Source organism: Collimonas sp. GW821-FHT07E08 (assembly GCF_059418905.1).
Genome location: NZ_JBWKQR010000011.1, coordinates 55,478 through 113,148, shown reverse-complemented (window position 1 = coordinate 113,148; position 57,671 = coordinate 55,478). Strand labels below are relative to the sequence as shown.

Annotated in this window: 52 protein-coding genes and 1 tRNA gene (2 of these 53 running past the window's edge); 35 read left to right on the top strand and 18 right to left on the bottom strand. The window is 58.4% G+C overall.

The features are described 5' to 3' along the window. A protein-coding gene (locus AC07RZ_RS15775; protein WP_144738964.1) for an alpha/beta fold hydrolase crosses the window boundary here: on the bottom strand, positions 1-686 show its 5' portion. The gene continues 364 nt to the left of window position 1, outside the view; the window shows 686 of its 1,050 coding nt (coding positions 1-686); it begins with the start codon at positions 684-686; its stop codon lies off the left edge, out of view. A gap of 178 nt (positions 687-864) precedes the next feature. Between AC07RZ_RS15775 and AC07RZ_RS15770 the strand changes: the two genes are divergently transcribed. After that, complete coding sequence (locus AC07RZ_RS15770) at positions 865-1,335, top strand: MarR family winged helix-turn-helix transcriptional regulator (protein WP_494668623.1); 471 nt, start codon at positions 865-867, stop codon at positions 1,333-1,335. Positions 1,336-2,020: 685 nt separating this feature from the next. Then, on the top strand, positions 2,021-2,899 hold the full coding sequence (locus AC07RZ_RS15765; RefSeq protein ID WP_494668622.1) for a S1 family peptidase: 879 nt from the start codon (positions 2,021-2,023) through the stop codon (positions 2,897-2,899). A 277-nt stretch (positions 2,900-3,176) separates the two neighbouring features. Here the strand turns inward: AC07RZ_RS15765 and drt3b are convergent, their stop codons facing one another. The 9 genes from drt3b to mutL all read right to left on the bottom strand — a co-directional run bounded on the left by drt3b (position 3,177) and on the right by mutL (position 13,289). Beyond that, the gene (gene drt3b / locus AC07RZ_RS15760) at positions 3,177-5,183 is read right to left on the bottom strand and encodes an antiviral reverse transcriptase Drt3b (RefSeq protein ID WP_494668621.1); all 2,007 of its coding nucleotides are present in this window, start codon (positions 5,181-5,183) and stop codon (positions 3,177-3,179) included. After that, on the bottom strand, positions 5,168-6,442 hold the full coding sequence (drt3a, locus tag AC07RZ_RS15755; RefSeq protein ID WP_494668620.1) for an antiviral reverse transcriptase Drt3a: 1,275 nt from the start codon (positions 6,440-6,442) through the stop codon (positions 5,168-5,170). The genes drt3b and drt3a overlap by 16 nt, the downstream gene beginning before the upstream one ends. Before the next feature lie 283 nt (positions 6,443-6,725). Continuing rightward, a complete protein-coding gene (locus AC07RZ_RS15750) occupies positions 6,726-7,652 on the bottom strand; it encodes a hypothetical protein (protein ID WP_494668619.1) in 927 nt (308 codons plus the stop codon). 134 nt (positions 7,653-7,786) lie between these two features. Next, a complete protein-coding gene (locus AC07RZ_RS15745) occupies positions 7,787-7,990 on the bottom strand; it encodes a helix-turn-helix transcriptional regulator (RefSeq protein ID WP_494668618.1) in 204 nt (67 codons plus the stop codon). 144 nt (positions 7,991-8,134) lie between these two features. Next, positions 8,135-8,791, bottom strand: coding sequence for a hypothetical protein (locus tag AC07RZ_RS15740; RefSeq protein ID WP_494668617.1), 657 nt, complete (start codon positions 8,789-8,791; stop codon positions 8,135-8,137). A gap of 64 nt (positions 8,792-8,855) precedes the next feature. Then, positions 8,856-10,118: a tyrosine-type recombinase/integrase gene (locus tag AC07RZ_RS15735; protein ID WP_494668616.1), complete on the bottom strand. Its 1,263-nt coding sequence runs from the start codon at positions 10,116-10,118 to the stop codon at positions 8,856-8,858. Positions 10,119-10,283: 165 nt separating this feature from the next. Then, a tRNA-Met gene (locus AC07RZ_RS15730) sits at positions 10,284-10,360 on the bottom strand. An 86-nt stretch (positions 10,361-10,446) separates the two neighbouring features. After that, the gene (gene miaA, locus AC07RZ_RS15725) at positions 10,447-11,418 is read right to left on the bottom strand and encodes a tRNA (adenosine(37)-N6)-dimethylallyltransferase MiaA (protein WP_494668615.1); all 972 of its coding nucleotides are present in this window, start codon (positions 11,416-11,418) and stop codon (positions 10,447-10,449) included. A gap of 5 nt (positions 11,419-11,423) precedes the next feature. Then, positions 11,424-13,289 carry a DNA mismatch repair endonuclease MutL gene (mutL, locus tag AC07RZ_RS15720; protein ID WP_494668614.1) on the bottom strand — a complete coding sequence of 622 codons (1,866 nt, stop codon included), beginning with the start codon at positions 13,287-13,289 and terminating at the stop codon, positions 11,424-11,426. Positions 13,290-13,524: 235 nt separating this feature from the next. On the opposite strand from mutL, the gene AC07RZ_RS15715 reads away from it, so the two are divergent. Further along, positions 13,525-14,169: a VTT domain-containing protein gene (locus AC07RZ_RS15715; RefSeq protein ID WP_092397336.1), complete on the top strand. Its 645-nt coding sequence runs from the start codon at positions 13,525-13,527 to the stop codon at positions 14,167-14,169. Between the two features lie 79 nt (positions 14,170-14,248). Here the strand turns inward: AC07RZ_RS15715 and AC07RZ_RS15710 are convergent, their stop codons facing one another. After that, positions 14,249-15,595 carry an N-acetylmuramoyl-L-alanine amidase gene (locus AC07RZ_RS15710; protein ID WP_494668613.1) on the bottom strand — a complete coding sequence of 449 codons (1,347 nt, stop codon included), beginning with the start codon at positions 15,593-15,595 and terminating at the stop codon, positions 14,249-14,251. Next, the gene (tsaE, locus tag AC07RZ_RS15705) at positions 15,559-16,053 is read right to left on the bottom strand and encodes a tRNA (adenosine(37)-N6)-threonylcarbamoyltransferase complex ATPase subunit type 1 TsaE (RefSeq protein WP_494668612.1); all 495 of its coding nucleotides are present in this window, start codon (positions 16,051-16,053) and stop codon (positions 15,559-15,561) included. The genes AC07RZ_RS15710 and tsaE overlap by 37 nt, the downstream gene beginning before the upstream one ends. A 71-nt stretch (positions 16,054-16,124) precedes the next feature. On the opposite strand from tsaE, the gene queG reads away from it, so the two are divergent. Next, the gene (queG, locus tag AC07RZ_RS15700; protein WP_494668611.1) at positions 16,125-17,243 is read left to right on the top strand and encodes a tRNA epoxyqueuosine(34) reductase QueG; all 1,119 of its coding nucleotides are present in this window, start codon (positions 16,125-16,127) and stop codon (positions 17,241-17,243) included. On the opposite strand, the gene AC07RZ_RS15695 is transcribed toward queG, so the two are convergent. Next, positions 17,240-18,139, bottom strand: coding sequence for an AEC family transporter (locus tag AC07RZ_RS15695; protein ID WP_494668610.1), 900 nt, complete (start codon positions 18,137-18,139; stop codon positions 17,240-17,242). The genes queG and AC07RZ_RS15695 overlap by 4 nt on opposite strands. A gap of 516 nt (positions 18,140-18,655) precedes the next feature. On the opposite strand from AC07RZ_RS15695, the gene AC07RZ_RS15690 reads away from it, so the two are divergent. From AC07RZ_RS15690 to lpdA, 9 genes are all read left to right on the top strand, one after another. After that, positions 18,656-19,186: a methylated-DNA--[protein]-cysteine S-methyltransferase gene (locus tag AC07RZ_RS15690; protein WP_494668609.1), complete on the top strand. Its 531-nt coding sequence runs from the start codon at positions 18,656-18,658 to the stop codon at positions 19,184-19,186. Next, the gene (gene xerD / locus AC07RZ_RS15685; protein WP_494668608.1) at positions 19,183-20,121 is read left to right on the top strand and encodes a site-specific tyrosine recombinase XerD; all 939 of its coding nucleotides are present in this window, start codon (positions 19,183-19,185) and stop codon (positions 20,119-20,121) included. The genes AC07RZ_RS15690 and xerD overlap by 4 nt, the downstream gene beginning before the upstream one ends. 151 nt (positions 20,122-20,272) lie before the next feature. Next, on the top strand, positions 20,273-20,458 hold the full coding sequence (locus AC07RZ_RS15680) for a hypothetical protein (RefSeq protein ID WP_092397350.1): 186 nt from the start codon (positions 20,273-20,275) through the stop codon (positions 20,456-20,458). Positions 20,459-20,572: 114 nt separating this feature from the next. Next, complete coding sequence (ybaK, locus tag AC07RZ_RS15675; RefSeq protein ID WP_494668607.1) at positions 20,573-21,058, top strand: Cys-tRNA(Pro) deacylase; 486 nt, start codon at positions 20,573-20,575, stop codon at positions 21,056-21,058. A gap of 37 nt (positions 21,059-21,095) precedes the next feature. Next, complete coding sequence (gene plsY, locus AC07RZ_RS15670; protein WP_092397354.1) at positions 21,096-21,716, top strand: glycerol-3-phosphate 1-O-acyltransferase PlsY; 621 nt, start codon at positions 21,096-21,098, stop codon at positions 21,714-21,716. A 398-nt stretch (positions 21,717-22,114) separates the two neighbouring features. Then, a complete protein-coding gene (gene aceE / locus AC07RZ_RS15665) occupies positions 22,115-24,811 on the top strand; it encodes a pyruvate dehydrogenase (acetyl-transferring), homodimeric type (RefSeq protein ID WP_144738950.1) in 2,697 nt (898 codons plus the stop codon). A gap of 163 nt (positions 24,812-24,974) precedes the next feature. Continuing rightward, entirely contained in the window at positions 24,975-26,312 is a 1,338-nt protein-coding gene (gene aceF, locus AC07RZ_RS15660) for a dihydrolipoyllysine-residue acetyltransferase (protein WP_494668606.1), read from the top strand. A gap of 80 nt (positions 26,313-26,392) precedes the next feature. Beyond that, positions 26,393-26,974, top strand: a complete 582-nt coding sequence (locus AC07RZ_RS15655; RefSeq protein ID WP_144738948.1) for an Ntn hydrolase family protein — start codon at positions 26,393-26,395, stop codon at positions 26,972-26,974. 67 nt (positions 26,975-27,041) lie between these two features. Then, a complete protein-coding gene (gene lpdA, locus AC07RZ_RS15650; RefSeq protein ID WP_494668605.1) occupies positions 27,042-29,138 on the top strand; it encodes a dihydrolipoyl dehydrogenase in 2,097 nt (698 codons plus the stop codon). Positions 29,139-29,223: 85 nt separating this feature from the next. On the opposite strand, the gene AC07RZ_RS15645 is transcribed toward lpdA, so the two are convergent. After that, positions 29,224-29,706 (bottom strand): C40 family peptidase, encoded by a 483-nt coding sequence (locus tag AC07RZ_RS15645; RefSeq protein WP_494668604.1) that lies wholly within the window; start codon positions 29,704-29,706, stop codon positions 29,224-29,226. A 34-nt stretch (positions 29,707-29,740) separates the two neighbouring features. After that, positions 29,741-30,943 carry an acetylornithine transaminase gene (locus tag AC07RZ_RS15640; RefSeq protein WP_144739081.1) on the bottom strand — a complete coding sequence of 401 codons (1,203 nt, stop codon included), beginning with the start codon at positions 30,941-30,943 and terminating at the stop codon, positions 29,741-29,743. A 415-nt stretch (positions 30,944-31,358) separates the two neighbouring features. On the opposite strand from AC07RZ_RS15640, the gene AC07RZ_RS15635 reads away from it, so the two are divergent. Both AC07RZ_RS15635 and AC07RZ_RS15630 read left to right on the top strand, forming a co-directional pair. Further along, a complete protein-coding gene (locus AC07RZ_RS15635; protein ID WP_494668603.1) occupies positions 31,359-32,423 on the top strand; it encodes a hypothetical protein in 1,065 nt (354 codons plus the stop codon). After that, positions 32,420-32,974, top strand: a complete 555-nt coding sequence (locus tag AC07RZ_RS15630; RefSeq protein WP_494668602.1) for a hypothetical protein — start codon at positions 32,420-32,422, stop codon at positions 32,972-32,974. Before AC07RZ_RS15635 ends, AC07RZ_RS15630 begins: the two co-directional genes overlap by 4 nt. Before the next feature lie 29 nt (positions 32,975-33,003). Here AC07RZ_RS15630 and AC07RZ_RS15625 read toward each other — a convergent pair whose 3' ends face one another. Next, positions 33,004-34,029: a CDP-6-deoxy-delta-3,4-glucoseen reductase gene (locus AC07RZ_RS15625; protein WP_494668601.1), complete on the bottom strand. Its 1,026-nt coding sequence runs from the start codon at positions 34,027-34,029 to the stop codon at positions 33,004-33,006. An 11-nt stretch (positions 34,030-34,040) separates the two neighbouring features. On the opposite strand from AC07RZ_RS15625, the gene AC07RZ_RS15620 reads away from it, so the two are divergent. The 9 genes from AC07RZ_RS15620 (at position 34,041) to AC07RZ_RS15580 (ending at position 42,584) form a co-directional block, all read left to right on the top strand. Further along, positions 34,041-34,961 carry an SDR family oxidoreductase gene (locus AC07RZ_RS15620; RefSeq protein WP_494668600.1) on the top strand — a complete coding sequence of 307 codons (921 nt, stop codon included), beginning with the start codon at positions 34,041-34,043 and terminating at the stop codon, positions 34,959-34,961. Between the two features lie 169 nt (positions 34,962-35,130). Further along, positions 35,131-35,904: an ABC transporter ATP-binding protein gene (locus tag AC07RZ_RS15615; RefSeq protein ID WP_144738943.1), complete on the top strand. Its 774-nt coding sequence runs from the start codon at positions 35,131-35,133 to the stop codon at positions 35,902-35,904. After that, positions 35,901-36,932: an ABC transporter substrate-binding protein gene (locus AC07RZ_RS15610; RefSeq protein WP_494668599.1), complete on the top strand. Its 1,032-nt coding sequence runs from the start codon at positions 35,901-35,903 to the stop codon at positions 36,930-36,932. Before AC07RZ_RS15615 ends, AC07RZ_RS15610 begins: the two co-directional genes overlap by 4 nt. A gap of 63 nt (positions 36,933-36,995) precedes the next feature. Next, positions 36,996-37,769, top strand: coding sequence for an ABC transporter permease (locus AC07RZ_RS15605; RefSeq protein ID WP_494668598.1), 774 nt, complete (start codon positions 36,996-36,998; stop codon positions 37,767-37,769). A gap of 9 nt (positions 37,770-37,778) precedes the next feature. Next, the gene (locus AC07RZ_RS15600; RefSeq protein ID WP_494668597.1) at positions 37,779-38,594 is read left to right on the top strand and encodes a type 2 periplasmic-binding domain-containing protein; all 816 of its coding nucleotides are present in this window, start codon (positions 37,779-37,781) and stop codon (positions 38,592-38,594) included. Positions 38,595-38,876: 282 nt separating this feature from the next. Continuing rightward, positions 38,877-39,983, top strand: a complete 1,107-nt coding sequence (locus tag AC07RZ_RS15595) for a branched-chain amino acid ABC transporter substrate-binding protein (protein ID WP_494668596.1) — start codon at positions 38,877-38,879, stop codon at positions 39,981-39,983. A 139-nt stretch (positions 39,984-40,122) separates the two neighbouring features. Next, positions 40,123-41,133 (top strand): trans-3-hydroxy-L-proline dehydratase, encoded by a 1,011-nt coding sequence (gene lhpH, locus AC07RZ_RS15590; protein WP_494668595.1) that lies wholly within the window; start codon positions 40,123-40,125, stop codon positions 41,131-41,133. 21 nt (positions 41,134-41,154) lie between these two features. Further along, positions 41,155-42,093 (top strand): delta(1)-pyrroline-2-carboxylate reductase family protein, encoded by a 939-nt coding sequence (locus AC07RZ_RS15585; RefSeq protein WP_494668594.1) that lies wholly within the window; start codon positions 41,155-41,157, stop codon positions 42,091-42,093. Next, positions 42,090-42,584 carry a GNAT family N-acetyltransferase gene (locus AC07RZ_RS15580; protein WP_494668593.1) on the top strand — a complete coding sequence of 165 codons (495 nt, stop codon included), beginning with the start codon at positions 42,090-42,092 and terminating at the stop codon, positions 42,582-42,584. Before AC07RZ_RS15585 ends, AC07RZ_RS15580 begins: the two co-directional genes overlap by 4 nt. Before the next feature lie 39 nt (positions 42,585-42,623). Here the strand turns inward: AC07RZ_RS15580 and AC07RZ_RS15575 are convergent, their stop codons facing one another. Continuing rightward, entirely contained in the window at positions 42,624-43,088 is a 465-nt protein-coding gene (locus AC07RZ_RS15575) for a rhodanese-like domain-containing protein (RefSeq protein ID WP_144738935.1), read from the bottom strand. 426 nt (positions 43,089-43,514) lie between these two features. Between AC07RZ_RS15575 and glnA the strand changes: the two genes are divergently transcribed. From glnA to ntrC, 4 genes are all read left to right on the top strand, one after another. After that, positions 43,515-44,930: a type I glutamate--ammonia ligase gene (glnA, locus tag AC07RZ_RS15570; protein ID WP_092397390.1), complete on the top strand. Its 1,416-nt coding sequence runs from the start codon at positions 43,515-43,517 to the stop codon at positions 44,928-44,930. Positions 44,931-45,140: 210 nt separating this feature from the next. Continuing rightward, positions 45,141-45,638, top strand: a complete 498-nt coding sequence (locus AC07RZ_RS15565; protein ID WP_494668592.1) for a DUF4124 domain-containing protein — start codon at positions 45,141-45,143, stop codon at positions 45,636-45,638. Between the two features lie 252 nt (positions 45,639-45,890). Beyond that, the gene (glnL, locus tag AC07RZ_RS15560) at positions 45,891-46,973 is read left to right on the top strand and encodes a nitrogen regulation protein NR(II) (protein WP_092397394.1); all 1,083 of its coding nucleotides are present in this window, start codon (positions 45,891-45,893) and stop codon (positions 46,971-46,973) included. 114 nt (positions 46,974-47,087) lie between these two features. Then, positions 47,088-48,617 (top strand): nitrogen regulation protein NR(I), encoded by a 1,530-nt coding sequence (ntrC, locus tag AC07RZ_RS15555; protein ID WP_144738932.1) that lies wholly within the window; start codon positions 47,088-47,090, stop codon positions 48,615-48,617. Between the two features lie 23 nt (positions 48,618-48,640). Here the strand turns inward: ntrC and prpR are convergent, their stop codons facing one another. After that, positions 48,641-50,287, bottom strand: a complete 1,647-nt coding sequence (gene prpR / locus AC07RZ_RS15550) for a propionate catabolism operon regulatory protein PrpR (RefSeq protein WP_494668591.1) — start codon at positions 50,285-50,287, stop codon at positions 48,641-48,643. A 277-nt stretch (positions 50,288-50,564) separates the two neighbouring features. On the opposite strand from prpR, the gene prpB reads away from it, so the two are divergent. From prpB to AC07RZ_RS15515, 7 genes are all read left to right on the top strand, one after another. Beyond that, a complete protein-coding gene (gene prpB / locus AC07RZ_RS15545) occupies positions 50,565-51,455 on the top strand; it encodes a methylisocitrate lyase (protein WP_092397400.1) in 891 nt (296 codons plus the stop codon). Positions 51,456-51,508: 53 nt separating this feature from the next. Beyond that, positions 51,509-52,672 (top strand): bifunctional 2-methylcitrate synthase/citrate synthase, encoded by a 1,164-nt coding sequence (gene prpC, locus AC07RZ_RS15540; protein WP_494668590.1) that lies wholly within the window; start codon positions 51,509-51,511, stop codon positions 52,670-52,672. A gap of 115 nt (positions 52,673-52,787) precedes the next feature. Beyond that, positions 52,788-53,189: a hypothetical protein gene (locus AC07RZ_RS15535; protein WP_494668589.1), complete on the top strand. Its 402-nt coding sequence runs from the start codon at positions 52,788-52,790 to the stop codon at positions 53,187-53,189. Between the two features lie 104 nt (positions 53,190-53,293). Further along, the gene (locus AC07RZ_RS15530) at positions 53,294-54,745 is read left to right on the top strand and encodes a bifunctional 2-methylcitrate dehydratase/aconitate hydratase (protein ID WP_494668588.1); all 1,452 of its coding nucleotides are present in this window, start codon (positions 53,294-53,296) and stop codon (positions 54,743-54,745) included. A gap of 138 nt (positions 54,746-54,883) precedes the next feature. Beyond that, positions 54,884-56,776: a propionate--CoA ligase gene (locus tag AC07RZ_RS15525; protein WP_494668587.1), complete on the top strand. Its 1,893-nt coding sequence runs from the start codon at positions 54,884-54,886 to the stop codon at positions 56,774-56,776. Between the two features lie 84 nt (positions 56,777-56,860). After that, the gene (locus tag AC07RZ_RS15520; RefSeq protein WP_494668586.1) at positions 56,861-57,352 is read left to right on the top strand and encodes an arsinothricin resistance N-acetyltransferase ArsN1 family B; all 492 of its coding nucleotides are present in this window, start codon (positions 56,861-56,863) and stop codon (positions 57,350-57,352) included. After that, positions 57,352-57,671: the 5' end (the start) of an RluA family pseudouridine synthase gene (locus tag AC07RZ_RS15515; RefSeq protein ID WP_494668585.1), read on the top strand. It continues 574 nt past the right edge of the window; 320 of the gene's 894 nt are visible here — the first part of the coding sequence; the start codon lies at positions 57,352-57,354; the stop codon falls past the right edge of the window. The genes AC07RZ_RS15520 and AC07RZ_RS15515 overlap by 1 nt, the downstream gene beginning before the upstream one ends.

Genomic DNA, 57,671 nt, shown 5'->3' with positions numbered 1-57,671 from the left:
TGCCAGATGAGCTTGGCGAAATCGTGGCGGTTCTTTTCGTAGCCGGCGCGACCTCGCTCAGTAGCGAAGTAAAACTGGTACCACCATTGCTGCTCGGCGTTCGGCGGCAAGACTTGCTTGCCGGCTTCCTGGCTGCCGATCAAATACCCGCTGACGGAAACCAGGCCCTTGACGCGTTGCGGCCACAGCGCAGCAACGATATCGGCGGTGCGAGCGCCCCAGTCGTAACCGGCGAGGACGGCCTTGTCTATCTTCAGCGCATCCATCAGCGCGACGACGTCGGAGGCAAGCGCCGCCGGCTGGCCGTTGCGCACTGCATGGGGGTCGAGGAAACGCGTGGTGCCGTAGCCGCGCAGGTGCGGCACGATCACACGGTAGCCGGCGTTGGTCAGCAGGGGCACGACGTCGATAAAGCTGTTGATGTCATACGGCCAGCCATGCAGCAGGATGACTACCGGGCCGTTGGCCGGGCCTTCGTCAACGTAGCCGACGTTGAGGTCGCCGGCGTTGATCTGCTTGATGGACTTGAAGCTGGCCAGTCCGTGGTTTGCCGTTGCAGTCACGTTCGCCACTGCGCTTGCGGATTGTGCTTTGGCTGTTCCTGGCAATGCAAACTGAGCGCCGGCAAGGGCGAACGCGACAGTGGCAAGGACGAGGCGGCGATGGTTGTTGATGTATTGGCGCATTTGCTTTCTCCAGTAACGGTGGGGTGGTTTTCAGGTTCCTGTTGCTATCGATACGGCGTGGTCAGCAGCAATAATTAATTATCGTCATAATTATTATTAAGATAAATGTATCCGAGTTCGCCGCAATTTTCAAGTACGATAATCATTACTTCGATAAATAATTTTTGGAAGATATTAAATGAGCAACAAATCCAACCCTAGCAAAGACATTGCCAGGCTCGGCGACTTCATGTGCTTTGCCGTCTATTCGACCAACCTCGCTTATTCGCGCGTCTATAAACCCGTGCTGGAAAAGCTCGGGCTCACTTACCCGCAATACGTCACCATCATTTGCCTGTGGGAAGAGGACAGCCAGACCGTCAAGGGGCTGAGCGAAAAGCTGTTCCTGGAACCGAGCACGATGACGCCCATGCTGAAACGGCTGGAAGCGATGGGCTATGTGCGCCGCGAGCGCGACAGCGAGGACGAGCGCAGCGTGCTCGTGTCGCTGACTGAAACGGGGAGGGAGCTGAGGGAAAAGGCCGTCGCCTTCCGCGAGGTGACGGCCAAGGCATCCGGCCTGGCGCCCGAGGAATTCCGCGTGCTGCAAAAAGCCATCGTCAACCTGCGTACCAATTTGATGAATGCCTCCAGCCAGAACTCCACCTAAGGTATGGCAAGCACGGACCCTCATTCTTTCTCTGGAGATGTTTCTCGGTGTGCTTGCTCGTACTCCGACCAACCGAAGCTCGGCGGCCCACTGTCCAAGCGTTGCGATTGCTCCTGAAGCATCATGTCCCTGCTGTCGCGGCATTGACATTCTGCGAAATGCGGCGGGTATGAATGTGAAAAAATTGGATGTAAATGGGCGCTGCAGGAGCTTAGCAAACAAAAAAACCGCATCAGCGATAGGTGGAGTTGAATAATGCATTGAAAGGCTTATGGATAAAGGGATCTCCATTAACGGTGTCTCAATATGGATGCACTTATGGATGCAAAAATAATCCCTGTATTTGTTTTGTGTTGTACATGCTCAGATCTTAAAAATTAGATTTTTCAAGTCGCTCTATTTTCTATGATAAATTTCTATTAAACATGGTCGGGTAATAGGTCATGCCATGAAACTACGGTGGCTTGCGCGCGTGCCCATCAAAATTACTGTCTGTTTGCGTTCGAAACCAACCACGCGCTCGTTACTAAAGTAGTCGCGATCAGCCAATATTAGTCAATCACGCATCTCGCTTATTCGATATTGCTCCGGCACTTCATCTATTGCGGCATTAGCGCAGTTCATAGGTTACGTTGGTCCAAGCCAATCACACCCTTCGTCTATCAAACTGAAAGAGATATAGCTAATGACTCCCGCTAAAATGCCTACCGAACACGCATTGATCCGAACCACTGTCCGTCTCCGTGCCGGTCTCAGCGGTGAGCATCCGACTTCCGTGGGAACTGGGTTCTTCTATAAAGTCGTCCATCCTGTGGATGGTTATGCCAAGATCCTAATCGTTACAAACAAGCACGTCGTGCGTGGAGCCGAAGTGATTCACTTCGTTTTATCTTCCGCTGTGTCCGCCGCCAATCTGAATGAACAGCATCAACCAGTGGGCCGAAAGGATCAGGAAATTACGTGGCCCCTTGCCGGAAACCTTTTCCTTCACTCAGATGCAGAGATCGACCTTTGCGGGATTGATGTAACTATTCCCTTAGGTGAAGTTATGGGAGCAGGTAATCAATTGCGATCAATGTGTCTTGATGCACATTGGCTACCTGAAGCCATAGATAAGAAGAACATGCGTGATGTAGAACAAGTTTTAGTTGTTGGCTATCCGCGAGGATTGTGGGACAACCACAACAACATGCCTATCGCCCGCTTTGGTACCACGGCTACTCATCCTCTAGCTCACTATCAGAACAAGAAGGATTTTTTGGTAGATGTGGCAGCTTTCCAAGGCTCCAGTGGCTCACCTGTCTTTTCCTATGAAGCGCCGATGTTCCGACAAGCGGACGGCACATACGCGCCCGGCACAAAAGCGCAATTCATTGGTGTCGTTTGGGGTGTAATTGAGTCGAGCGTAGAGGGCGAACTCAAAGTTGTAGAAATTCCCTCCGTTCAGAAGAGTGTTCCAATCATCACTACATCTTTGAACCTAGCAATTGCGCTGCATTCGGAGACCATTCGAGACCTTGACGAACAGATATTTCCAGGAAGTACCGGCGTTCTACATACATGAGAGAACGCTGATTAGCAGCGAAACTGGTACGGATACGCCACTAAAGGCATAAGGCGGAAAGGCTAGCCGTTCTGGCGTGTGTATGTAAGGATAAGCATATCAAATAACATATCTCATCCCCCTTGGTTACTTGAAGTTAACCAAGCAACCAAGCATTTTTTAAAATGACAGATCAAGAAAAAAATGCCCCTCTAACAACAAGAGGTAAATCAATTTTGTATACGCGACAAACTTCGTTGCGCGAATAGCTAACCTTCCCAAGGCAAAGTTAGCATAATTAGTACCCAGGTTTCAACTGTTTTCTAATTAGTAGCTTTTCTAAGTCAAGGTCTTTGCGCCAATCGGAAAACGACAGGTGCTGCTGGCAGTAATTTATAACGTACTGGACTTCATTCGTCTTCAATTTCTTATTCATTGCTCTGTCAGCATAGTCCAGTACGATGGATTCTTTAGCTGCATGGGTCAAATGAGGGCAACTGAGCGCATCAAAGAAGAGAAGAGTCATTTCGGCATCGCATCGGATATCTTTAGAAGCATTCTGAAATCTGGCTACCACCTCGGTTTCTAGCTCATGTCTAAATGGCTCATGCGTTGACGAGCCGCCGATATAGTGCAAAAGAACGATAAAGTCGAAGTAGTTGTAATGTGAGCATGTCACAAGTGCGTCTGCTCCGATTGAAAAATCCCGAGTAAGGCGTTTTAGCTGATCGGATGTTAGCAATTCGCCGGGTGCTATCGCCTTCATCGCGATCAACAAATTGAGTACTTCGATTCCACCTGATTCATCTGCGGCCAAAAATTGGAGCACTGTATTTGCGCCCTTTAGAAGTTTGGCTCTTACAACACTTTGAAGCTCTTTATCGATCTCGGCGAGTTTCGACACAATTAGCATAAATTGTGAGACCAAGTAAGTTGTTCGAACTCTGAAATCCATTGAGTAGAGAAAGAAAACTACTTCAATCCCGATACTAAGAATGTGCTCCAGCAACTCCAAATCAGCTGGACGTACATCATTTTTGCGTGATGCTTTTTCAAGGCGAAACACGGATTTAGTGATAGCGCCGAGCGCGTAGCCGGTAACAACATCAAACGATGTTCCGCCTCTCTTTACTGCAATCTTTATATCTCTAATTACATTCGTTGATAGTTTGTAAGGAGTGCGAAGCATCCTATTTTCTCTGAGAGCATTTCCACACTCTTCATCTTCTTTAAAAAGCTTTTTCGCTTCGTCGAACCATTGAAGTATTGTTGTACTTAAGACGTTTTGAACATCGGTTTTTGCGATGGTCTGGGTGGTTGCAAAAGGCACGGTATATTCATGAGTTTTCGACTCATTTATATATAATTTATATTCTTGAAGTTCTGCTTGAATAACATCGAAAATTTGTGAAGCTGTGTCTTTGTTTCTGGAAAAAACAAAGTAATCGTCCAAATAACGGCGAACTGAAAAATCTTGATCAGTAATCTTCAAAACCAATTTGATCTGTTCAGATACGCTAAGATCAATTTGCTGGAGGATAATTTCCGCAAAAATACGTGAAGCCTCAGGGCCGATAACAATGCCATTAGTTTCGGCATAATTCGAGACCGACATTAGTCTATCGAATTGTTGATCAAAGGAGTAGCCTCGGTTCTCTTTCAACTTCGCGAATGCTTTCCCTTTGACGGCCCAAGAAATCGAATGAGTATAAATACTTGCAAAGCAGCGCTTCACATCGAACTTCAATAGATGGGGAAACCTTTGCTCCAAACTTAAAAATTCATTTGAATCGATAAATTTGTAGAGTTGATTGTATTTTGCGTAGTAAAAAAAGGAGCCAGCATGTTTGCTGTCGACGCCAAAATCGTCAGGTTCTTCGTCGACCACGTGAGACTTGAGCGCATGATGATCTGCTTCAAATTCCTTTTCAAAATAGTGAGACGCAACTCGTGAAGGAAAACGAAGACTATATTCGCTCTTACAGCATAAAGAGAGTATCAGTGACTCAAAGTTGCGATAGAAATCTGGAAACTCCATTTGCCAAGCTGGATGAATTACCGAAAGCTGCCGGAGTTTTGCTGGCCCTTGCCGTATTTTGTAGTCAAAGGCTACAGTGTATTCATACGAATCTTTGAAGATTCTTGAAATTAATGGAGGGCATGCAGATAGATCATTTTTCGAGAAGTGATAGAGCCGTTCATTCGAAAAGAAAATGGGGACTTCATATGGCAGCGTTTCCGTAAGGAGGACTCTTTCATAGTCTGCTTTTTTGACGGTTATTTTTTTACTCATATCACCCAACATTTTCGAATTCCGCCCAAAAGAACTGGAGCAATACGACGAGAACGTTTGCAGTTGTAACCGGAAACGAAGGAAAAGTGTGCCAATTCTCGACGTTGGTCCGGTGTCAGGCAAGCGGATAATTTTGCGCCATAGGCCCCTGAGTTCGAAAAAATCTGCGCTCTTAAAAAATGGTCTAAATCAGTTAAACATTCCAAGTTATTGAATAAAGGATAGCTGAAATAGATTCCTGATTTTAATTTCCCATGGTTTGACGGGCCATAGATTCTGTGGTTCTCCGTTAAAAATTGCAGTCTTAATCGAAGCAAAGAGAAATCATTTTTCTTAACGTGGTCCAGTATTGCCTTGACGATTCTTGTCTTAGTGCGAGCGATCTTATTTTCCGACATTTGAACCCCAACGCTCAGAGGATCTTTCCCTTTCGGTATGTTCTCAAAACTAAGAGCATAGCCAAGGTAATCAAGATGAAAATCTGGCTTTTTCGATGCGCACTTACATTGTTTGATGCACGGGCAAGATGCATTTTTATGAATACAAATTTTTGAACAATTACAGCCGACATAAAATGGTTTGCACTTCGCTTCGTTTAATTGCATACCTTCTGGCAAGATGGACGCAACGTGATTCATTATTTTGTCAGACTCATCGGTGGAAAAAACAATGATGTCATCAACGTATCTTGCGTAGTAATACACTCCAGGGAATCGACGAACGGCTTCATCAATTGGACGGAAAGAGAGTTCAGCCAATGTGGCACTTAGACCGATCCCTCTCGGGACGCCTGATGAAAAATACTCAGATACTCGTTTCGAGAATTGATATAAAAGTTTGACGGATTTTTGAGATAGCAGGCCATCTTGATCAATTTTTTTAAGAATGGCCTCTCTATTTATCGATTCGTAAAATGCCGTTATATCGAGCTTCACTACGTGTTTTTGTACCGCTTCAGTTAAAAGTACCTGGGTCTGACGAACGACTGAATTTCTATCCGCTTGTTTTAGTTTATATACACGTCGGATGTTTTCATTAAGCTTTCGTAGAACAAGTTCGTCTCCTAATTTCGTTGATCGCAGAATAGAAAATTTCCCAATTTCAGTTTTTCTAAATTTCGAAAAATCAAAAGTACCTTCAGATATTTTCTTTTCTAACATAGAAAGATAGTGATGGCGGAGGTGTGTCTCCTTTAGTACGTTATATCGGTGGCAGTCTTCCCGATGTATAAACGTATCAAGGATTTTCTTCGAAAAATCGGATGTAAGCATGTAGGCGCTCGTATTGGCGTTGTACTGAAAAAAGCAGATTGAGAATGCTTAGCTCGTCGTTCTGAATATTGCACAATGGAATTCCAGATTTATACCACGAATTGTCGATGCCGAAAATTTTGACAACATTGATTTCAGATTCCGAGTTCAGTGAAAATATCCTCTGCAAACTTAGCTCAAAGAGAACACATATACACGGTCGATTATTTTTGCAATCAATTGCAAACAAGCTGAAATATCGCAAACAATCGCAACGGCATTGAAGATTCCGACTTTAATAGACTTAGGTGAGGTCTAAAGCCGTACGGAAGGCCGCAGGTGCTTCGCCCCATATTACTGTTGGATTCCACCATGACGGCGGGCTGGCATCCCGCAATGCATCTCGAAATTTTGTTCGTTCTCGCCGGTTTTCTATCATGGATAGCGCTGCTTGAGCTCCGCGAAGTTTGCAAGAGTCAACGAACCATTGCCATTGATGATCGTTTCTTACGCCTCCCGCATTGGTAAAACTGATGACCGTATAGGCCGTAAATGGATTTGGCATTGAAAGGAAATTTGCGACTGTTCCTGCGGATTTGAGTCTTAGTTCGAATTGAGTCGAGGAGGCTTTTATTCGTGGCACGGTCGAACTGTTCCTTGATGCTTCAATGCTACGCGTTAACTCTCCAATTTGACGACTTTCCCGTTCCAAGCGCTTGTCGTATATAAGAAGGTATTGGTCGCTGTTCGGTTTTCCAATTTCCATTGAATTGAGGCGTCCAGTTCTATCGTATTGCGCATGCGGAGCAAAGTATCTTCCGGATATCGGTTTACGTAGAGTGGTGAAAACTAGAAGTGAGTCGACGTGTATTCGATGTAAGCGGAAAGATAGATCTATTCGAGTAATGTTTGCATTAAGGATCAAATTTTCTGAATAAGATGGGACAGACTTTTTTAAAAAATCAATTATGCTCGCTATCGGATTAGAGTAAGTCCGTAGTGCTTTCGCTGGATTCCACTCCAAACGCATGAAGCGACTTCCAGATGCGTGAGGTGCGACTTGAATTGTACAAAAACACTCTTCGTCAAATGGAAGATAGAAGGCATGCCGATAACTCTTCAGTAATCCGCTATATCGATTATCTTCTGCATGTATTGTTCTATCATTTGCAAGTTCAATCAGGTTCTGTGTGACTTGCGCTTGCTCCGCCGGTTCAATTAACAATGTCATGCTCAATCGATCAACAAACAGATGTCTACGCATAGCTTAACTTTACTATTCTTGTACGTCTGACCTTCTAATAGACCGGGTACCTAAAGAGGCACCTGTCCACGCAATTGCAATCAATTTCAAATAGCCAGCGATCATGAATTAATCGCTTTGCCAGGAACCTTGGATCGCGATGCTATCCAGTCGTCAATCTCTGTTGAGATCCATCCAACCGCCCGCGCCCCAAGAGATACATGGCTCGGAAAATTACCTAGCTTGATTGCGTTGTAGATGCTTGACCGACTGAGTCCAGTTCGTGCCTTTACTTCTGGTAGTCGAAGAATAGATTGCTGCGCCATGTTATTAACCTTTCGTGGTTTTTACCGTTGTTCAATAAACGGTATGGGACGAAGGTTAGGCGAATTGTGGAATGGAGGAAATCGGGTAGCAATGCAAAGCATGCGGCTTGCGATGTAGAGTACATGGTTTGCGTAGCAAACCAGTTATGGATTAATTTTTCGTTTGCGCCAATGAGGAACTGGTAGATTCAGCGCGTCGATCATTACCGTGATCGTTCCGATGTCCTTTAGTCCGAAATCGTCGCTCTTTTCTGAGATATCTCGCGCGAGTGCTGCCTTGCTTCTATATATGGGTTTGCCGTCTCTGTCCGTTCGTGCAGAATTTTCCCGGCAAAATTTCTCAAGCTCATCACGCTGTTTAATTTTTTCGGGAGTGTTATGACCTGCCAAGGCGGCCTTTCGAGCTTGAGTGCTTTTGATGAGCTTTTCGATATTGGCGGCCTCCTTCTCAGACTGACTCTTTTGTTTACGGCGCTCTATGCTAATCAATGTCAATAGAGTCAAAGCATTTGCGATTGGCTCCTCGCTGAGGGTTTGTTGAAGCTCTTCTATGCTTGATCCCGTAGAATGAATTTTTTCGGAAATTTTAATTGCCTCACCTATCGCCGCCTTAATGTTTTTGACAAACAATACAGCGTCTTTTGAGAAATCCTCATTTGGGAACGCAGCCGCGAATGCAAAGATGGTTGGCATTTGGCTCATAGCCATGGGGAAGGAGTCCGCTATTCCTTGGGGCTCTGCCGGTAAATCGCTATTTAGAATAGATATTTGACGCGCCTCGTTATTCTTGGATTCAGACATCCTTGCTCCTTGCAGCATCAAATGGAAAAGCTATGTCAACGAGATAATACAAAATTCATCTTATCTATGCTGACCTACCGAACTTGCCAACGATGACTTTACCACTTGCCTGTTCATCCAGATAATCCGCATAACGTTGCATCATTATCTTGCGCTCATCAAGGAACATAGCGCGGTCGTATGCCTCGCCATAGGTATCGCCAGACGCGTGGGACAGTTGGCGATCTACGACCTCATGGCGGTAGTTTAGGCGCTCTTTAATGACACCCATCGCTAGCGAGCGGAACCCGTGACCTGTCATCTTGCCGCTATACCCCATGCGTTTTACTGCCGCTAATATGCCGTAATTGGTCGCAGGCTGGCTTGGATCACGCAGGTTGGGGAAAAGGTATTTATTGTTGCCAGTGTGTTCCTGAAGCTCTCTAAGTAGTTCCCAGCCCTGGCTCGGCAAAAATACGTGGTGGTCGACTTTGCGCGGGTTCAATTTCTTCTTGCCCATTTTCATGCGTTGCCAAGGAATTACCCAATCCTCATTCTCGATGTCGATCTCAGACCATTCCGTCGTTGTTAATTCGCTGGTCCTCACAAACGTGAGCATCATCAGTCGAAACATGACTCTTGTTGGAGCATACATGCGGCCCTCGATCTTTGCGAAGGCTCGAAGGAAATCAGGCAGTTCGTCCGGTGTGATGGCTGCGTGATGTCCCTTGGACGTTTGCTTGAGTGCGCCGCGTAGGCTGGGTATCGGGTCGATCTCGGCTTTGCCGCAGGCAATCGCATAGCGGAAGATCTGGCCGCAAACTTGCCCTTGTCGTTTCGCCATCTCATCGGCACCGCGTTTCTCGATCTGACGTAGCACGTCCAGCATGACGGGAGCTCTGATATCTGTAATAGGTTGTTTGCCTATCAATGGGAAAACGTCTTTTTCGAGCCGGACCAAAATATTCTTCGCTGTACCTGGCTGCCAGGTGTCGAGCTTGTGTGCGTGCCATTCGCGAGCCACGGCCTCAAAGGTGTTGGCGTTTGCCGTTATTTGGTTTTGTTTTTCTATTCGCTTGGCTTGGGCGGGGTCATTACCCGCTGCCCTAAGCTTTTTTGCGTCCATGCGCTTATTGCGAGCATCCAAAAGAGAGACTACTGGGTAAGCGCCGAATGTAAGACGGGTGTTTTTACCATTCGGCTGGCGGTAGCTCATGCGCCATATCTTTGATCCGGTCGGCATGACCTCAAGATACATGCCGCCGCCATCAGCCAGCGTATAGGGTTTTTCTTTTGGCTTTGCGTTTTTTACCTGTATATCCGTGAGCGGGGTAGCTAATTTAGGCATTTTGCATCCATGCTGTTCAGGGGTTTGAATCCATGGATGCAAGTATGGGTGCAAATAGTCTGGATGTATATGGACGTTAAAACCGCTTAAAACACAAAAAACCCGCATCAGCACTAGGCTAGAGGCGGGTTTTTGTACGTTACTGGACTTCTTGAAACGTGTTCGTGGTGGTGATAGGTGGACTTGAACCACCGACCCCAGCATTATGAGTGCTGTGCTCTAACCAACTGAGCTATATCACCAATGAAGCCCTAAATTATGAAGCATTTCTCCAAATGCTGTCAAGAAAAACAGGTCCGGGATGCTTCCCAAGGGTAATTTCGTGGCGTTATCGCTGCTTGAGGGCTGCTGTTACCGTCTCCAGCACCGTATCGGCAACACGGTCGCCGATGCAGTCAATCACGATCCGTTCCGGCATGGAACGCAGCCAGGTGAGCTGGCGCTTGGCCAGTTGGCGGGTGGCGGCGATGCCTTTTTCGCGCAGTTCCTGGTAGCCGTACTGGCCGTCCAGGTATTCCCAGGTCTGGCGATAGCCGACGCAGCGCATGGACGGCAGGCCGAGATGCAGGTCGCCGCGGGCGCGCAGGGTTTCGACTTCGCCGATCAGGCCGCCGCTTTGCGGGTCCAGCATCAGGTCGAAACGCCGGGCGATCCGTTCGTGCAGCACGCTGCGGTCCGACGGCTCCAGGGCGATCGGCAGGATATCGAAGGGCAGCTCCGGCACCGGCCGGTCGATCAGTAGCGAGGACATGGTCTGGCCGCTGAGTTCGATGATTTCAAGGGCGCGCTGGATGCGCTGGCTGTCGTTGGGTTTCAGGCGGGCGGCGGTGGCCGGGTCGAGCTGGGCCAGCCGGGCGTGCATGCCGGGCACGCCGATCAAGGCCGCTTCGGCGTCCAGCCTGGCGCGCAGGGCTGGGTCGGCTTGCGGCAAGTCGTCGAGGCCGTCGCGCAGGGCCTTGAAATACAGCATGGTGCCGCCGACCATCAGCACCAGCTTGCCGCGCGCGTGGATTTCAGCGGACAGGCGCAGCGCGTCGTCGCGGAATTGCATGGCCGAGTAGGATTGCGTCGGCTCCATGATGTCGATCAGGTGGTGCGGCGCCGCGGCAAGCTCGTCGCGGCTGGGCTTGGCGGTGCCGATATCCATGCCGCGATACACCAGGGCCGAATCGACCGAAATGATTTCAGACGGAATGTGTCTCGCGATTTCCAGCGCGGCGGCGGTCTTGCCCGAGGCGGTGGGCCCCATGATGGCGATCACCAGCGGCTTCGCCGTGGTTGGTGCTGGCTGTGATGGCATACCGCTTACTGGCCGCGCAAGAATAGTTTGTCCAGGTCGGACAGCGCCAGCTGGCTCCAGGTGGGGCGGCCGTGGTTGCACTGGTCGGCGCGTTCGGTGGCTTCCATTTGCCGCAGCAAGGCGTTCATTTCCGGCGCTGTCAGGCTGCGGTTGGCGCGCACCGCGGTGTGGCAGGCCAGGGTGCCGAGCAGCTCATTGCGGCGTTCGACCAGGACCCGCGAGCCGCCGAATTCGCGGACGTCGCGCAGCACATCGCGCGCCAGCGTCTGGGCGTCCGCGTTTTTCAGCAGGGCCGGGACCGAGCGCACGGCCAGCGTGGTGGGTGAAATCGCGGCAATGTCAAACCCTAGCGCATGCAGGGTTTCCTGGTTTTCTTCGGCGGTGCCGACTTCAACCGCGTCGGCAAAGAAGGTGACCGGGATCAGCAGCGGCTGGACTTGCATCGCATCTTCATCCAGCGCGCCTTTCAGCTGCTCGTACAGGATGCGTTCATGCGCTGCGTGCATGTCGACCAGCACCAGGCCCTTGGTGTTTTGCGCAAGGATATAGATGCCATGCAGCTGGGCCAGCGCGAAACCGAGCGGGAAGTCGTCGCTGGGCAGCGTCTGGCTGGCAAGCTGCGGTGCTGCCGGATAGGTTGCAGCGCCGCCGGTGGCAGGGTCATTGCCGGTAAACAGCGCGCCGTAATTGGCCATGGTTTGCGCCACGCCATTGGCGGCCGGCGCAAATTGCGGTCCGAATGAAGTCTGCTGCTGCGGCACTTGCGCGTTGGGTTGCAGGATCGCCTGCAGATGTTCTTGCGAGCCGCGGATCCACGGCATCGCGCCGCTGGGCGACGGCAGCGGCGCCGGCGTCGCGCCGAACGAGGTGGCCGAGGTTTGCGCCAGCGCACGGCTGACTGCATGGAATACAAACTGGTGGACGGAGCGGCTGTCGCGGAAGCGCACTTCGATTTTCGATGGATGCACGTTGACGTCGACCAGCGCCGGGTCGAGATCCAGTCCCAGCACATACGACGGATAGCGGTCGCCATGCAGCACGTCCTGGTAGGCGGCGCGCACGGCGTGCACCAGCAGCTTGTCGCGCACGAAACGGCCGTTGACGTAGAAATACTGGGCGTCGGCGCGCGCCTTGGAGGCGGTCGGCAAGCCGACAAAGCCGTGCAGGCGCAACGGTCCGGCGCCTTCATCGAGCGCCAGGCGGGCGTTGGCGAATTCGTTGCCGAGGATGCTGGCGCTGCGTTTGGCGATTTCGGTGATGTTCCAGTGGTCGACGGTCTTGCCGTTATGCGTTAGCGAAAACGATACATCCGGCCGCGCCAGCGCGATGCGCCGCACTACTTCGGCGCAATGGCCGAATTCGGTCTGCTCCGATTTGAGGAACTTGCGCCTGGCCGGAGTATTGAAATACAGGTCCTGGACGTCGACCGTGGTGCCTTGGGCGCCGGACGACGGCGTCACGGCCAGCGTGCTGCCGTCGATTTCCGAGGCGTGGCCGGCATCGGCGGTGCGCGAGGCCAGGGTCAGCTGCGATACCGAGGCGATCGACGCCAGCGCTTCGCCGCGGAATCCCAGCGTGGCGACATTTTCCAGGTCGTGCAGCGAGCTGATTTTTGAAGTGGCATGGCGCGCCAGCGCCAGCGGCAATTGTTCCGGCGCAATGCCGCGGCCGTTGTCGGTGATGGCGATGCGCTTGACGCCGCCTTGCTCCAGCCGCACCGTGATTTGGGTAGCGCCTGCGTCCAGCGCGTTTTCCAGCAATTCCTTGACCACGGCGGACGGCCGTTCGACTACCTCGCCTGCCGCAATTTGCGAAATCAGGTTGTCGGGCAGCTGCTGGATGGCGCGGATAGGGGAGAGCGGTGGATTCATGCCGCGATTATACCGAAGCCGGAGCCAGCGGTTGTTTGCGCGCACCGACGCAGGCAATGGCCAAATCTAAGTTTGCGCTGTCTTTGGTAGTGTATTATTCCGGCGCTACCTGAGGAAACACGCAGCAGGCTTCCTGGCGGTGCTGTTGTCGGACAGGTGAACTTTATTCAACAAAGGAAAGTCAGTGTGCATAAGGCTTTTCAATCATAAAGCGGTTAACTGAGGAATACGGACTATGGACTTCATGCAATTCATCGACATCATCCTGCATGTCGATAAATCCCTTGGCTTCTTGATCAAGGAGTATGGCGCCCTGATCTACATGGTCCTGTTCCTGATAGTCTTTTGCGAAACCGGCCTGGTGGTCCTGCCGTTTCTGCCTGGCGATACGCTGTTATTCATCGGCGGCGCGTTTTGCGCCACCGGCGAGATGAACATCTGGGCCCTGATGGCTTTGCTGGTCATCGCCGCCACTACCGGCAACACGCTCAATTACTGGATAGGCAGCCTGATCGGGCACAAGGTCTATACCCACGATTATCGATGGCTGGACAAGAAGGCCCTGCAAAAGACTCACGCGTTCTATGAACACCATGGCGGCAAGACCATCATCCTGTCGCGCTTCGTGCCTATCGTGCGGACTTTCGCACCGTTCGTGGCCGGCGTGTCGGAAATGACTTTCTCCAAATTCCAGTTCTTCAATATCACCGGCGCCCTGATCTGGGTGGTGGGCCTGGTGTCGGCCGGTTATTTCTTCGGGAATATTCCCGTCATCCGCGATCACTTGAACACCATCGTGCTGATCGGGGTCGGCGCGGCGGTAGTACCGGTGGCGCTGGGCGGACTGTGGAAGTTCTACAAGAAAATGCGCGGCGCATAAGCGCCGGCGACGCCGGATGAAAAAAGGGCGCGCTGCAAACTTGCAGCGCGCCCTTTTTGCTTGGCGCCGGCCTGGCAGCTCAGGTCAGGCGATTCCTTGCCAGCGGCGGGTTGTGGGCGAAGTACTTCTTGATCCCTTTCAAGACGGCGTCCGCCATCTGGTCCTGGTAAGCGTTGTCGGTCAGCCTGGCTTCTTCTTCCGGATTGGAAATGAAAGCGGTTTCAATCAGGATGCTTGGGATGTCCGGCGCTTTCAGCACGGCAAAACCGGCCTGTTCCACCGCGCCCTTGTGCAGCTTGTTGATGCCGCCGATTTCGCTCAGCACTGCGCTGCCGAGCTTCATGCTGTCGTTGATCTGCGCCGTGGTCGACAGGTCCAGCAGCACGCTGGCCAGCTGGCGGTCGTGGCTCTTGATGTTGATGCCGCCGATCAGGTCGGCCGAGTTTTCCTTGTTGGCCAGCCAGCGCGCGGCGGTGGAGCTGGCGCCTTTCTCCGACAAGGCGAACACGGAGGAGCCGCGTGCGGTGGGCGTGACAAAGGCGTCGGCATGGATGGAGACGAACAGGTCGGCCTGCACTTTGCGGGCCTTTTGCACGCGCACGCCGAGCGGCACGAAAAAATCCGCATCGCGCGTCAGCATCACGCGCATGTTAGGCTGCTGCTCGATCTTGGCCTTGAGCCGCTTGGCGATCGACAGCACCACGTCCTTTTCATGGTTGCCGCCGCGCCCGGTGGCGCCCGGATCTTCGCCGCCATGGCCGGGATCGAGGGCAATCGTGATCATGCGCGTCAGCGTCGGCGTCTTGTCCGGCTTCGGATCGACCCGGGCGACTTGCGGCGGTTCAGGTTGCGGCTGCAGCGGCGGTTTTTGCTCCTGCGGTTTGGTTTGCGCCACCGGCGGCGTAATTTCGCCTGGCGTGGAGGAAGGCCATTCGCCTTTTTCAATCATCGCCTGGATCGGATCGGGCGGATTGACCGGATACAGGTCGAACACCAGCCGGTGCTGGTAGCCGCCCACCGGCGCCAGGGTGAACACCTGCGGTTTGACTTCTTCCTTGAGGTCGAACACCAGCCGCACCACGTTCGGGCGGTTCTGTCCGACCCGGACTTGCTTGATGTAGGGATCGTTAGGCTGGATCTTGGCGACCAGTTCCTTCAAGGTCGGATTGAGTTCGATGCCTTCGATGTCGACCACCATGCGATCCGGATTCTGCACCAGGAAATGGGTGGTTTTCAGTTCAGCGTCGTTTTCCAGCGTGACGCGGGTGTAGTCTTCCGCCGGCCAGACCCGTACCGCGACAATTTGCGCGGCGCGCGCCGAGAGTGGCGCCAGGACTGAAATGAGCAAAGTGCCGCCGGCCTTGAGTATGGTGCGGCGGATTTTTGATTTTAGAGGTTTGGCGCAAATTTCAGTCGAGCGAGACATTGACTACCCTTATCAGATAACGCCTGCAATTCTACATCACGTCCCTTGTCGGAAACACGGGAAACGCTGAGTAATACATTGATGTCGGGCGGCGGCAACGCGGCGTCGGCTTTTTCCGGCCATTCGACGATACAGATGGTGCCGGGATTGAAGTATTCGCGGAAGCCGGCTTCCAGGAATTCGTCCGGGCTGGCCATCCGGTACAAGTCGAAATGCATCACTTCGACCGCCTGTTGGGCTATCTGGATCGTATAAGGTTCCACCAAGGTGTAAGTTGGGCTTTTGACGTGGCCCCGGTGGCCGGCGGCATGCAGCAAGGCGCGGGTCAGCGCGGTCTTGCCGGCGCCCAGGTCGCCGTGCAGGTGGATCGCCAGTCCGGGCAGCAAGGCCCTGGCCAATGCGGCGCCCAGCGCGCTGGTTCCGGCTTCGTCATGCAGGTGGGTTGTAAAATGCTGCATCTCGTCACATAGTCCTTTGTATCAAGTCTTTCTTTCAAGTCTTTCTGACGTCTTTTTGAAATGCACCAGCCATGGCAGTAATCGACCAGGATTTAACCGCGCTAGCCGCCACCATCAAAGCGTGGGGGCGGGAGCTTGGCTTCGCCGATATCCGCATCAGCGACGTCGACCTGGCGCAGCAGGAGGCGGGTTTCGAGGCTTGGCTTGCGCTCGGTTATCACGGTGACATGGATTATATGGCAGCGCACGGAATGAAGCGCGCCCGGCCTGGCGAACTGGTGCCCGGCGCGATCCGGGCCATCGCGGTGCGCATGGATTACCTGCCGCGCGCCTACCAGGACGACCAGGGCAGCTGGCGCCCGCGCGAGCAGGCGCGGCTGGCGCCGGCGGCCGCCGGCAGCGCCACTGTTTCGCTGTATGCGCGCGGCCGCGATTATCACAAGGTGCTGCGCTCGCGCCTGCAGCAGCTGGCCGATCGCATCAAGGGCGAGATCGGCGAATTCGGTTACCGCGTGTTTACCGACTCGGCGCCGGTGATGGAGGTGGCCCTGGCGCAGAAGGCCGGCCTGGGCTGGCGCGGCAAGCACACCTTGCTGCTCAATCGCGAGGCCGGGTCGTTTTTCTTCCTTGGCGAAATCCTGACCGACTTGCCGTTGCCGGTCGACCCGGCCATCAGTTCGCATTGCGGACAATGCAGCGCCTGCATCGATGTCTGTCCGACCAAGGCGATTGTCGGTCCTTACCGGCTCGACGCCCGCCGTTGCATCTCTTACCTGACGATCGAGCTGAAAGGCAGCATCCCGGTGGAGCTGCGGCCCCTGATCGGCAACCGCGTCTATGGCTGCGACGATTGCCAGCTGTTCTGTCCATGGAACAAGTTTGCGCAACCGTCGACGCTGGGCGATTTCGACGTCCGCAACGGCCTCGACCAGGCTACGCTGGTGGAGTTGTTCGGCTGGAGCGAGGAACAGTTCAACAGCCGCATGGAAGGCAGTCCGATCCGCCGCATCGGCTACCAGCGCTGGCTGCGCAACATGGCGGTCGGCCTCGGCAATACCGCGGCGGCGGGCGCCGCTACGCCGGAGATCGTCGCCGCTTTGCAGCAGCGCAGCGACGATCCGTCCGAACTGGTGCGCGAGCATGTGGCGTGGGCATTGCGGCAGCACGCCATCAAGCACAGCATCGTTTAGAGTTGGTGCTGCAGCACCCACAGCCAGAACGGCAAAGTCAGCGCCGACAGCATGGTGCCGGCGGAAATCATGAACGCCACCAGCGGGCCGTTGCCGCCCATCCTGGCGGCCAGGATGTAAGCGCTGGAGGCGGTAGGCAGGGCGCAAAACAGCACCACCAGCTGTAATTGCGATGGCGCCAGTCCCAGCCGCTGCCCCAGCAGCCACGCCATGGTTGGCAGCGCCAGCAGCTTGACCGCCAGGAAATACCCGGCCAGCGCCTTGGCCCGGTGCACGCCGCTCAGGCGCAGGCCCGCTCCCACCAGCAGCAAACCGAGCGCCAGTGCGGCGTTGCCGAGCCGCGACAGGACTGCTCCCGCCACTTCCGGCAGCGGCAATCCGGACAGGCTGTACAAGAGTCCGCAAGCGGTGGCGATCAGCAGGGGATTGCGCGCCAGCTCCTTGAACAGGCCGCCGCTTTTATGCGCCAGGGCATGCACCGCTGCCAGGTTGCACAGGGGCACGCCAAAGCCGATCAGCATCGCCATCATGCCGGTGGCCTGCTCGCCGCCCAGCCGGGCAGCCAGGGCCAGCGCCATGTATGAATTGAAACGATAGCCGGTTTGCATGCCGGATTCGTAATCCATGGGCGCCGCCTTGATCCACGGTTTGCCCAGCCAGGTGAGGAGGATGGCGCCGAGCAGCGCGCCCATGCCGACCATCAGCATCTTGCCGCTGGTATCGAAGCTGAGCGGCGTGCGCGCGGTGGAGTAAAACAGCAGGGCGGGGAACAGCAGGAAATACACCAGCTTTTCCGCCCCGGTCCAGAACTCGGCGCCCCAATTGCTGATGCGGTGCAGCACGGCTCCCAGCAAGATTAGCGAAAAATCAGGAAACAACAGATTGACGATATACATGGAGTGGCGGATATTGTTAGAAAGCGGGCTGGATTGTCGACATGGTGGACATTCCTGAGTAATTCCCGGGGCCAGGCGTTGAAGTTCGTTTCCGTGTGGAAAATCTGCCCGAATTGCTGAGTATTAGTTTGATAAGGGTTTAGTGTAAACCTATGTTGTTTAGTCAAAATGATTCATATAAATTATTTGTTAAATCCGGGTAACACCTGTTACAGTGCGACCACACCAGAGATTGCAGCTTGCTAAAGCGGCAATTCCGCAGCGGGCTGCACTGGATTGCGGTTTCCGGCAAGTGGCGTTATCTGGCACAGAATTTAGATCCGCGTCCGGCAAAGGGATTTGCCAATGCGGTTGAAAAACGGGATTGTAGGTGGTGGTGCATAAGAACGGTATTGATACCGGGGATACTGAGGAGACCGTGCATTCCGAATGAAGCTGTCTAAACAGCCGGGAGTGCACAACGAAGTAATTTGAGGCGCATCGACAGATGCGCCTTTTTTATTTTATGCTTGCGGTATGAATATAATTTCCGACAGTCCCTTGAAGCGCGCCGGCAGCCAGCTTCCCGCACAGCATTTCACTGCGGTGGTCGCCGCGCCGTTCGGTGCGATGGGCATACGCACTGAAGCCGGCCTGCTGCAGGAACTGGTCTATCTTCCTCCCTCTTTCCACGAAAAAGACGCCACCGACGCGCTGGCCGAACGCGCGGTCAAGCAGATCTGCCGTTACCTGGAGCAACCCGATTTTCGTTTCGATCTGCCTCTTGCGCCGCTGGGCACCGCGTTCCAGCACAAAGTTTGGAAGGCGATAGCGGCGATCCCGCGCGGGGAAGTGCTCACTTACGGCCAGGTTGCCAAGCTGGTGGAATCGGCGCCGCGCGCGGTCGGGCAAGCTTGCGGCTCCAACTGGTTTCCGCTGGTGATCCCTTGCCATCGGGTGACCGCGGCCGGCGGGATTGGCGGCTTTTCCCATCACGACGAGGCGGATGGCTTCCATCTGCGGGTCAAGCGCTGGCTGCTGGAGCACGAAGGCGTGGTCGGCCTGTGACGAGGTCCAAGGCCGGGAGCGAGGCCAAGCCGGTGCTTGGCGCCGAACATCAAACTGCAATCGACGAATTCTGCGACAGCTTGTGGCTGGAAGACGGCCTCGCCAAGAACTCGCTGGAGGCGTACCGGCGCGACATGACCCTGTTTGCGCTATGGCTGCAGGAACAGCCGGGCGGCAAATCGCTGTTTGCGGTCCATGCCGGCGACCTGAATGCCTATTTCCTGGCCAAGCATGACAGCAGCAAGGCCACTTCCTCGAATCGCCGCCTGGCGGTACTGAAGCGCTTCTACCTGCTGGCCTTGCGGCAAAACCGGATCAGCGCCGATCCCTGCCTGCACCTGCGTTCAGCCAAGCAGGCGCCGCGCTTTCCCAAGATATTGTCTGAAGTTCAGGTGGAAGCGCTGCTGGCGGCGCCCGACGTCGCCACGCCGCTGGGCCTGCGCGACCGCACCATGCTGGAGCTGATGTACGCCAGCGGTTTGCGGGTATCCGAGCTGGTGCTGCTGAAATCGCTGGAAGTCGGCATGAACGAAGGCGTGCTGCGGATTACCGGCAAGGGCAGCAAGACCCGCTTGCTGCCGTTCGGCGAAGAGGCGCGCAACTGGATCGTGCGTTACCTGAAAGACGCGCGCGGCCAGATCATGAACGGCCAGATGGACGACGCCTTGTTCGTGACGGCGCGCGGCGGCGCCATGACGCGCCAGATGTTCTGGACCCTGATCAAGAAGTACGCCGCCAAGGCAGCCATCAACGCGCCCTTGTCGCCGCATACCTTGCGCCATGCATTCGCCACCCACCTGCTGAACCACGGCGCCGATTTGCGTGTAGTGCAGCTGCTGCTGGGGCACGCTGACATATCGACCACCCAGATTTATACCCATGTGGCGCGCGAGCGCCTGAAGGCCCTGCATGCGGCGCATCATCCGCGCGGCTGAAATCCTGGGGCTGGATGAAGGGTGGAGGTTGTTGAGCTTGTTCTATTTTATTGCCATATTGCAATTTTCTTCAAATTGAATTCTGCATCCTCCCAATTATTCTCCTGTATCCTGTAGTACATCATTCAAGATGTCTATTTAGGGGGCGCAATTGGCAAAAACGAATTTTCAGTATGAAAAACGGCAGAAAGAATTAGAAAAGAAAAAGAAGAAGGAAGAAAAACTGAAGCGCAAGCTGGAGAAGGGTTCTTCCACCGAAGTTGAGACAGAGGATACGGCCGACTCCGAACTGCCGGCGAGCGGCGAACCTGCTTCCGATGAGCCTAAGCAGCCTTAAGCGCTGCCAGTCCGCTCAGCGCAGATCAGCGGCAAGGATTGTCGCTGCATCGGGCCTGGCGAAAACATGATGTGCAAGCAGGCGCTCCGGCCCGCTGCATTCAAGTAACCCGGTATGACAAAACATATTTCAGAGACCCCGGCGACGCAGTTCTTGCGCAAGCACGGCGCGGTCTTTTCAGAGCATCCCTATGCATATGAGGAACATGGCGGCACCACGGTATCGGCGCGCGCGCTGGGCGTGGACGAGCACCATGTGGTGAAGACGCTGGTGATGCAGGACGAGGCGGCCAAGCCGCTGATCATCCTGATGCATGGCGACCGCAAGGTGTCGACCAAGAACCTGGCGCGGCAGATCGGCTGCAAATCGGTGGAACCCTGCAAGCCTGAGGCGGCGAACCGCCATTCGGGCTACCTGATCGGCGGCACGTCGCCGTTCGCTACCCGCAAGGCGCTGCCGGTGTATATCGAAGAGAGCATCCTGGCCCTGCAGAAGATATATATTAACGGTGGCCGGCGCGGCTACCTGATCGGCATGGCGCCGCAAGACGCGGCTGACCTGCTGCATGCAAAAGCAGTCCGCTGCGCGCTGGACGAATAGGTCCTGGACCAATCAAATACAAAAGAAAGAGACACGCATGTATACATTGTTATTCGCGATTGCCGCCTACCTGATCGGTTCGGTGTCGTTCGGCATCATCACCAGCAAATTGTTCGGGCTGGGAGATCCGCGCACCTACGGTTCGAATAACCCCGGCGCCACCAATGTCCTGCGCAGCGGGAACAAGACCGCGGCTGCCCTGACCCTGCTCGGCGATGGTTTCAAGGGCTGGCTGGCGGTATGGCTGACGCAAAGATACGGGCCGCAGTTCGGCCTTGAAGATGGCGCGGTGGCGCTGGCCGCGGTGGCGGTCTTCCTGGGCCACCTGTGGCCGGTATTTTTCCGTTTTGCCGGCGGCAAGGGCGTGGCGACCTTGTTCGGCATTTTGTTCGGCATCAGCCTCTGGCTGGGCCTGGCGACTATCGCGACCTGGCTGATCGTGGCCTATGCGTTCCGTTATTCCTCGCTGGCGGCCCTGGTCGCCAGCGTCTTCGCGCCTTTCTTCTATGCGCTGATGGAAGGGCCGGACATGATCCTGCTGGCGATCGTGGTGATGAGCGCCTTGCTGATCTATCGCCATGCCAAGAATATCGGCAATCTGCTGGCCGGCAAGGAAAGCCGCATCGGCGCCAAGAAAAAGGGTGGCAAGGCCGCTTAAGCGAAATCGGGAACGGATTCCCCTGGCATAAAAAAGCGCTAGCCAATTCTGGTTTAGCGCTTTTTTACTTAGATTTCCGCTGGTTCTTATATCGAATTAATTATAAGTCGAATTTTAATAGTGTTTATATGCAATTATTGTTGCATTGCGCCATGCAAAATGTGTCCGAGATTCATGTTTTAGACCCCATGACGCCGGAAAATGAAGGCGCTGTTTTATGCCAATTTGCCTTGCTATGCAGCATATTTTCATATCGTGAAATTGAATATCGCTATTTGGAAATCAAAAAAACTCCTGTTAGAATTTGGCACCCGTCTACATAGTGACGTAGATGCTTGCGACCCAACCCGCAAGTCCGGTGCCAGATCGGACAAGCGCACATATTCAGGAGACTCAGCATGTCAGCCCAGCTCGACCAGGTTTTGGCCCAGGCCGCCAACGATCCAGATGTCATTGAAACCCAAGAATGGCTTGATGCGCTAGAAGCTGTCATTGAAACCGAGGGGCCTGAACGCGCCCATTACCTGATGGAAAGAATGGTCGACCTGGCCCGCCGCCGCGGCGCCCAGATCCCGTTTTCCAGCAATACCGCCTACGTCAACACCATTCCTGCCCACATGGGCGAGCATTGCCCGGGCGACCTCGAGATCGAAGAACGCCTGCGTTCGTGGATGCGCTGGAATGCGATGGCGATGGTGGTCAAGGCCAACCGCCTCGACGGCGACCTCGGCGGCCACCTCTCCAGTTTCGCTTCGCTGGCCAACATGCTGGGCATCGGCTTCAACCATTTCTGGCATGCTCCTTCCGAAAACCACGGTGGCGACCTGCTGTACATCCAGGGCCACTCGTCGCCAGGCGTCTACGCCCGCGCTTTCCTCGAAGGCCGCCTGACGGAAGAACAACTGCTGCACTTCCGCCGCGAAGTCGACGGCAAAGGCCTGTCTTCTTACCCGCATCCGAAACTGATGCCGGATTTCTGGCAATTCCCTACCGTATCGATGGGCCTGGGCCCGCTGATGGCGATCTACCAGGCGCGTTTCCTGAAGTACCTGCATGCACGCAGCATCGCCGATACCGCCAACCGCAAGGTCTGGGCTTTCTGCGGCGACGGCGAGATGGACGAACCGGAATCGATGGGCGCCATCGGCATGGCCGGCCGCGAACGCCTGGACAACTTGGTGATGGTGGTCAACTGCAACCTGCAGCGCCTGGACGGTCCGGTGCGCGGCAACGGCAAGATCATCCAGGAACTGGAAAGCGATTTCCGCGGCGCCGGCTGGAACGTGGTCAAGGTGATCTGGGGCGCCGGCTGGGACGACCTGCTGGCGCGCGACAAGGAAGGCATCCTGCAGCGCGTGATGATGGAAACCGTCGACGGCGAATACCAGAACTACAAGGCCAAGGACGGCGCATTCGTGCGCAAGCATTTCTTCGGCAAGCATCCGAAACTGCTGGAGCTGGTCAGCAAGATGTCGGACGACGACATCTGGCACCTGACCCGCGGCGGCCACGATCCGCACAAGATCTACGCTGCCTTCAAGGTAGCGCAGGAACACAAGGGCCAGCCAACCGTCTTGCTGGTCAAGAGCATCAAGGGTTACGGCTTCGGCAAATCGGGCGAAGCGCGCAACACCGCGCACAACACCAAGAAGCTGGACGACGAAGCCATCAAGGCCATGCGCGATCGCTTCCAGCTGCCGATTTCCGACGACCAGCTGCCTGACGTGCCGTTCTTCAAGCCGTCCGACGATACCCCGGAAATGCAATACCTGCACGCCCGCCGCAAGGCGCTGGGCGGCTACCTGCCGCAGCGCCGCCAGAAAGCCGACGAAGTGCTGGTGGTGCCGGAGCTGTCCGCATTCAAGGGCGCGCTGGAACCGACTGCGGAAGGCCGCGAGATTTCCACCACCCAGGCTTACGTGCGCATCCTGAACACGCTGCTGCGCGACCCGAGCCTGGGCCAGCGCGTCGTGCCTATCATGGTCGACGAATCGCGTACCTTCGGCATGGAAGGCTTGTTCCGCCAGATCGGCATTTTCAGCCAGGTCGGCCAGCTGTACGAGCCGGTCGATAAAGACCAGGTGATGTACTACCGCGAAGACAAGGCCGGCCAGATCCTGCAGGAAGGCATCAACGAAGCCGGCGGCATGAGTTCGTGGATTGCCGCGGCGACCTCGTACTCGACCAACAACCGGGTCATGATCCCGTTCTACACGTATTACTCGATGTTCGGCCTGCAGCGTATCGGCGACCTGGCATGGGCAGCCGGCGACATGCGCGCCCGCGGCTTCCTGCTGGGCGGCACCGCCGGCCGCACCACGCTCAACGGTGAAGGCTTGCAGCACGAAGACGGCCACAGCCATGTGCTGGCCTCGACCATCCCGAACTGCGTGCCTTACGATCCGACCTTCTCGCACGAAGTGGCAGTCATCATGCATGACGGCCTGCGCCGCATGGTCACCAACCAGGAAGACGTGTTCTACTACCTGACCCTGATGAACGAGAACTACAGCCATCCGGGCCTGAAGGAAGGCCAGGAAGAGGGCATCATCAAGGGGCTCTACCTGCTGCAGGAAGGCGGCAAGAAGAACAAGCAGCGCGTGCAGCTGATGGGTTCCGGCACCATCCTGCGCGAAGTCATCGAAGGCGCAGCCTTGCTGGCCAGCGACTGGGGCGTGGATGCCGATGTCTGGTCGGCGCCGTCGTTCACCCTGCTGGCGCGCGACGGCCAGGACGTGGAACGCTGGAACATGCTGCACCCGACGGACGCTCCGCGCGTGGCGCACATCACCCAGTGCCTGAAAGACACCGCCGGTCCGATCATCGTTTCCACCGACTACATGCGTACTTTTGCTGAGCAAGCGCGCGCTTTCATTCCTGCCGGCCGTACTTACAAGGTGCTGGGCACGGACGGTTTCGGCCGGTCCGATACCCGCGCCAAGCTGCGTGAATTCTTTGAAGTCAACCGTTATTATGTAGCGGTGGCGGCATTGAAGGCATTGGCCGACGAAGGCAAGATCAAAGCCTCGGTTGTCGCCGATGCCATTACCAAGTATGGTATCAATCCGGAGAAGCCGAATCCGGTCACGCAATAAGGTACTGGTCTTGATATCTGGATAACAAGCAGCAATACGTAAAATACGTAAGAGTAACCAAGCCAGTATTAAAATTTCCACGGCTGTCATGCGCGGGCCTGAATTTTCTGAAAGGAAACTCAGGCCCGCGATGTGCAGCGGGCAGAATGAATGGAGCTAAGCGATGAGTATGGTGGAAGTCAAAGTCCCGGATATCGGCGACGTCAGTGAAGTTGAAGTCATTGAATTGATGGTGAAAGTCGGCGACACGGTAAAGGTAGACCAGTCGCTGATCACCGTCGAATCCGACAAGGCCAGCATGGAAATCCCGTCCAGCCATGCGGGCGTGATCAAGGAATTGAAAGTCAAGCTGGGCGACAAGGTCAAGGAAGGCACGCTGGTGCTTGTGCTGGAAGCCGATGCGGCAGCCGCCGCGCCTGCCAGCGCCCCGGCTGCCGCAGCGCCGGCGCCGGCCGCGGCTGCTCCGGCCCCAGCCCCCGCGCCAGCAGCAGAAAACAAACCAGCTCCGGCCGCTGCGCCCGCTCCGGCGGCGCCGGCACCGGCACCGGTGCACGCCAGCGGCAGCATCCCGCACGCATCGCCGTCGGTGCGCAAGTTCGCGCGTGAACTGGGCGTTGACCTGAGCAAGGTTGCCGGCACCGGCATCAAGGCCCGCATCACCCATGAAGATGTGCAGAATTACGTCAAGGGCGTGATCTCCGGCGCGGCCAGCGGCAGCACTGCCGCTGCGGGCAGCAAGGGCGGCAGCGGCGTCGGCCTGGACCTGCTGGCATGGCCGTCGCTGGACTTCAGCAAGCAGGGGCCGACCGAGTTGCTGCCGCTGTCGCGCATCAAGAAGCTCAGCGGCCCGAACCTGCATCGCAACTGGGTCATGATCCCGCACGTCACGCAATTCGACGAAGCCGACATCACCGAGCTGGAAGAATTCCGCAAGCAAGCCAACGACAGCTTCGCCAAGGCCAAGTCGCCGGTCAAGCTGACCATGCTGGCGTTCGTGATCAAGGCCAGCGTCGCGGCGCTGAAGAAATTCCCGGCATTCAACGCCTCGCTCGACGGCAAGGGTGAAAACCTGATCCTCAAGCAGTACTACAACATCGGCTTTGCCGCCGATACCCCGAATGGCCTGGTGGTGCCGGTGATCAAGGATGCCGACAAGAAGGGCATCAGCCAGATTGCGCTGGAAATGGGCGAACTGTCCGCGCAGGCGCGCGAAGGCAAGCTGAAGCCGGCCGACATGCAGGGCGCGACTTTCACGATTTCTTCCCTGGGCGGCATCGGCGGCACGGCATTTACGCCGATCATCAATGCGCCTGAAGTCGCCATCCTGGGCTTGTCGAAAGCGTCGATGAAACCGGTGTGGGACGGCAAGCAGTTCGTGCCGCGCCTGATGATGCCGACCTCCCTGTCCTACGACCACCGCGTGGTCGACGGCGCCATGGGTGCGCGCTTCAGCGTCTACCTGGCCGAAGTGCTGGCCGACATGCGCAAGACACTGTTGTGATGCCAGGCAGCGCCGGCTGAAGACAGCGTGTTTCAGCCGGCGCCGCTTGCGGTCAATTGGCATACAGATGGAGAGCAATTATGACTACCTGCGTTGTCGTCAAAAAAAATGGGCAGATCGCGATTGCATCGGACTCGCTGGTGACTTTCGGCGATACCCGCTTGTCGCATGCCTATGAGGTCAACAACAAGATATTCCAGATCGGCGAATCGTATATCACGCTGGCCGGCACCGCCGCGCATTTTCCCGTGATGCGCAAGCTGCTGACGGGGATGGGCGAGGAGTGCAAGCTGAATAGCCGCGATGAGGTGTTCGACACCTTTTCCAAGGTGCACACCATCCTCAAGGACCAGTATTTCCTGAACACCAAAGAGGATGAAGACGACCCTTACGAGTCGTCGCAGATCACCGCCCTGGTTGCCAATCCTTACGGCATCTTCGGCGTGTATTCGTATCGCGAGGTATTCAGTTTCGACCGTTTCTGGGGCATAGGCAGCGGCCGCAATTTCGCCCTGGGCGCGATGTATGCGGTGTATGACAAGGACGTCAGCGCACAGCACATCGCCGAGGTAGGGATTCATGCCGGCGTTGAATTCGATAAAAGTTCTGCCATGCCCTTGCGCATCCACAGTTTTGAAATGAAACAGCCGCCGGGCGCGTAAGCCGCGCGCAGCATACAACATCACACATTTTTCCTCCCGACGGAGGAGCGAGCATGGAGCAAACGCTATGAGCATGGTTGAAGTCAAGGTCCCGGATATCGGCGACGTCAAGGATGTAGAAGTCATCGAACTGATGGTCAAGGTGGGCGATGCCGTCAAGGTCGACCAGTCGCTGATCACGGTCGAATCGGACAAGGCCAGCATGGAAATCCCTTCCAGCCAGGCCGGCGTCATCAAGGAAATCAAGGTCAAGGTAGGCGACAAGGTCAGCGAGGGTTCGCTGGTGCTGGTGCTGGAAGCCGCCGGCGCCGCGGCCGCAACTGCAGCACCCGCCGCTGCGCCGGCGCCGGTTGCTGCCGCGGCAGCGCCTGCAGCCGCGGCGCCCGCCGCATCCGGCGCCGCCAGCATCGTCGAGATCAAGGTGCCGGATATCGGCGACGTCAAGGATGTCGATGTCATCGAACTGATGGTCAAGGCCGGCGACAGCGTCAAGGTCGACCAGTCGCTGATCACCGTCGAATCGGACAAGGCAAGCATGGAAATTCCTTCCAGCCACGCCGGCGTGATCAAGGAAGTCAAGGTCAAGGTGGGCGACAAGGTCAGCGAAGGTTCGCTGATCTTGGTGCTGGAAACCACCGGTGCTGCCGCCGCGCCGGCCGCGGCGCCTTCTGCTCCGGCAGCCGCGCCTGCGGCGCCTGCCGTGGCCGCTCCCGCCGCCGTCAGTTTCGCCGGCAAGGTCGATATCGAATGCGACACCATGGTGCTTGGCGCCGGTCCCGGCGGCTATACCGCGGCTTTCCGCGCCGCCGACCTCGGCCAGAGCGTGGTGATGATCGAGCGCTATCCCAGCCTGGGCGGGGTTTGCCTGAACGTCGGCTGTATCCCGTCCAAGGCATTGCTGCATGCAGCCAAGGTGATTACCGAAGCCGAGGAAATGGCGCATTTCGGCGTCAAGATGTCGGCGGCGGAAATCGATATCGACGCCCTGCGCGGCTGGAAGGAAAGCGTCATCAAGAAACTGACCGGCGGCTTGTCCGGCCTGTCCAAGGCGCGCAAGGTGCAGGTGCTGACCGGCAAGGGCGAATTCAGCTCGGCCAACACGATTACCGTGGCCACTGCCGAGGGGCCGAAAGTGGTCGGCTTCAAGAATGCGATCATCGCCGCCGGTTCGTCGGTCGCCCGCATTCCCGGTTTCCCGTACGACGATCCGCGCCTGATCGATTCCACCGGCGCGCTGGAATTGCGCCAGATCCCGAAGAAGCTGCTGGTCATCGGCGGCGGCATCATCGGCCTCGAAATGGCTTGTGTCTATGACGCGCTCGGCTCCAAGGTAACCGTGGTCGAATTTGCCGACGGCCTGATTCCGGCGGCCGACCGCGATGTCGTCAAGCCGCTGCAGAAACGCATCGAAAAACGCTACGAAGCGATTTACCTGAAAACCAAGGTAACCAAGCTGGAAGCCCTGAAAGAAGGCTTGCGCGCAACGTTTGAAGGCGCCGACAGCAGTTCTCCCGCAGCACCGGAACCGCAGCTGTACGATATGGTGCTGGTGGCAGTAGGCCGCCGTCCCAACGGCAAGGAAATCGCTGCCGAAAAAGCCGGCGTGATCGTCAACGAGCGCGGTTTCATCCCGGCCGACAAGCAGCAGCGCACCAACGTGCCGCATATCTTCGCCATCGGCGATATCTGCGGCGATCCGATGCTGGCCCACAAAGCCACCAATGAAGCCAAGGTGGCCGCCGAAGTGATCGCCGGCCACAAGGTCGAGTTCGATGCGATGACGATTCCTTCAGTGGCCTACACCGATCCGGAAATCGCGTGGATGGGCTTGACTGAAACCGAAGCCAAGGCCAAGGGCATTCCTTTTGAAAAGGCCAATTTCCCGTGGGCGGCAAGCGGCCGCGCGCTGGCGATGGGACGCGACGACGGCATGACCAAGCTGTTGTGGGATCCGGCTACCAAGCGCATCATCGGCGCCGGCATTGTCGGCGTGAATGCCGGCGAACTGCTGGCGGAAACCGTGCTGGCGATGGAAATGGGCGCCGACCTGGAAGACCTGGCGCTGACCATCCATGCGCATCCGACCTTGTCGGAAACGCCGATGTTCGCGGCCGAGATGGGCCTGGGTACGATTACCGACCTGTTCATCCCGAAGAAGAAATAAGACGGACGCTGTCCGCATGTAAAAAAAGCCGTTCCGGTTGATTCCGGAACGGCTTTCTTATTTGCGCCGGCAATCCGTTGCAAGCCTAATCGAAATACCGGCGCACAGCCTCGAAGCGTGTTGCGTAATAGCGGTTGTCGAGACGGTCTATGCGCACCTTGCCGTTGGTCGAAGGCGCGTTGATGAAACGGCCGTCGCCGATATAAATGCCGACATGGGAAAAAGCCCGGTTCATCGTATTGAAGAAAACCAGGTCTCCGGGGCGCAGCTCAGCCTTGGAGATGGCTCGACCTTGGCGCGCAATGTCTGCCGCGCTGCCGGTGACCTTGAGGCCCGCCGCCTGCCTGTACACGTAACTGACCATGCCGCTGCAATCGAGCCCGGCTTCCGGATTCTTGCCGCCGAAACGGTAGTTGGTGTCGATCAGGCCCAGCGAATAGATGACGATGTCGTTGCCTTTATCGCTGACCGGTGTGTCGTCGGCCGAGCCGGGACGGACCGAACCGGTTCCGCCGCAAGCTGCCAGCAACAGCGCCAGGCAACAAATAAGAAGGTTTTTTATCGTCATCAGTTACATCGCTCCAAGCAGGTTTGACCGGGGCTCATTTCTCCAGCTTGCTTAACACGTCCGACAGCATGGCGATCATCTGGTCGATTTCGGCGATCGTCACGTTCAGCGCCGGCATGAAACGCAGCAGGTTAGGGCGCGGCGAATTCAGCAGCAAGCCTACCGGGTTCATGTCGCGTGCGATATCGACGATCTGCGGTCCGATATCCTTGCCCAGCTTCAGCGCCCGCAGCAAACCTTCGCCCCGCTCGCCTTCGAGTCCGTGCTTCGCAGTTAATTTCAGCAACTCGCTGCTCAGGTAGGCGCCCTTGTCTTTCACCGATTGCAGGAAGCCCGGCGCCAGCAAGGCCTTGATCACCGCAACGCCGACTGCCGTCATCAGCGGATTGCCATTGTAAGTGCCGCCCTGGTCGCCGGCTTCGAAGCAGGCGATCTCTTCGCGCGCCAGCAGCGCCGCCAGCGGCACGCCGCCGCCTATGCCTTTGCCCAGGGTCATGATGTCCGGCGTGATGCCCGACAGCTGGTAAGCGAACAGTTCGCCGGTGCGGCCCATGCCGGATTGCACTTCATCGACGATCAGCAGGATGCCGCGCTGCTTGGTCAGTTCGCGCAAGCCTTGCATGAATTCGCGGCTGGCCGGGATCACGCCGCTTTCGCCTTGCACCGGCTCCAGCATGACGGCCACGGTCTTGTCGTTGATCAGGCGCTCAACGCTGGCCAGGTCGTTCAGTTCCGCTTTCGGGAAACCCGGCACTTGCGGTGCAAAGATGGTGTCCCAGCCCGGCTTGCCGCTGGCCGACATGGTCGCCAGCGTGCGGCCGTGGAAGCTGTGGTTGAAAGTGATGATCTCGAAGCGATGCTGGCCCGCCTGGTTCGGATTCTTCTTGCCCCATTTGCGCGCCAGCTTGATCGCGCCTTCATTGGCTTCAGCGCCGCTATTGGTGAAGAACACACGGTCGAAACAGGAATTGGCGGTCAGCAGGCCGGCCAGTTCAATCGACGGTGCGTTGTAGAAAGCAGGCGAAGGATTGAGGATCTTTTTCGACTGCGCCAGCAGCGCATCCTGGATGCATTGCGGCGAGTGGCCCAGCGCATTGACGGCCCAGCCCTGCAAATAATCCAGGTAGCGTTTGCCGGTGTGATCCGTCATCCACATGCCGTCGCCTTCGGTAAACACCAGGGGCGGGCGGTTGGTGATGTACATCAGGTCGTTAACCGGGTATTCGCTGAATTCCACGCTGTGTTCCATATGGCTACTCCAAATAAGGGCAAAAAAAAACCACAGGCAGCGCCTGTGGCTTCGGGATCAATCGACGGTCACGCGCACGGCTTACCTGGCAGAGGCAATGGGTTACGGCGTCGCAACAATGTTCGGATCATGTTCATGACGCAAATATTAGGACTTTTTGTGTGGTGCGTCAAAAAAAATTTGCACTATTGTGGGCGCCGGTCAAGGGCGATATCCCGTCGTCCGCCTGCGGCAGGCCGCAACGGTCGGCGCTGGATAACGAAATGATTAAAATAGTTCTCAAAAAGCAATTAAATCTGATATCTTCCACAATCATGCTTTTGAGCAATCCAATGCCGTAATGCCTGGCGCGGGGCGGAGGCTGAAATCGCTGCCGCCCTGGCCACCCCCGAGGAGGTGCATTGTGCCATTTCCCCCTAGCAAATCATTCAAGCCATCGCAACCGCTGGTGATGCATCACCTTATGCTGCTGCAAGGGGGGCAGCTTACCTGGATAGGCCGTTCGGCGTTCGACCGTGGGCGCAATGTCTGGAGCGGCGCGCTGAAAGGGGATCCCGATGCGCTGCCAGATCCTCTGTCAGCTGCTGCCGATCTGTTCGAGCGCACGCCGCGCGGCCGCATAAAATCGGCCGACAAGCTGACCGTGCTGCTCGGTTATCCCTATGTGCGGCATACGGTGCTGCCGTGGCGAGCAGGTCTGGAGCGGACCGCAGACTGGCAAGGTTATGCCAATGCCGTATTTGACGAGCAGGACGGCAGCGCCTATCCGGGCCGCCAGGTGGTGGTCGATCCCGCACCGTCCGGCCAGCCGCGGCTGGCGGCGGCGACCGATGCAGCGCTCATGCAAGGGTTGCAGGCGCTGGCCAAAATGCACGGGCTGCGCCTGGTCTCTTGCAAGTCGTTGCTGACAGCCGCCGTGCAGCGCCACTGGGACATGCTGGAAGACGATTGCGTGCTGAGCCTGCCGCAGCACGATGCGCTCGAGTGCCTGTTCAGGAAACAAGGGATATGGCAAGGCGTGTGCGGCATGCCGGTGGCGCGCAGCGCAGCGCTGGCCGACAGCATCGCCGCCGCCGCGTTGCTGGCCCGGGCTGGCGACGATGCCGGTCCGGTGCTGGCGGTAACGCCATTTTCCAGCAGCCCGCGCCAGGCGCAAGATAGTTCCTCTTCGGTACGCTGGCTGGCAGCAGCGCATCCGTGGCTGCAAAGCAGCCAATATCACTCTGACTCCAGCCGCACCTATGCCCGCGGCCCGGCGTTTGCCGCGCCGGCCAGCCGCCCTCAACCGCCGGCCGCTCGCTACAAGTGGGGATACTGGGCCGCCGACAATCTGGTGGTGGAGCAATCAGGACGCTATGGCGCATGGGGCAACCTGGCATGGCGCCAGCCCTTGCGCTGTTCTGCCCATGGCGTCGCTTATGCCAGGCCAGGCTTGCCATTCGGGCCCTGGCTAGAGAGGCAGCCATGAGCGATTTGCGCCAGCGCGTCAAGCTGAGGACAGCGGACGCCAGCCCGGTGCTGGATTTTGTGAGTCCGCAAACGCATTCCGGCGTGCCGTTGATGTTGCTGGGAATCCTGATGGCGGGCGTACTGGCGTTTTTGGGACATCGGCATTGGCAGCAAGCGGACGTACCCGGAGCCGCCACGCTTGAACCGCCTGCGAAGATACTGGCTGTGAAGAATGCCGAAGCTGAGGGGAAAATCCAGCTCCCGCCCATCGCAGTTGCAGCCGACCAGGCAAGCAGCGGCAGGACGGACGAGCCTGTCGCCAGCGGCAGGTTGCCGGCACGGGAAGACAAGGGAAAGGCTGCTTCCAAGACGCTGCCGAAGCAGCGCCGGCCGTTACCGCATCCGCCATCGCGGATGCTGGCCGCAAGCGTGAACAAGCCTGTCAGCCAGGTGAATCCGGAAGCCATGGCTGCGAGGCCGGAGCAGCCCGATCCCGGCCCGCGGCAGATAGTCATGCATGAAGTGACGCTCACGCGCCACGTGCGCCTGACGGCCGGCACCCTCAACTAGGGCGCGGCGTTGAAATAGCGCAGCCCAGCTCAGGAAGCCAGGTCGGCTTCCGAGGTAAACGAATCCGCATAAAACTCGTCGGCCGGCAGTTTGCACAGGGCGACAAAATCGCGCTGTGCCGATTCCACCACGATCGGCGCGCCGCAGGCGTATACCTGGTAAGCGGACAGGTCGGGCAAGTCGTCGATCACCGCCTGGTGCACGAAGCCGGTGCGGCCTTGCCACTGGTCTTCCGGCTGTGCATTTGAAATGACGGGCACGAACTTGAAGTTCGGCAGCGTATTCGCCCATTCTTCGCACAGCGCCATCATGTACAAGTCTTGCGGCCGCCGGCCGCCCCAGTACAAAGTGATCGGCCGCTGCGATCCGGTATGGGCGCATTGTTCGACCAGCGCCTTGATCGGTGCAAAGCCGGTGCCCGAAGCCAGCAACACCATCGGCTTGTCCGAATCCTCGCGCAGGAAGAACGTGCCGAGCGGCCCCTCCAGGCGCAGGATGTCGCGCTCTTTCATGGTGCTGAACACCTGGTCGGTAAACAGGCCGCCAGGCATGTGGCGGATATGCAGCGTCAGGTATTCATCCTTGTGCGGCGCGTTGGCCATGCTATAGCTGCGCCGTTTACCGTCGCGCAGCATGAATTCGATATACTGGCCCGCCAGGAACTGCAGCCGTTCGTTAGCCGGCAATTGCAATGACAGCACAACCACGTCGTCGGCCACCTTGTCGATCTTGGCGATGCGGGTCGGCATCTTGCGCACCGGGAAATCGCCGATGCCCGCTACTTCGCGGACCTCGATGGTGACGTCGGAATGCGGCGTGGCGCAGCAGAACAGGGCAAAGCCCTGTTGTTCTTCCTTGACCGGCAGCGCTTTTTCCTGGTGCGCGCCATGGCTGATTTCGCCGTCCAGCAGCTTGCCTTTGCATGAACTGCAAGCGCCGTTTTTACAGCCGTAAGGCAGACCGACGCCGGCGCGTACGGCGGCATTGAGAATGGTCTCGCCTTCGTCGCAGCTGAATTGACGACCGCTAGGCTGAACAGTTATCTGAAAACTCATACAATCCTGTAATGAAAAATATAAAACAAAACCCTGGCGGCAAACTAGGCAAGCCGCGCCTGCTGATCCTCGGCTGCGGCAACGTGGGATTACGTTTGCTGGCGCTGCTGAAACAGCGCTTTCGCGTGTTTGCGGTTACCAGCCAGCCGGACCGCTGTGCCGAATTGCGCGCCGCCGGCGCAATCCCGCTGGTGGCGGATCTTGACCAGCCGGCAACATTGGCGCGGCTGGCGCGCCTGGCGCAGGTTGTCGTCCACCTGGCGCCGCCGCAGTCGGGGGGGGAAAAAGACCGGCGCAGCCGAAACCTGGCCGCCATTCTACCCGAGCGGGCCACACTTGTTTACATTAGCACCACCGGCGTCTATGGCGATTGCGGCGGCGCCCTGATAGACGAAACCCGAATCCTGGCGCCGCACAATGGCCGCGCCAGGCGCCGTGTCGATGCCGAGCAGGTGCTGCGCGCCTGGGCCCGGCGCCGCAACGGACGCCTGGCGATTTTGCGGGTGCCGGGGATTTACGCCGCCGACCGCCTGCCGCTGGCGCGCCTGGAGAAAGCGACGCCGGCCCTGGTTGCCGCCGACGACGTCTACACCAACCATATCCATGCCGATGACCTGGCGCGCATCATTGTGGCCGCGGTGGACAAGGCAGCGCCGTTGCGCATCTACCATGCCAGCGACGATTCGCAGCTGAAGATGGCTGAGTATTTCGACCTGGTGGCCCAAGCCTTCGGCCTGCCGCTGCCGCCCCGGCTGCCGCGCGCCGAGCTGGAACAGGTGGTGTCGCCCATGCTGCTGTCCTTCATGTCGGAGTCGCGCCGTTTGCAAAACCGGCGCATCAAGCTGGAGCTGGGGGTGCGATTGCGCTACCCGGATGTGCCTGGCGCCTTATCGGCGATGGGCAGGGCTAGACTGAAGCAGGTGCAGCGATAGATGCATGGCAAGCTTCTATATTTGTTATTTGCATAAGCATAGAAGTTATAAGTTGTTGTAAGGCGGAAAGTTGACCGATAAAGTGAAAAGTAAATAAAAAATCCACTTTATATGCGCTTGCCGACTTAGGCCCGGCGTTGTATTGCAACGCAAAGGCCGCCATCTCCCCATGAAGTTATCTTTTCAGCACATCAGCAAGCAGTTCTCCGGTTTGCCTGTCATCGCCGATTTCAGCCGCGAAATCGAAGAAGGCGAACTGGTCGCCCTGGTCGGTCCTTCCGGCTGCGGCAAGTCGACCCTGCTGCACCTGGCCGCGGGCCTCGGCGCGCCGACCAGCGGCGCGCTGCTGGCGGACGGCCAGGCGATCAAGGGGCCGCATCCCGAACGCATGCTGATGTTCCAGGAAAACGCGCTGTATCCATGGCTGACGCTCGAAGCGAATGTGGCGCTGGCGCTGGAGCTGCAAAAAGCCGGCAAGGCCGACGCCCGCCGGCAGGCGCGCGACTGGCTGTCCAAAGTCAGCCTGCAAGGTTTCGAAGCTTATTATCCGCACCAGGTCTCGGGCGGCATGCGGCAGCGCGCGGCGCTGGCGCGCGCCTTCATCACCAAACCCAAGGTGCTGCTGCTGGACGAGCCGTTTGGCGCGCTCGACGCGCTGACCCGCATGACCTTGCAGGACTCCCTGCGCCAGCTGATCCGGGAAGAACGTCCGACCGTGCTGCTGGTGACGCACGATGTCGACGAAGCCCTGTTCCTGGCCGACCGCATCCTGGTGTTCAGCCCGCGCCCGGCCAAGGTGCTGCGCGAATTCAACCTGAACCACCACGAGAAAACCCACGACCTGTCCGAATTTGCCGCCATCCGGCGGGAGATTCTCTGCCTGCTCGGGATCCGCGCAGAGCAGGACGCATTCGCAAAAAAACTTGAGGGAATCGCCGCATGAAACGCATTGACTTCGCCGTTAACTTCGCCAGCACCCGCTTAAAACCGCTCCTGCTGATTCCAGCGCTCCTGCTGACGCTGGCGGGGCAGGCCGGCGCCGCCGAGAAATTCAAGATCGGTTACCTGCGGGTCATGGACGATGCGCAGGCGATCGCCGCTTTTGAAGGCGGTTTCTACAAGAAACACGGCCTGGAGGTCGAACTGGTCGAGTTCAAGTCGGGCACCGACCTGATCAAGGCTATCGTCGGCGGCCAGCTCGACAGCGGCGTGCTGGGTTTCACCAATGCTGCGGCCTGGGCTTCCAAAGGCGCCGACCTCAAGGTAGTGGCTGGCGCCCAGCATGGCTATCACGCGCTCGTCGTGCGCGAGGACAGCGGCATCAAGGACGTGGCTGGATTGAAGGGGCGCACCCTGGCGTCGCAGGCCGAGGGCAGCACCGCCGACACCGTGCTCAAAGGCGTGACGCTCAAGAACGCCGGCCTCAAAGCCGACGACGTCAACATCCTCGGCGTCAGCCCGCAGGTGGCGGTGCAATCGCTGGCAGGCAAGCGGGTCGATGCTGCTTTCCTGTTCGAACCGCAAGCCAGCATCGCCAAGCTGGTGGCGCCGGTGAAGCAGATTTATGAAGTCGGCGAAGTCTGGCCCTTCCCCTGCATGGTGGTGATCACTTCCGGGGAAACGCTGGCGAAGCGCCGCGACGCGGTCTGGAAATCGCTGGATGCGCAGCATGAAGCCATCGAGCTATTGCAAAAGGATCCGGCCGCGGCGTCGAAGCTGATCGCCGGCTATTTCATCGCGGAGCCCGCCCTGAAGACCCTGAAGCAGGGCGACCTGCCGCGTGAAACCGTGATCCGCGACGCTATCAAGAGCCAGACCTTCAGCGCCGTGCTGACCGCCAAGGAACTGGCGCGCATGCAGGAATTGGCCAATATCCTGCAAGACCAGGGTTCGCTCAAGACGCGCGACGGCAAGCCGTTCAACGTCAACGCCATCATCGATCTCGACTGGCAAAAGGCACGCAAGCTCTGATCGTCCGGCAGCTGTTTTTTTTCAATGCACAAGAATTGTTTTGGCTTATTTCCTTCCTTATTTATGAGCACTCAAAGCCGGCTGGCCGGTTACCGCAAAAAACTTGCCATGCTGCTGGCCATCCTGCTGATTTTCCTGTTATGGCAGATCGCCGCCTGGTCCTTGCCCGACTTCCTGATGCCAGGCGTGCTGCCGGTGCTGGGACGTTTGTGGCATGAAGCGTTGACGCCGGAATTCCGTACCGCCCTGTGGGGCAGCCTGACCCGGCTCGGCGGCGGTTATGCGGCGGCGATGCTGTTCGGCATCGGTTTCGGCCTGGTCGGCGCAGTCCTGTTTTTCTTCCGCGAAGTGCTGAAGTCGGCCATCATTATCCTGCAATCGATCCCGTCGATTGCCTGGGTGCCCTTGTTCCTGATCCTGATGGGTTTCGGCAACATGCCGATCATGGTGGTGGTGGCGATGGCGGCCTTTTTCCCGGCTGCGCTGAGCGTCATGAATGCCACGGAAAGCGTACAGCAGGTACATGTTTCGGCGGCGCGGGTGATGGGCGCCACGCGCTGGGACATGCTGAAACGCGTGTACCTGCCCGCCGTCATGCCGGAGCTGATAACCGGCGCCCAGCTGGCGTTCGGCAATGCCTGGCGCGCACTGATTTCGGCCGAAATGCTGATCGGCTTCGGCAAGGGACTGGGACGGACCCTGGCTTACGCCGGGGAAACCGCCGACATGGTCGGCGTGATGACCAACATCCTCGCCATTGCAATCCTGGCGGCCCTGATCGACCAGTTCATCCTGGAAAACCTGAAGCACCGGGTGCTGCGCTACCAGTACGTCTGATCCGACACCATGAAGCCGCCGCATTTCCTCCTCCGGTTTTTGCTGTTGCTGCCGGCCTGCGCGCTGCCGCTCGGCGCAGCGGCGGCCAGCGTGCAGCAGATTCAGCAGCGCGGCCAGCTGGTGGTCGGCGTCAGCTATGTCGCTCCGGCGCATGTCGCCGGCGCAAAATACCGGACTGCGGAAAGTTTCGACACGACTGTCGCCGCCGACCTGGCGCAACGCCTCGGGGTCAGGCTGGTCACGATAAAAGTGACGGCGCAGGACCGTCTGCAATTGCTGGCGCGAGGCAAGGCAGACCTGCTGCTGCTGAACCTGAAGCCGGCCGATGCCGACGCGCTGCGTGCGAGCGCAAGGCTGCTGCCGACGGCTTACCAGGCGCACCCCAAGCTGATCATGCGCAACGATACCGGCATCAGGCGTCCGGCGCAGCTGCGCGGACGCAGCGTCTGCCTGGCGCAAGGCGGCGCTTATATCGGCAGCATGGCGGCCCGCTATGGCGCCGTGGAAAAAATATACAAAGCTCCGGCCGATGCATTGCTGGCGCTCAGGACCGGCGCCTGCGACGCCGCCGTGCATGACGATGCGGTCTTGACGGGCATGCTGGATTTGCCCGAATGGAAGAAGTTTTCAGCCAGCCTGCCGCTGGACGCGAGTCCGGCCACGCTGACTTTTGCGGTGAGGCCGGCGGATACCGGCCTGGGCGATTACCTGCGGCAGGCAGCCGGCGCATGGGACAGCGGCTACTGGGCCGGCAACCGGAAAAAATGGGTCAGCAATGTCGCATTCGAAGTCTACCTGGACCAGAATGTCCCGGATTGCCACTAGCCGCGCCTCAGCCCCCTTTCTGCTGTCTCTGCCAGGCACCGCCAATTTGTTTCCCTCGCCGCCCGATAGCAACTAAAATCCCTGCAGGATCAAGTCATTTTGCCATCGAATCTACGGAGAAGCTGCCGCATAAAAGAATTTAATGTGGCGGCGTCCCTGCTAGGATTCGATCTGCAAGAGACGTCCCCGGTTTCCCACGCCTGACGATGGGTGCCGATATTAAAAAAACACTATTATTAAAGACAGACGAAAGGATTCGCCATGTACGCACGGACCAAACTGATGATGGTTATGTTGGCTGCATTCCCAGCGCTCGCTATGGCGCAGGAGACACAAGTAGTAAAGATCGGTTTCAGCGGTCCGCTGACCGGCCCCCAGGCATCTGCCGGCCGCGACAACCAGGGCGGCCTGGCCATGGCGATCGACAAGCTCAATGCCCAGGGCATGGTCATCGGCGGCAAGAAAATCAAGTTCGAAGCACAGATGGAAGACGACCAGGCCGATCCGCGCGCCGGTGTGGGCGTAGCGCAAAAGCTGGTCGACATGGGCGTCAAGGCAGTGGTCGGCCCTTACAATTCGGGCGTCACCATTCCTGCTTCGCGCGTCTATAACGACGCCGGCATCGTGATGGGCACCGTGGCTTCCAATCCGAAGGTGACTTTGCAAGGCTTCCACTCGGTATTCCGGGTAGCGGCCAGCGACAGCCAGCTGGGCGGCAAGATGGCGCTGTATGCAGCCAAGGAACTGAAGGTCAAGACCGTCGCGATCATCGACGACCGCACCGCCTACGGCCAGGGCCTGGCGGAAGAGTTTTCGAAAGTCGCCAAGGCCAACGGCATCAAGGTGCTCGGCAATGACTTCACCAATGACAAGGCAACCGATTTCACCGCCATCCTGACCTCCATCAAATCGAAGAAGCCGGACGCGATTTTCTACGGCGGCTACTCGCCGCAGGGCGGCCCGATGATGCGCCAGATGAAGCAGCTGGGCTTGAGCGCCAAGTTCCTTGGCGGCGACGGCATCTGCGCGCCTGAAATGGGCCGCCTCGGCGGCGATGCGATTACCGACCAGGTGTATTGCACCCAGGGCGGCGCCATGCTGGACAAGCTGGCTTCGGGCAAGACCTTTGCGGCCGACTACCAGAAGCGTTACAACCGTCCTGCGGAAACCTACGCTGCTTCGTTCTACGACGGCATGATGGTGATCGCGCAGGCGATGAAGGACGCCAACTCGGTCGAGCCTAAGCAATACGTCTCGGCGCTGGAAAAGATCCACTACAAGGGTGTCGCCGGTTCTTATGAATTCGACGCCAACCACGACCTGAAGCAATCGCCGGTAACCGTGTTCCGCTTCAAGGGCGGCGTGCCGGAAGCGCTCACCAGCTACTAAGCAGCTAGCGGGCAGCAGCCCTGGCAGCCCCGCTGCCAGGCGTATCGCAAAAAGTAAGACAAGGCGGAAGGCGCTGCGCGCTTTCCGCCTGCATCAAGATGCAGCTCGAACCTTCTCGGCTCTCTCATACAAGATTCCCATGCTAAGTTATACACGAACCATCCACACGGTCGATGCGCACACTGGCGGCGAACCGCTGCGCATCGTCATTTCCGGCCTGCCGCCGGTGCCGGGCAAGACCATCCTCGAGCGCCGCAGCTGGCTCAAGGCGCAGCGCGACGATGTGCGCCAGTTCCTGATGAACGAGCCGCGCGGCCATGCCGACATGTACGGCGCCTACCTGTTGCCGCCGGTTACGCCGGCCGCCGATTTCGGCGTGATCTTCATCCATAACGAAGGTTACAGCGACATGTGCGGCCATGGCATCATCGCGCTCGGCAAGGTGCTGGTGGAGCTCAACCATGTAGAACGCACCGTGCCGCTGACGCGCATCGGCTTCGACACGCCGGCCGGTTTTATCGAAGCCCAGGTCGCGTGGGACGGCCAGCGCGCCGGCGCCGTCACCTTCCGCAATGTGCCGGCGTTCATCTACCGGCGCGATGTCGAAGTCGAGACGCCGAGTTTCGGCAAGGTGACGGGCGACATCGTGTTCGGCGGCGCCTTTTATTACTACATGAATGCCGACCAGGCTGGCGTCAAGATCAAGCCGGAGCAGGTGCGCGGCCTGATACAGCTGGGCGCGGAAACCAAGCAGGCGGTCAAGGACCAGGTGGCGATCCAGCATCCGCTGGAGCCCGGCCTGGATACCCTGTACGGCACCATCATCGACGGTGCGCCGAACGGCGCCGGCGCCGACCAGGCCAATGTCTGCATCTTCGCCGACCGCGAAGTGGACCGTTCGCCGACCGGCACCGGCACTTCCGGCCGTGCCGCCCAGCTGTTCCTGCGCCAGAAACTGGCGCTGAACCAGGTGCTGGTGAATGAGAGCATCGTCGGCAGCTGTTTCCGGGTGCGCGTGACCGGCACCACCAAAGTCGGCGAGTTCGATGCGGCGCTTACCGAAGTCACCGGCGATGCGCACATCATGGGTTTCAACCAGTGGGTGCTGGAAGACAGCGATCCGTTTCCGCAAGGTTTCTTCTTGCGCTGATTGATTTGGACGGCCTGACTTATGAAAATCCTCGACGCTGACAGCACCGCCGCCGCTTTGCCCTATGCCGAACTGGTGCCGGCGCTGGTAAAGGTCGCGCGCCAATTGCGCGAAGGCGAGATCAACGCGCCCGAACGCATGGTGGTGGAAATCGACAAGGCCAGCGTGCTGCTGTGCATGCCGGCTATCGCCGCTGACATCGGCATGACCAAGCTGATCACCGTGCACGCCAACAATGCGCAATTCCAGTTGCCGGCGATCCAGGGCGAAGTGGTGGTGTTCGACGCCGCCAGCGGCCGCCGGCTGGCGCTGTTGCACGGGCCTACCGTTACCGCGCGCCGGACTGCGGCGGTAAGCTTGCTCGGCATCGAGGCGCTGCTGCCGTCCAGGCCGAAGTCCGCATTGCTGATCGGCACCGGAGTGCAGGCTATCGCCCACGCCGACGGCCTGGTCGAGTATTTCGGCGTCAATCAATTCTGGGTCGCCGCGCGCGACCTGCAGAAGACCCAGGTGTTTTGCGACGCCTTGCAGCTGCGCCATCCGCAGATTGCGGTCAAGGCCCTGGCCGCCGCCACGCTAGCCACCGATTTACCGCACACCGATGTCTTGATTGCCTTGACCACCTCGCGTACCGCGGTGATCCCGGCCCATGTCGCGGCAACCACGCTGGCGATCGGCGTCGGCGCCTTCAAACCGGACATGGTCGAGTTCCCGCCCGAGCTGCTGCACAGCCGCACCGTAGTGGTCGACTGCCTGGCCGGCGCCAGGCATGAAGCCGGCGATCTGCTGCAGGCGCAGGTCGACTGGAGCAAGGTGCGCGAACTGCCCGATGTGCTGGCGCACGGCTTTGTCCAGCAGGCCGTCTTGCCGGTATATAAGACCGTCGGCCAGGCCGCCTGGGACCTGGCGGCTGCGCGCGTGGCGATCGTATCGCTGGCGCGCACGGAACAGGCGACATGATCCGCAGCGCGGTGCAAGCCGACGGAATGAGCCTGACCGCGCTGTCGATCCAGGTCTGGCTGCATGCCTATGCCACAGAAGGCGTCAGCGATGACCTGGCGCGCGAGGTGCTGTCGACTTTCACGCCCGAGTATTTCCGCGAGATCATCGCCGATCCCGATTACCGGCTGTTCGTCGAAGTGGATGGCGAAAACCTGCGGGGCTATATCCTGCTCGGCCTGGACTCGCCTTGCGCGGAAAAAAACTACGGCGGGGTCGAGGTCGACACGCTATACGTGCAGGAACATTTCCATGGCCGCGGCATCGGCCGCGCGCTGCTGGAGCACGCCCGCGGCAGCGCCGGCGACCGGCTCTGGCTTACCGCCTGGGCTGGCAATGTACAGGCGCTGGGTTTTTACCGCGCCTACGGTTTCACCGATATCGGCACTGCCTGGCACGAATTCGAAGACCAGAAATACGAGAACCGGATATTGGCCTACCAGGCCAAATGAATCCGGCGCCCGGGCGCGCCAGCCTGCCGGGCAATTCCCTCAAGCTCCCAGCCAAGGCAAACCGGCCTTGCACCAGCCGTTGATGTTCTTGCGGTGGCCATTGTTGTCCTTGTCTCCTTCGAAGCCTTCCAGGATATTGAAACAGTTGCTGTAGCCGTTTTCGGTCGCCAGCTTGGCCGCGTGCTGCGAACGCACGCCGGAACGGCACAGGAACAGCAACGGCGTTCCTTTTTCAGCAATCTGCGCCAGCTGCGCCAGGAAATCGGGATTTTGCACGCCGCCGGGGTATTGCGACCATTGCACCGCCGCATGCTGCGGATCGCGGATCGAAACCCGGCCGACCCAGTCGCGTTCGGCATTGGTGCGGACATCCACCAGGATCGCGGCGACGTTTTCCTGCAGCAAGGCAAACGCCTCGCTCGGGGTGACGGCGCCGGCATAGGGCAGGTGGTCATTCTGGCCACGTTGGCGGGCGGTGGCCAGGAGTTCGTCAGTCGTAGGCATGGTGTATCTCCAAAAAATGTTTTTTAAACAAGCGGCTATTCAATGTCCCGGTTGCACCGTTATGGTGCTAATTCCTGGTTTGCCAAGGTGCGAGCACTAAAATGGTGCCAGCATTTTCCTGTGCACCATGACGGTGATTCGCGATAGCCGGACCAACTCCGAAAAAGCGCAATACAGCCTTCTAAACCAGCTAATTACCGGATCGAATAAGCGTGCCGCAATGAAAGGATGGTGGCATGGATTCTGCTATCATCCTGCACTGAGTTCTGGTCGTACTGAATTGCTGTCCGGTCATAGTTTGCTCAATACCTGTACATCATGATGTTACTGCGATGCTGAAGACTGCGCGCAACAGATCCTGAGCAGGGCGCACAATTTAAAAACCGTAGTACTTTTTTACAAGTACTTTCATCTTAGGAGATTCACATGGCAATGACGGCCGCAGAAGTCTTGAAAATGGCAAAAGACAACGAAGTCAAATTCGTTGATTTTCGCTTCGCTGACACCAAAGGCAAGGAACAGCACGTAACTGTCCCTGTCTCTCATTTCGATATCGATAAATTTGAGTCGGGTCATGCATTTGACGGTTCTTCTATTGCTGGGTGGAAGGGTATCGAAGCTTCCGACATGTTGTTGATGCCGGACCCTAACACCGCGAACATCGACCCGTTCATGGAAGAAACCACATTGTTCATGCAATGTGACGTCATCGAGCCATCCGACGGCAAAGGCTACGACCGCGATCCGCGTTCGATCGCCAAGCGCGCTGAAGCCTACCTGAAATCTTCCGGCCTGGGCGACACCGCCTATTTCGGCCCGGAACCTGAATTCTTTATTTTCGACAACGTCCGCTGGGGCGCAGACATGTCCGGCTGTTTCGTCAAGATCGGTTCGGAAGAAGCATCGTGGAGCACCGGCGCCGAACTCGAAGGCGGCAACACCGGCCACCGTCCAACCGTCAAGGGCGGCTATTTCCCTGTGCCTCCGGTCGACAGCTTCCAGGACATGCGTTCGGAAATGTGCCTGATCCTGGAATCGCTGGGCATCCCGGTTGAAGTGCATCACCACGAAGTTGCAGGCGCCGGCCAGAATGAAATCGGCACCAAGTTCTCGACCCTGGTCGAGCGCGCCGACTGGACCCAGAACCTGAAATACGTGGTCTGGAACGTGGCCCACACCTACGGCAAGACAGCGACTTTCATGCCTAAGCCTATCGTTGGCGACAACGGCTCCGGCATGCACGTGCACCAATCGGTCTGGAAAGACGGCAAGAACCTGTTCGCCGGCGACGGCTATGCCGGCCTGTCCGAATTCGCGCTGTTCTACATCGGCGGCATCATCAAGCACGCCAAGGCGCTCAACGCGATCACCAACCCAGGCACCAACTCGTACAAGCGCCTGGTTCCAGGCTTTGAAGCACCGGTCAAGCTGGCCTATTCGGCGCGTAACCGTTCGGCTTCGATCCGTATCCCGCACGTAGCGAATCCAAAGGGCCGCCGCATCGAAACCCGTTTCCCGGATCCGCTGGCTAACCCGTACCTGTGCTTCGCGGCATTGCTGATGGCAGGCCTGGACGGCGTGCAGAACAAGATCCATCCGGGCGAGGCAGCATCGAAAGACCTGTACCACCTGCCGCCAGAAGAAGACGCGCTGATCCCTACCGTTTGCGCTTCGCTGGAAGAAGCACTGGAAGCGCTGGACAAGGACCGCGAGTTCCTGACCCGCGGCGGCGTATTCAGCGACACCATGATCGATGCCTACCTGGACTTGAAGAAGCAGGAAGTCCAGCGCTACCGCATGACGACTCACCCGATCGAATTCGACATGTACTATTCGGTATAAGTCGGTTCGCAAGTTTGCACCTCCGCTCTTGCCAGATGCAAGGGCGGACTGCAAGATAAAGGACAGGGATCTCCCTGTCCTTTTGTTTTTCTCGCACGCTTGTTTTCACCTCCTGCATATCGCAAACTATATTCTGCAGGATGGTTTGTCATTGCATGTTTCTTGACATAAACTAGCGGCTCGATTGAATTGCCATTGCGAAGAAAGTCTATGAAGCGTCTTTTATCGGGATTTCTGCTATTGGCGGCCGTCAGCATGGCCGCAGGCACTGCTTACGCCCAAAGCGAGGTTTACCTTTGCGTGGACCAGAACGGCGTCAAGGAATACAAGAACACAGGCGACACCAAGGGCTGCAAGCGCGTCAGCCTGCCGCCGCTGACCGTGACGTCGTCGAGCAAGGCGCCACGCGAAGGCGCAGCCGCCAGCAAGCCGGCGGCCTCCACCCCGACCGATTTCCCGAAAGTGGATAACGGCACGCAAAAGGCGCGCGACAACGATCGCCGCCAGATCCTGCAGGACGAGCTGAAGAACGAGCAGCAGCGCCTGGCCAATCTCAAGAAAGACTACAACGACGGTACGCCGGAGCGGCAAGGCAACGAGAAAAACTACGCCAAGTACCAGGAGCGCGTGGCGTCGATGAAAGAGGACATTTCCCGCAGCGAGAAAAATATCGATGCGCTCAACCGGGAACTGTCGAATCTCAAATAATCTACGGCATGGTATCAACCTTGCTTAATGGATAAGGCCGCTCATGCGGCCTTTATTTTTGCCTACCGGTTTAAGATAGAGCAGAGTCGGACGCACCATAATGTGGCGATCCTGCATATTACCCACCGACATCGCTTACAAAGCTTGTTATGCTCGGAAAATGCACTATTTCAATCACACTCGCAGTCTCAATGACGCCGCCGCGCCGCGCCACGCTTTGCCTGGACCGGGCTTTTTGACAAGGATGCCAGGATGCCAATAAAAACCGCCGAACGGAACGTGCTCGCCAGCCTTGACCTGCTGGCTTCCGCGGTGCTGGTGCTGGACCAGCACGGACGCCTGGTGTTTGCCAACGCCGCCGCGGAAAACCTGCTGGAGAGTTCCAGCCGCCTGCTGCAGCAGCAGACGCTGTCCGACCTGTTCCTGAACCCGGACCAGCTGCTGGCGATTTTCGAGCAAGCCTTGCAGCACCAGTTCGACGACTCGCGCCAGGACCTGATCCTGGAACGCGTGGGCCGCGAACCCCTGTGGGTCGACACCATCGTCACCGCGCTCGACAACCCCGAGATGCCGGTGCTGATCGAGTTGCGGGAGAATGTGCAGCAGCTCAAGCTGGAGCGCGAGGAGCGCCTGATCGACCAGAGCCAGGTCAACAAGGAACTGATCCGCAACCTGGCGCACGAAATCAAGAATCCCCTGGGCGGCATCCGCGGCGCCGCCCAGCTGCTGGAGCTCGAACTGCCTGAGCGCCACGTCAAGGAATTGCGCGAATACACGCAAGTCATCATCAAGGAAGCCGATCGCCTGCAGACCCTGGTGGATCGCCTGCTGGCGCCGCACCGGCTGGCGCAGATCGTGGGCGACGTCAATATCCACGAGGTATGCGAGCGGGTGCGCAGCCTGATCGTGGCCGAATTCCCGAGCGGCCTGAGCATCAAGCGCGATTACGATCTGTCGATCCCGCAGTTCCGCGGCGACAAGGAACAACTGATCCAGGCCATCCTCAACATCGCCCACAATGCCGCGCAAGCGTTGCAGGAGCGCATCAAGGCGGGCGATGCGGAGCTGGTTTTCCAGAGCCGGGTAGTGCGCCAGGTGACGCTGGCCAAGGTGCGTTACCGGCTGGCACTAGACTTGCATATCATCGACAACGGACCTGGCATCCCGGCCGAGATTCAAGAACGCATTTTCTACCCGCTGGTGTCGGGACGCGACGGCGGCAGCGGCCTGGGTTTGACGCTGGCGCAAACCTTTGTACAACAGCACATGGGCGTCATCGAATGCGAGAGCCGGCCGGGATATACAGATTTCAGAATCCTGATACCTCTGCCTTGAGGGTTGTTGCCTGCAAGTAGTTGATAAGCTGTGACTGCGAGGCTGCAACTGCGAGGCCGTCATTGCGCTGATAAATAGTTTAACGGACTGCGCTCCTGGCGCAGCACAAAACACATGAAACCAATCTGGATTGTTGACGACGACGAATCGATTCGATGGGTGCTTGAAAAAGCACTGGCCCGCGAAAACCTGAGCACCAAGAGTTTCTCCAATGCGCGCGATGCGATCGAAGCACTGCAATCGAGCACGCCGCAAGTGCTGGTCTCCGATATCCGCATGCCGGGCGCTTCGGGCCTGGAGCTGCTGCAAACCGTCAAAGCCAAGTTTCCCGGCGTGCCGGTGATCATCATCACCGCTTTTTCCGACCTGGATTCCGCCGTTGCCGCGTTCCAGGGCGGGGCTTTCGAATACCTGGCCAAGCCTTTCGATGTCGACAAGGCGGTCGAACTGATACGGCGCGCGCTGGAAGAAAGCTTGCGCGAAGCGAATGTCGAGCAAGCCTCTGCCGAGACGCCGGAAATCCTGGGCCAGGCGCCAGCCATGCAAGACGTGTTCCGCGCCATCGGCCGCCTGTCGCAATCGAATGTGACGGTGCTGATCACCGGCGAATCGGGGACCGGCAAGGAACTGGTCGCACGCGCCTTGCACAAGCACAGCCCGCGCGCGTCGCAGCCGTTCATCGCCCTCAATACCGCGGCGATTCCGAAAGACTTGCTGGAGTCGGAATTGTTCGGGCACGAGCGCGGTGCATTTACCGGCGCCCAGGCATCGCGCCGCGGCCGCTTTGAACAAGCTGAAGGCGGCACCCTGTTCCTCGACGAAATCGGCGACATGCCGTTCGACCTGCAGACGCGCCTGCTGCGCGTGCTGTCCGACGGCCACTTCTATCGCGTCGGCGGACACCAGTCCCTGAAAGCCAACGTGCGCGTCATCGCCGCCACCCACCAGAACCTGGAAACCCGGGTACGCGAGGGACTGTTCCGCGAAGACTTGTATCACCGCCTGAATGTGATCAGGCTGCGCTTGCCGAGCTTGCGCGAGCGGCGCGAAGACATCCCGATCCTGACGCGCTACTTCCTGAGCCAGAGCGCCAAGCAGCTGGGCGTCGAAAGCAAGCGGGTTTCCGATAACGCCATGCGTTTCATGAGCAGCCTGGACCTGCCAGGCAATGTGCGCCAGCTGGAAAACCTGTGCAACTGGATTACCGTGATGGCGCCCGGCCAGACGGTCGAGATCAAGGACCTGCCGCAAGACCTGGTCGGCGGCCGCGACCAGAGCATGCAGCTGGAAAGCCCGGCCAGCCGGCCGGTAGCGTTCGATCCGCATCTGGCGGCGCCGGCCGCTGCCGCGCACTATCCTGAGATCCTGGCGCCGGCGGCGCAAGCTGCGGGCGCCGGCGAACGGCAGCTTGAAAAGCAAAGCTGGATTGCCTTGCTGGAGACGGAAGCGGCCCAGATGCTCAGCAATGGCGACGCCGACGTCATGGATGTGCTGGGACGGCAGTTTGAATCGGCCCTGATCAAGATCGCCTTGCGCCATACCCACGGGCGCAAGAACGATGCTGCAGTACGCCTTGGCATCGGCCGCAATACCATCACGCGCAAGATCCAGGAATTAGGCATAGCCGGCGCAAAAGACGATTGACGGCAAGCCGGGCAGGATGGCGCCTAGCTGTCCTGCGATTCCCTCAGTTTGCGCCATAGGGTAGTGCGGCTGATGCCCAGGTACCGGGCCGCAGCTGCACGGTTGCCCTCGAACCTTGCCAGCGCCTGCGCCGCGGATTCCGCCGCCGCAGGTACTGCAACCGCCGGCGGCGCATTGCTGTGCGCGGCCGCCAGTTCCGGCGCCGCCGACAGCAGGAAGGCCGGCGTCAGCGAACGCAGCGGCTCGGCCGCCAGAAACAGCGCCACCCGTTCCATCAGGTTGCGCAGTTCGCGCACATTGCCGGGCCAGGCATAACTTTCCAGCAGCGGCGCGCAAGCCACGACTTCGGCGTGGAGATTGGCGTGCGGCCGCACATCCAGCGACGCCAGCGCCTGTTTCAGGCACCATTCCGCCAGCGCCACCAAGTCCTCCGGGCGCGCGCGCAAGGGCGGCAAGTCCAGGCGCAGGACGCCGATGCGATAGAACAGGTCGGCGCGGAAACGGCCGTCGCGCACTCTTTCCTCGAGATTGCAATGGGTGGCGCTGATGATGCGGACGTCGACCGCGATCGGGCGGGTAGAACCTACGCGCACCACTTCGCGCTCTTCCAGCACGCGCAGCAGCCGGGTTTGCAGCGCCAGCGGCATTTCGCCGATTTCGTCGAGGAACAGGGTGCCGCGGTGGGCCGCTTCAAACAGGCCGGCGCGGCCGCCGCGGCGCGAGCCGGTGAACGCGCCTTCTTCGTAGCCGAACAGCTCGGATTCCAGCAGCGATTCTGCAATCGCGCCGCAGTTCACCGCGACAAAAGGCCGGCCGCTGCGGCCGCCGGCCGTGCCTTGCGCCAGCGGGTGTTCACGGTGGATCGCCTGCGCCGCCAGCTCCTTGCCGCTGCCGGTTTCGCCATGGATCAGGACGTTGGCCGGCGAGCGCGCAAACAGCGTCACCGACCTGCGTATCGCTTCCATGGCGTCCGACGCGCCGCGCAAATCGCTGATGCCGTGCTTGGCCCTGAGCGTGTCGCTGACCGGATAGCTGCGGCCGCCGGTCGATTCCAGCTGGAGTTGCGTCAAACGCGCCAGTTCCAGCGCATCGTTGAACGCTTGCCGGATCGATGCGGCGGAATAGACAAAGATGCCGCTCAGCCCGGCTTCTTCGGCGAGGTCGGTGATCAGGCCGGCGCCCACTATGGCCTTGATGCCGCTCGCTTTCAAATCGTTGACCTGGGCCCGGGCGTCTTCTTCGGTGGCGTAGCTGCGCTGCTCGATGCTGAGGTCGAATGCGGTTTGGAATTCCGCCAGCGCCGGCATCGACGCCTGGTAGGTGATGACCCCGACCCGCGGCGTGATCTTGCGCGCGCGGGCCAGCGCCTGCATCACATCGAAGCCGCTGGCTTTGGCGATGATGACCGGCACCGACAAGCGGCTTTTCAGGTAAGCGCCGTTGGAGCCGGCGGCAATCACGGCGTCGCAGCGTTCGGTCGCCAGCCGTTCGCGGATGTGCTGGACCGCGTCTTCAAAACCTAGCTGGATAGGCGCGATATTGGCCTGGTGGTCGAATTCCAGCGTGATGTCGCGGAACAGGTCGAACAGGCGCGATACCGACACGGTCCAGATGACCGGAAGATCGTTGTTGTCGCGGTTGCCGGCGGGAGAGGGCAGGGGGCGGGCCATGTTATCGAGGTTTCATTGTTGCTTCAGTGGTGTTTCAATGATGTTTCATTAATGTTTCATGGATCAATTTGAAACATAGTATGGAACATCGAGGACGGTAATGCAATCGCTCGATGCCCCGGGGGCTATCCACGCAAGTGCCTGATTCCAAATAAATAGTCGTCGCAGCCTGGGAAGCGGACGGGGAATTGTTGCAGTCCATGACGGCCATGGCATGGCGATTGCAATATTGCTGTATCGGTTTCCCCATGAAACCTGTTCGAGACAAGGTGACGATATGACGCAATATTCCGCAGGCGCTGCATTCAGGCAGGCCGTTCGTGACGAATCGCCGTTGCAGGTGGTCGGCGCGATCAACGCTAACCACGCTTTGCTGGCCAAGCGCGCCGGTTTCAAGGCGATCTACCTGTCTGGCGGCGGCGTTGCAGCCGGTTCGCTGGGCTTGCCGGACCTCGGCATCTCCAACCTGGACGACGTCCTGACCGATGTGCGGCGCATCACCGATGTCTGCGACCTGCCGCTGCTGGTGGATGTCGATACCGGTTTCGGCTCCTCCGCCTTCAATGTGGCGCGCACGGTCAAGGCCATGATCAAGTTCGGCGCCGCCGCCATGCATATCGAAGACCAGGTCGGCGCCAAGCGCTGCGGCCACCGGCCCAACAAGGAAATCGTCAGCAAGCAGGAAATGGTGGACCGCATCAAGGCTGCCGTCGACGCCCGCACCGACGACAACTTCGTCATCATGGCGCGCACCGACGCACTGGCGGTGGAGGGCCTGGAAGCCGCGATGGAACGCGCGGTGGCTTGCGTGGAAGCCGGCGCCGACATGATCTTCCCGGAAGCGATCACCCAGCTCGACATGTACAAGACATTCGCGGCAGCGGTCAAGGTGCCGGTGCTGGCCAACATCACGGAATTCGGCGCGACTCCGCTGTTCACGGTCGATGAACTGAAATCCGCCGATGTCGGCCTGGTGCTGTATCCCTTGTCGGCTTTCCGCGCAATGAACAAGGCCGCCGAAAACGTCTACACCGCGCTGCGCCGCGACGGCACCCAGAAAAACGTGATCGACACCATGCAGACCCGCGCCGAACTGTACGAGCGCATCAACTATCACGAATTCGAGCAAAAGCTGGATGCCTTGTTTGCGCAGCAGAAGGCGAAATAACCGGCGTCCCGTATTTGAATCCTGGTCAAACAAATCGCATAGGAGCACGACACATGAGTGAGCAACAGCCTGCAGCAGCGGCAACCTTCAAGCCCAAGAAATCGGTAGCCCTGTCCGGCGTCACCGCCGGCAATACCGCGCTGTGCACCGTCGGCAAGACCGGCAACGACCTGCACTACCGCGGCTACGATATCCTGGATATCGCCGACAGCTGCGAATTTGAAGAGATCGCGCATTTGCTGGTGCATGGAAAACTGCCCACCAGCGCTGAACTGAAAGCCTATAAAACCAAGCTCAAAGCCCTGCGCGGGCTGCCAGCCAACGTCAAGGCGGCGCTTGAGTGGCTGCCGGCATCCTCGCATCCGATGGACGTGATGCGCACCGGCGTCTCCGCCATGGGCTGCATCCTGCCCGAAAAAGACGATCACAATACGCCTGGCGCGCGCGATATCGCCGACCGCCTGATGGCCTCGCTCGGCTCGGTCCTGCTGTACTGGTACCACTACAGCCACAACGGCAAGCGCATCGAAACCGAAACCGACGACGAATCGATAGGCGGCCATTTCCTGCACCTGCTGCACGGTGAAAAACCGTCCGCGCTGTGGGAGCAGGCGATGCACACTTCGCTGATCCTCTACGCCGAACATGAGTTCAATGCGTCGACATTTACCGGCCGCGTGATTGCCGGCACCGGCTCCGACATGTATTCGGCCATCACCGGCGCCATCGGCGCCTTGCGCGGCCCCAAGCACGGCGGCGCCAACGAAGTCGCATTCGAGATCCAGAAGCGCTACGACAACCCGGACGAGGCAGAAGCCGACATCAAGAAGCGCGTCGAAAACAAGGAAGTGGTGATCGGCTTCGGCCATCCGGTGTACACCATCTCCGATCCGCGCAACAAGGTGATCAAGGAAGTGGCGCGCAGCCTGTCCAAGGATGCCGGCTCCCTGAAAATGTTCGATATTGCCGAACGGCTGGAAACGGTGATGTGGGATATCAAGAAAATGTTCCCCAACCTGGACTGGTTTTCGGCCGTTTCATACCACATGATGGGCGTGCCGACCGCCATGTTCACGCCGTTGTTCGTGATTGCCCGCACCTCCGGCTGGGCGGCGCACATTATCGAGCAAAGGATAGACAACAAGATTATTCGTCCATCGGCGAATTATGTGGGCCCAGAAGATTTAAAATTTGTCCCGATTGGCAAACGCAAATAGCGCCTGTATGCAAAATGGCAATACCGGCGCAGGAGCGAGCCAATAGATGTTTCCATCGCGTAAGCGATGGAAGCTTCCGCTGCTTACTCAATTAACGCCTTAGGGCCGGGACCATATGATCGCTTTTAACGCATTGAATACTTACCGTATCGCTTCCGCTTTGACACTTACCGCCTTGCTGGCTGCCTGCGGCTCCAGCGTGCCGCTGGCCGACACCAAGCCGGATCCGACCTTGCCGAACCTCCTGAAGCTGGAGCCGACGCCGTCGGCAAGCCTGCTGACCGGTAATTTCTATTGCGAATTGGGCAACCGGGTCGACCTGGCCGGCGCCGGCAGCGACGTCAAGCTGACCTGGAAAGGCCGCAGCTACCCGATGGCCACGGTCAGCACCACCACCGGCGCGGTGCGCCTGGAAGACAAGGCCAGCGGCCTGGTGTGGATCCAGATCCCGGCCAAGTCGATGCTGCTCAATTCCAAGCTGGGACAGCAACTGGCCAACGAGTGCAAGCTGCGCTGATGTCCTGAACCTGGACGGTGTTGCGGGGGTGGCGGCGATGTATTTCTGCTTTAATTTTTTTGGTTGTAATTGTTCGTTTTAATTTTTCATCATCAAGGAAAACAATGTCCGCTCACATCTCCAACGTCCGCCCAAAATACGACAAAGTGCTGGTCGATATCGTCGACTACGTGACCAAATACAAGATCACATCCAAAGTAGCCTACGATACCGCCCGCAACTGCCTGATCGATACCCTGGGCTGCGGCCTGGAAGCGTTGGAGTATCCGGCTTGCAAAAAGCTGATGGGACCGATCGTGCCTGGCACCGTGGTGCCTAACGGCGCCAAGGTGCCGGGCACCCAGTTCCAGCTCGATCCGATCCAGGCCGCCTTCAACATCGGCGCCATGATCCGCTGGCTGGATTTCAACGACACCTGGCTGGCAGCGGAATGGGGCCATCCGTCCGACAACCTGGGCGGCATCCTGGCTACCGCCGACTGGCTCTCGCGCAACGCCATCGCCGCCGGCAAGAAACCGCTGAAGATGAAGGACGTGCTGACCGCGATGATCAAGGCGCACGAAATCCAGGGTTGCATCGCCCTCGAGAATTCTTTCAACAAGGTCGGCCTCGACCACGTGGTGCTGGTCAAGGTCGCATCGACCGCGGTAGTGGCCGAAATGATGGGCCTGACGCGCGAAGAAATCCTCAATGCGGTATCGCTGGCATGGGTCGACGGCCAGTCGCTGCGCACCTATCGCCATGCGCCGAACACCGGTTCGCGCAAATCCTGGGCAGCCGGCGACGCCACCTCGCGCGCGGTGCGCCTGGCCTTGATCGCCAAGAGCGGCGAAATGGGCTACCCGTCGGTGCTGACCGCCAAGACCTGGGGCTTCTACGACGTGCTGTTCAAAGGCCAGCCATTCAAGTTCCAGCGCAAGTATGAATCGTACGTGATGGAAAACGTGCTGTTCAAGATTTCGTTCCCGGCCGAATTCCATTCGCAGACCGCGGTGGAAGCGGCCATGACCTTGCACGCCGAACTGGCCAAGGCCGGCAAGTCGGTGGAAGACATCAAGAAGATCACCATCCGCACCCATGAAGCCTGCATCCGCATCATCGACAAGAAGGGGCCGCTGAACAACCCGGCCGACCGCGACCATTGCATCCAGTACATGGTTGCGGTGCCGCTGATTTTCGGCCGCCTGACAGCCGGCGACTATGAAGACAAGATCGCCGCCGACAAGCGTATCGACGTCTTGCGCGACAAGATCGTCTGCGTCGAAGACAAGGCATTCACCAAGGATTACCACGATCCGAAAAAGCGTTCCATCGCCAATGCGCTGACCGTGGAATTCAAGGATGGCAAGAAACTCAAGGAAATCGTGGTCGAATATCCGATCGGCCACGCACGCCGCCGCAAGGATGGCATTCCGCTGCTGGAAGCGAAGTTCAAGGTCAACCTGGCGCGCCAGCTGTCGGCCAAGCAGCAGCAGCAGATCCTGGAAGTGTCGCTGGACCAGAAAAAACTGGAAGACATGGCAGTCAACGAATATGTTGATCTGTATGTGATCTAAACCAGGCAGCGCCCCGCTTTGACGGGGCGCTGTTGCATTTGTCCGCATCGGTTTGCCAAGACATGCCGCAGAAGCATGCAAGGCGGAAGGCGTTCGCCTTCCAGCCCTACGATTCTTTTCAAGAAACGAGGAGACAGCATGAGTTTCGCCACCTTTTACCAGCGCTCGATCGACGACCCGTCCGCCTTCTGGGCCGAGCAAGCCAGGCGCATCGACTGGCACCACCCGTTCTCGCAAGTGCTCGACGACAGCCGGCCGCCGTTCGCCAGGTGGTTTGTCGACGGCGCCACCAACCTGTGCCACAACGCGGTCGACCGCTGGGTGGCGACGCGCGGCGACCAGCCCGCCCTGATCGCGATTTCCACCGAGACCGGCACTGAAAAAAACTATTCCTTCCGCGAACTGCATGCAGAGGTCAACCGCATGGCCGCCATCATGCAAGGGCTGGGCGTGGGACGCGGCGACCGGGTCCTGATCTACATGCCGATGATCGCCGAGGCGGCATTCGCCATGCTGGCCTGCGCCCGCATCGGCGCCATCCATTCGGTGGTGTTCGGCGGCTTCGCCTCGAACAGCCTGGCCAGCCGCATCGACGACGCCACGCCCAGGCTGATCGTCTCGGCCGACGCCGGTTCGCGCGCCGGCAAGATATTGCCTTACAAGGGGTTGCTGGACGAGGCGATCAAGCTGGCCCGGCACCGGCCGGCGCACGTGCTGCTGGTCGACCGCGGCCTGGCGCCGATGGCGCTGGCCGCAGGGCGGGATGTCGATTATGCCGAGCAGCGGCAGCAGCATATCGACGCCAAGGTGCCGGTGACCTGGCTGGAATCGAACCAAGCTTCCTATATCCTGTACACCTCGGGAACCACCGGCAAGCCCAAGGGCGTGCAGCGCGACGTGGGAGGTTACGCGGTGGCCCTGGCGACCTCCATGGACGCCATCTTTTGCAGCAAGCCGGGCGGGACATTTTTCTGCACCTCCGACATCGGCTGGGTGGTCGGCCATTCCTACATCGTTTACGGCCCGTTGATCGCGGGCATGGCGACGGTGCTGTATGAGGGGTTGCCGATCCGTCCCGACGGCGGTGTCTGGTGGAGCATCGTCGAAAAGTACAAGGTGACCCGCATGTTTTCGGCGCCGACCGCAATCCGGGTGCTGAAAAAGCAGCCGCCGGAACTGATGCAGAAATACGATCTGTCGTCCTTGCAGGCGCTGTACCTGGCCGGAGAGCCGCTGGACGAAACCACGTCCAGCTGGATTGCGTCGGCGCTCGGGGTGCCCGTGGTCGACAACTATTGGCAAACCGAATCCGGCTGGCCGATCATGACCATCGCCAGGAATGTCGACAGCAGGCCGGGCAAGCTGGGCAGCCCTGGCGTGCCGATGTACGGCTATAAGGTACAGCTGTTGAACGAAGCCACCGGCGCGCTATGCGGCGCCAATGAAAAAGGCGTGGTGGTGATCGAATGGCCGTTGCCGCCGGGCTGCATGCAAACCATCTATGGCGACGACCAGCGCTGCATCGATACCTATTGGGCCACGCAAGTGCCCGGCTCGGGCAACCGCGCCTATTCCACCTTCGACTGGGGCATCCGCGACGACGATGGCTATTACTTCATCCTCGGACGCACCGACGATGTCATCAATGTCGCCGGCCACCGGCTGGGCACCCGCGAAATCGAGGAAAGCATTTCCAGCCATCCGAATGTATCGGAAGTGGCCGTGGTCGGCGTCGAAGACAAGCTGAAAGGGCAGGTGGCGGTGGCCTTCGTGATTCCGCGGCAGGCGGTCGATACGGCCCAGGCGCGGGCTGCGCTGGAAGCGGAGATCATGGGCGTGGTCGACAGGCAGATCGGCAGCGTCGGCCGGCCGGCGCGGGTGCATGTGGTCGGGCTGCTGCCGAAAACCCGTTCCGGCAAGCTGTTGCGCCGTTCGATCCAGGCGATCTGCGAGGGACGCGATCCAGGCGACCTGACCACGATCGAAGATCCTGCTTCCCTGCAGCAGATCAGGGAAGCCTTGCTGGCCTGATGCGGCGTATTTGGCCGATGTCTTCGGCACGGGCGATTGCGCGGTATGATTATGCATTCGCCCGCATAAGCTGAGTTTTTTGCCATGACCCACACAATCCGCACGGCCAGCATTGCCGATGCCGCCGCCATTTGCGACATCTACAATCCCTACATCCGCGATACCTTCATCAGTTTTGAAACCGAACCGGTGACGCCCGAGCAGATAAAACATCGCATCCTGGATATCACCGCCAGCTTCCCGTGGCTGGTATGCGTCGAAAACGAACAGATCCTCGGCTACGCCTATGCCACCAAATGGCGTACGCGCGCGGCATACCAGCATGCCGTGGAAACTTCGGTGTACCTGTCGCCTGACGCCGCCGGCAAGGGGCTCGGCAGCGCGCTGTATAGGGCCTTGATCGCCGAGCTGCAGAAATTGCCGGTGCATGTGGTGATCGGCGGCATCGCCTTGCCGAATGCCGCCAGCGTCGCCTTGCATGAAAAAATGGGCTACGAAAAGGTGGCGCATTTTGCCCAGGTCGGCAAGAAATTCGATCGCTGGATCGACGTCGGTTATTGGCAACGGGTACTGTGATGGCGTCGCAACGCCAGCCGCTGCCGGTGGTCGATGGCGTTGCGCCAAGCTATCTGTGGCTGCCGGCGGGCGAATGGCCTGATTTGCTGAGTTTCCTGGAACAGCGTTTCCCGGCTGTCGGCAGCGCCGCCTGGGTGGCGCGCATGGCGCGCGGCGAGGTGGTCGACGGCGACGGCGAGCGGCTGGCGCCGGACAGCCCTTACCGGCGCGGCGCCTGCATTTTTTATTATCGCGAATTGCCGGCCGAAACGCCGATCCCGTTTGAAGAAATTATCTTGTACCAGGATGAGCGGATACTGGTGGCCGACAAGCCGCATTT

Coding starts and splice junctions, on each gene's coding strand:
- AC07RZ_RS15770 (WP_494668623.1), top strand. CDS start 865: ATGAGCAACAAATCCAACCCTAGCAAAGACATTGCCAGGCTCGGCGAC.
- AC07RZ_RS15765 (WP_494668622.1), top strand. CDS start 2,021: ATGACTCCCGCTAAAATGCCTACCGAACACGCATTGATCCGAACCACT.
- drt3b (WP_494668621.1), bottom strand. CDS start 5,183: ATGTTGGGTGATATGAGTAAAAAAATAACCGTCAAAAAAGCAGACTAT.
- drt3a (WP_494668620.1), bottom strand. CDS start 6,442: ATGCTTACATCCGATTTTTCGAAGAAAATCCTTGATACGTTTATACAT.
- AC07RZ_RS15750 (WP_494668619.1), bottom strand. CDS start 7,652: ATGACATTGTTAATTGAACCGGCGGAGCAAGCGCAAGTCACACAGAAC.
- AC07RZ_RS15745 (WP_494668618.1), bottom strand. CDS start 7,990: ATGGCGCAGCAATCTATTCTTCGACTACCAGAAGTAAAGGCACGAACT.
- AC07RZ_RS15740 (WP_494668617.1), bottom strand. CDS start 8,791: ATGTCTGAATCCAAGAATAACGAGGCGCGTCAAATATCTATTCTAAAT.
- AC07RZ_RS15735 (WP_494668616.1), bottom strand. CDS start 10,118: ATGCCTAAATTAGCTACCCCGCTCACGGATATACAGGTAAAAAACGCA.
- miaA (WP_494668615.1), bottom strand. CDS start 11,418: ATGCCATCACAGCCAGCACCAACCACGGCGAAGCCGCTGGTGATCGCC.
- mutL (WP_494668614.1), bottom strand. CDS start 13,289: ATGAATCCACCGCTCTCCCCTATCCGCGCCATCCAGCAGCTGCCCGAC.
- AC07RZ_RS15715 (WP_092397336.1), top strand. CDS start 13,525: ATGGACTTCATGCAATTCATCGACATCATCCTGCATGTCGATAAATCC.
- AC07RZ_RS15710 (WP_494668613.1), bottom strand. CDS start 15,595: ATGTCTCGCTCGACTGAAATTTGCGCCAAACCTCTAAAATCAAAAATC.
- tsaE (WP_494668612.1), bottom strand. CDS start 16,053: ATGCAGCATTTTACAACCCACCTGCATGACGAAGCCGGAACCAGCGCG.
- queG (WP_494668611.1), top strand. CDS start 16,125: ATGGCAGTAATCGACCAGGATTTAACCGCGCTAGCCGCCACCATCAAA.
- AC07RZ_RS15695 (WP_494668610.1), bottom strand. CDS start 18,139: ATGTATATCGTCAATCTGTTGTTTCCTGATTTTTCGCTAATCTTGCTG.
- AC07RZ_RS15690 (WP_494668609.1), top strand. CDS start 18,656: ATGAATATAATTTCCGACAGTCCCTTGAAGCGCGCCGGCAGCCAGCTT.
- ybaK (WP_494668607.1), top strand. CDS start 20,573: ATGACAAAACATATTTCAGAGACCCCGGCGACGCAGTTCTTGCGCAAG.
- plsY (WP_092397354.1), top strand. CDS start 21,096: ATGTATACATTGTTATTCGCGATTGCCGCCTACCTGATCGGTTCGGTG.
- aceE (WP_144738950.1), top strand. CDS start 22,115: ATGTCAGCCCAGCTCGACCAGGTTTTGGCCCAGGCCGCCAACGATCCA.
- aceF (WP_494668606.1), top strand. CDS start 24,975: ATGAGTATGGTGGAAGTCAAAGTCCCGGATATCGGCGACGTCAGTGAA.
- AC07RZ_RS15655 (WP_144738948.1), top strand. CDS start 26,393: ATGACTACCTGCGTTGTCGTCAAAAAAAATGGGCAGATCGCGATTGCA.
- lpdA (WP_494668605.1), top strand. CDS start 27,042: ATGAGCATGGTTGAAGTCAAGGTCCCGGATATCGGCGACGTCAAGGAT.
- AC07RZ_RS15645 (WP_494668604.1), bottom strand. CDS start 29,706: ATGACGATAAAAAACCTTCTTATTTGTTGCCTGGCGCTGTTGCTGGCA.
- AC07RZ_RS15630 (WP_494668602.1), top strand. CDS start 32,420: ATGAGCGATTTGCGCCAGCGCGTCAAGCTGAGGACAGCGGACGCCAGC.
- AC07RZ_RS15625 (WP_494668601.1), bottom strand. CDS start 34,029: ATGAGTTTTCAGATAACTGTTCAGCCTAGCGGTCGTCAATTCAGCTGC.
- AC07RZ_RS15620 (WP_494668600.1), top strand. CDS start 34,041: ATGAAAAATATAAAACAAAACCCTGGCGGCAAACTAGGCAAGCCGCGC.
- AC07RZ_RS15615 (WP_144738943.1), top strand. CDS start 35,131: ATGAAGTTATCTTTTCAGCACATCAGCAAGCAGTTCTCCGGTTTGCCT.
- AC07RZ_RS15610 (WP_494668599.1), top strand. CDS start 35,901: ATGAAACGCATTGACTTCGCCGTTAACTTCGCCAGCACCCGCTTAAAA.
- AC07RZ_RS15605 (WP_494668598.1), top strand. CDS start 36,996: ATGAGCACTCAAAGCCGGCTGGCCGGTTACCGCAAAAAACTTGCCATG.
- AC07RZ_RS15600 (WP_494668597.1), top strand. CDS start 37,779: ATGAAGCCGCCGCATTTCCTCCTCCGGTTTTTGCTGTTGCTGCCGGCC.
- AC07RZ_RS15595 (WP_494668596.1), top strand. CDS start 38,877: ATGATGGTTATGTTGGCTGCATTCCCAGCGCTCGCTATGGCGCAGGAG.
- lhpH (WP_494668595.1), top strand. CDS start 40,123: ATGCTAAGTTATACACGAACCATCCACACGGTCGATGCGCACACTGGC.
- AC07RZ_RS15585 (WP_494668594.1), top strand. CDS start 41,155: ATGAAAATCCTCGACGCTGACAGCACCGCCGCCGCTTTGCCCTATGCC.
- AC07RZ_RS15580 (WP_494668593.1), top strand. CDS start 42,090: ATGATCCGCAGCGCGGTGCAAGCCGACGGAATGAGCCTGACCGCGCTG.
- AC07RZ_RS15575 (WP_144738935.1), bottom strand. CDS start 43,088: ATGCCTACGACTGACGAACTCCTGGCCACCGCCCGCCAACGTGGCCAG.
- glnA (WP_092397390.1), top strand. CDS start 43,515: ATGGCAATGACGGCCGCAGAAGTCTTGAAAATGGCAAAAGACAACGAA.
- AC07RZ_RS15565 (WP_494668592.1), top strand. CDS start 45,141: ATGAAGCGTCTTTTATCGGGATTTCTGCTATTGGCGGCCGTCAGCATG.
- glnL (WP_092397394.1), top strand. CDS start 45,891: ATGCCAATAAAAACCGCCGAACGGAACGTGCTCGCCAGCCTTGACCTG.
- ntrC (WP_144738932.1), top strand. CDS start 47,088: ATGAAACCAATCTGGATTGTTGACGACGACGAATCGATTCGATGGGTG.
- prpR (WP_494668591.1), bottom strand. CDS start 50,287: ATGGCCCGCCCCCTGCCCTCTCCCGCCGGCAACCGCGACAACAACGAT.
- prpB (WP_092397400.1), top strand. CDS start 50,565: ATGACGCAATATTCCGCAGGCGCTGCATTCAGGCAGGCCGTTCGTGAC.
- prpC (WP_494668590.1), top strand. CDS start 51,509: ATGAGTGAGCAACAGCCTGCAGCAGCGGCAACCTTCAAGCCCAAGAAA.
- AC07RZ_RS15535 (WP_494668589.1), top strand. CDS start 52,788: ATGATCGCTTTTAACGCATTGAATACTTACCGTATCGCTTCCGCTTTG.
- AC07RZ_RS15530 (WP_494668588.1), top strand. CDS start 53,294: ATGTCCGCTCACATCTCCAACGTCCGCCCAAAATACGACAAAGTGCTG.
- AC07RZ_RS15525 (WP_494668587.1), top strand. CDS start 54,884: ATGAGTTTCGCCACCTTTTACCAGCGCTCGATCGACGACCCGTCCGCC.
- AC07RZ_RS15520 (WP_494668586.1), top strand. CDS start 56,861: ATGACCCACACAATCCGCACGGCCAGCATTGCCGATGCCGCCGCCATT.